The sequence below is a fragment of the Paenibacillus baimaensis genome, from assembly GCF_025567575.1.
The window spans coordinates 115,343-173,013 of the sequence record NZ_JAOQIO010000034.1; the positions used below are offsets into that span (position 1 = coordinate 115,343).

The window sequence follows — 57,671 nt, forward strand, 5'->3', positions numbered from 1 at the left end:
CAGCGATGACAAAGAGCAAGGAGCTGCGAAGACGGGCCTGCCTGCAGTAGCCGAGGGACCAAGCACAGAGGCAGGCACTTTTCCATTGGTCAAGGATAAAATAACGCTTAAAGTACTTGCTGTAAAAAATCCGAGTGTGCAGGATTATAGTACCAATGAGTTTACGAAATGGTATGAGGAGAAGACGAACGTCAAGATCGAATGGCAATTTGCGACTCCACAGGATCGTCAGGAAAAGCTGAATCTGGTGCTGGCCACCAATGATTTGCCGGATATGATCATTGGCTTCGGCGTTTCTCCCGCCCAACAAATGGTTTACGGGCAGCAAGGCTTGTTCATCGCACTGAACAATTTGATCGATAAGTACGGTGTGGAAACGAAAAAAACTCTGGAAAAATACCCGGAAATCAAGCAAGCGACGACTGCTCCCAATGGCAATATATATTCACTCAGCAGTATCGACCGTAACCCACATACGATGCTTCAACAAAAAATGTGGATTGATACCGAGTGGTTAAAGAAGCTGAATCTGGACATGCCAACAACGACAGATGAGTTCGAAAAGGTGCTAAAAGCATTTAAGGAAAAAGATCCGAACGGAAATGGAAAAGCGGACGAAATTCCAATGATTGGGGGGATCCAGGAGAAGCTGACAGGATTGGACAGCTTCTTAATGAACTCGTTTATTTTGAATGATTTGAATGCAGACCAGCTAATTTTCGATGATAAAGGTAGTATAGAAGTTAATTTCAATAAGCCGGGCTTTAAGAAGGGACTGCAATATTTAAATAAGCTATACGCCCAAGGATTGATAGCCCCGGAATCTTTTACGCAAAATAACGATCAAATGAAATCGCTCGTGGAAAATGGTGATGCGAGGGTCGGTGTCATATCTTCCTTCATCCCACAGGTATTCTCTAATATTACCGGTAAGCGGTGGCTTGATTATAAAACCGTTCCCCCGCTTAAGGGCCCGGACGGCTTGCAGCAGACCCCATATCGTTATTATTCTGTCAATGGGGGTAATCTGTTAATTACAAATGCGTCAAAAAATCCCGAGGTAGCGTTTCGTTGGGCAGATGCGCTGTATAACTATGATATCAGTATGAGTGGAAATATCGGAACGGAGGGAATTGGCTGGCGTAAACCAACAACGGATGAGCTCGGTCTGAATGGCAAACCGGCCAATTGGGTACGGCTGATGGCTGCCGGTACGCTGCAGAATAACAACTGGGGGCAGACGACACCTTACCATTTCTCGCGGGAAATGTTTGAGGGGCTTGCTGCAGGACCGAATGAGGTGCCCCGTGTTCTGTACGAGGAGACACAAAAGAACTACGAGCCTTACAAAACGAAGCAGGAGCAGAGTGTACCTCCGGTGTTCTTCGATGACGCACAATCCTCAGAGCTCAGTGATTTGCAAAAAACGATCAAGGATTACGTGAAGGAAATGACTACCCGCTTCATCATTGGAGATGCATCCATTGATAAGGAGTGGGATAAGTATATACAGACGTTGGATGGTATGAATTTGAAACGCTATCTTCAAATTTATAACGAGGGCTACAAAGCGCAATATAAAAAGTAACGCATGAAGCTCGTAAAATCCGAAGAAAAACGAAAACGGCTCCTTCGCAAATAATGCGAACAGAGCCGTTTTTTTCACTGTTTCACGGAAGAGAGACTCCCCCAATCAACGAAATAAAATGAAGAAGTCTAGTTTTATATACTAAATTTAATATATAAATTTGAAAATAACCTAAGTATAATAAACACAAATATATAAGCATGGTATAAAGAAAAGGAGGCATTACACAATGATTACCACCAAAAAAGTACGAAGTCTTTCTGCGGTAACAGCTCCCTACGTATTTATCGGCCCATCCATGTTGTTTATCATTGTTTTATCTATATTCCCAATTCTTTACTCATTGTATTTAAGTTTTTTGAGCTACAACTTATCCATGCCGGCTACTACAATCAAATTCAATGGGCTTAACAACTACATGTATATGTTGACCAATAAAACGTTCTTAGGGTCAATTGCATGGACGTTGAGTTTTTCGATCAGTGTTGTAGCTTTGAACGTCATCCTCGGAATGTCCTTGGCACTTCTATTGAACAGTTCGTTGATGGAACGTACTTCCAATTTATTTAAAACCGCTTTCATTTTGCCTATGATGTTGGCACATGTCGTCTCTGCAACGATATGGAAGCTGATGTTCTCACCGGTTTATGGTATTCTAAATAACATATTAATGATGTTGGGTTATGACAAAGTAAATTGGACAGCTGATACAAATAATGCGAGATTCGCGATTATTCTTGTGGAGCTATGGGGCTCTACGCCATTTTGTATGCTTATTTTTTTAGCCGCTTTGAAAACGGTACCAAAAGAATTGTATGAATCTGCACTCATTGACGGAGCGAACCGATTCAGGACTTTCTTTGGCATAACACTCCCATTGATTAGAAACTTTCTGGCTTTGGTGGTTTCGATTCGGATCATGGATTCCCTGAGAATGTTCGATATTGTATACACCTTAACTAATGGGGGGCCAGGAGATGATACCGAAACCATAGGAACAACGATTTACAAAACGGCATTCCGATATTCGGATATTGGGGCAGGTTCAGCAGGGGCTTTCTTATTTTTCATTTTGATCGTGATCGTGACGTTAGTCTTTCTCAAACTCATTCGCAGGGATTCAAAAGACTAGCGGCAAAGTTAAGGAATTCACAATTTTTATTTATACAACAGGAGAAATAATATATGGCAGGATATCCGCTGTACAAACATATCCAAGATTTGATCGTTAATCAGATTCGCGAAGGAGCTTTACGACCGGGTGATCGGGTCTCGTCTGAAAGTGAATTGATGAATCAATATCATGTGAGCAGTATTACGGCAAAGAATGCCTTGATAAGCTTGGCAGACCAGGGGATTGTTGTCAGAGTCCAGGGCAAGGGAACCTTTGTATCGGATAATGATATTACGAATCAAATCGTAGATAAAAACAACAAGTGTGCTGTTTCTAATGAAGATAATAAATTTGTCGGAATGATCATGCCGACCATGAAAACAAATGTAGAACAGAGATTGTTATATTATGTTGAAAAATATTTATATGAAAATGGCTATCAACTGATTTTACGCATAACGGATGAATTTCTTACGGCGGAGACAGGAGCGATTGAAAAATTCAAGGGAATGGGTGTCTATGGTATGATCATTTTTCCCACTCTCGATGAAAAGTATAATGAAGCTATTCTAAGACTTAAGCTCGATAACTTTCCATTTGTATTGATTGACAGGTTTTTGAAAAGCATTGATACCTATAATGTCACTTCGGATAATGTACAAGGAACATATCAAGCAATTTTTATGCTCTTGAATAAAGGTCATCGTCATATCGCATTTATTTCTCCTACAATAACGAACTCGGCAACAGAAGAGCGGGCATACGGTTTTGAAAAAGTTTTCTCTGATTCAAATTTACCTATTAATAAAAACCTGTGGTGTTTGCTTGACCTGGAAATAATTGCTTCTAATCGTGCTTATTCATATATTTTGAACTTTTTAAAGAAGCATCCCGAGATCACCGCAATCTTTACTGTGAATGTTGAAATGGCTTCATTAACCTACAACGCTTTGAAAGAGTTATCTTTATTGAGCAAAATAGAAATGATAACCTTTGACGAAATCGGTCTGCCGGATGTTCATTTTATTAAACAAAATTACAAGGAAATGGGTAGACATGCCGTACATTCTTTAATTTCCCAAATCAATGGAAAAAGCTTTGTCAAACATATTGTGGTTCCCACTCAATTTCATCTAAAACCTTGATGAACAGTGTGGGAAGTATGGCTATACTTTTTTTGGGGGTGTTGATCTAGTGAAGCATATTTTCGAAAAATCCATGATTTATTTGTTGATGATCATATTTACAATTTTCTTTTTATTCCCTATATATTGGGCCATTACCATGTCTTTTAAAACACCGGGACAAATTTTCGTTACCCCTCCAGAGTTTTTTCCCTCAAGCTTTCATTTGGACAATTATGTGGATATATTTTCAAAAAGGGGGGCTGGCATCTATTTCTTGAATAGTTTGATAGTCTCCATCACAACCACAGTCGTGGCGGTATTGTTTGCAACGATGGCGGGTTACGGGTTTTCAAGGTATAAGTTCAAAGGAAAGTATACTGCATTATACACAGTCATCATTGTTCGAATGATTCCCGGGCTTGTATATACGATTCCTTTCTATATTATTTACCAGAATTTGGGTTTGCTAAATTCTTTGACTGGTTTAGTAATCAGTTACATTACATTTTCGTTGCCGTTGGCAATTTGGTTGTTCATGGGATTTTATGACCAAATTCCAACTGAAGTATTTGAGTCTGCGATCATTGACGGGTGTAACGATTACGGTGTATTTAGGCATATTGCGATCAAACTCGTTTTACCAGGGATTGTGGTAGCCTCAATCTTGATTTTCCTTGGTGCTTGGAATGAATTCGGTCTTGCTCTGGTTTTATTGTTTACTGATGCTAAGAAAACATTGCCTATCGGAATCAATGGTCTCATCGTCTATCAAGAGGATACACCCTTTGGCTCACTTGCCGCAGCTGGAACGATTGCTATGCTTCCTGCTATCATTTTGTCATTAACGACTCAGAAATTTATCGTTCGCGGGTTAACGGACGGTGCGGTTAAAGGTTGATGACCATTTGTACTTTTCCACAACCAACGTTTGTCAAGTTTCTGGAGCTAATTCACCAGAATTTACAAAATAAAGGGAGGAATTTAAATGTCAAAAGGTATCAAATGCTCGTTAATTTTCATTTTGGCTATCGCTTTATTGATCTCCGGATGCAGCGGAAATACTCAACAGGTCATGGACAGCAAAGCGAATCAAGGGGCTGCTCCTGCTGCTGCTTTGAAAGAGCTTCCCCAGCCGTACGGTATCCAGTTGAAGGATATGGATGGTGGCGGCACCTTGAAAGGACAGTATAAAGGCAAAAAAATTACTTTGGCGGTTTCAAGCGGAAGTTTTGAAAACGCAATCAAGGCTGTTGCCCCATATTTTGAACAGGTTTCCGGCGCAAAAGTAGAAGTGCAAAGTATTCCGGGAGATAACTTGATGGATAAAGTTCAATTGGATCTAAACTCCAGTCATATTTACGATGTTGTCATTACGCCGATCGCCTTTATCCATGGCTTCGCCGAAGGGAATCAATTGAAAAACCTCCAGCCGTTCGTTGATAATCACAGTATCGCAAGTCCTAATTTGGATATGGCTGATTTCATTCCTAGCCTATTGGATATCTATGGAAAGTATAAAGGGAAACTTGTCGCATTTCCTTACAAACCGGACGTTCAATTATTCTTCTATCGAAAGGATTTGTTTGAGGATCCCAAAATTAAGGCCGCCTACAAAGAAAAAAACGGGAACGAGCTAAAAGTTCCCGAAACTCCGGAAGAGTTTGTACAAACAGCAAAATTTTTTACCAAAAGCCTGAATCCCGATTCTCCAGTGACCTATGGATACAGCACTATGGCATCCAAAGGAAGAAGTCGTTGGATGTGGGTAAACCGTCTAGCCTATTACGGTGGCAATAATGTAGATGGGAACTTCAAACCTGCCTTTAACAATAAAGCCGGTTTGGAAGCTATGAACATTATGTTGGAGCTTCAGAAAACTGCACCGAAAGAATTGCTGCAATTTGGATGGGATGAGGCCAATAACTTCTTTGCCACGGGTGAAGTTGCCATGATGGAACAATGGCCTGGATTGTTTTCCGTTATCCAAGGCGATAAATCCAAAGTTAAGGATAAAGTTGGATTTGCTGTAACTCCCGGTCAAGCACCTACTCTTGGCGGTTGGGCGATATCGATGGCGGAAACATCAAAGGAGGCAGAATTAGCTTACAAATTTATCGAATATGTGACGTCCAAAGATGCGGAACTATTGAAAATGAAAGATACGATGGATCCGACACGAAAATCAAATTATGAAAGACAAGAAGTAAGGGACTCCCAACCATTCTACCCAGCATTATTGAATTCATTAAAAGCAGCAAAAATACTTGCGGATACGGACGTTCCCTTTATTTCTGCCAAGTTAAATGATATTCAGGAAGTGGCAACTCAGAGTGTTTTGAACGGTCAAACGACGCGGGAAGAAGCATTACAATCCATGGCTAAAAGTTTCGAAACCGAAATCGGTAAATTGAAATTGGCAAAGTAACAGCGGATTTATGGATCGACAGGCAAAGACTTCTACAGCACGCAGTGATCTTTGCCTGTCGACTAAATGAAATTCAAATATTAAAGAGGAGTGGTATGGTATGGACAAAACTTTTATGAATCCATTACTCGAGAACGGCGCGGATCCTTGGATGTATAAACACGAAGACGGAACCTATTATTTGATGGTTACAAGACAAGGTCGTCTGGATCTATGGAAATCTGACAATATGACGAATATCGCCAGCGGTAACCAAAAGACAATCTGGATCCCGGACGAGACAGGAAGCAATAGCAAGAATCTTTGGGCTCCTGAAATTCATTATATTAACAAAAAGTGGTATATTTACTATACAGCGAATGATGGAGGTGGGGACAGCACTCGTAAAATATTCGTCCTTGAAAATGAAGAAGAAGACCCTTTAGAAGGAACATGGACGGATAAAGGATCAATTATTACAGAGTATGCAGGCTTGGACGGTACGGTATTTGAACATAGGGGAGATCTTTATTTCCTGTATGCGGGCTACGGCCATTTCCCGGAATATGGGTCTGCGATTTATATTGCAAAAATGGCCAATCCTTGGACAATAGAAGGAGAAAACGTCCTGCTCAGTAAACCGACGGACCCATGGGAAATGCAGGGTGGTATGGCGATTAATGAGGGTCCGGCAATTTTGAAAGGCTATGGGAAGATTTTTCTTGTGTTCTCGGCAAGCACTTGTTGGTCTGATGACTATTCACTAGGTATGCTGACGTGCTCCGAACAGGATGATGTGATGAATACGAAATCCTGGATAAAAGCCCCGAATCCGATATTCCATAAGAGCCAGGAAAACCAGGTGTTCGGTCCCGGGCATAATAGTTTTGTTAAATCACCTGATGATAAGGAATATTGGATAGTCTACCACGCGATTCCAGTTTCGGGTGCAGGAAGTGCACATCGCAGTACTAGAGCACAAAAATTTGGATGGGATGATCAAGGTAATCCTGATTTCGGAATTCCGGTCCCGATCCATGTGCAAATTGATGTGCCTTCCGGTGAATAACGTAACAGGACCAACACCATGTTGGAGCAATTTGTCTGGGACCAAGCCTTGTTTTGGTTCCGATCAATCGACTAGAAATCGTTAAAATTGAGATGGGAGAGAACTAAAATGATGCGTTTGGCGATAATTGGTGATTTGCATTTTTTTGATAACAAATTTGTACAAGGAAATGAAGAACTGTTATTGGCTAAAGAAAGTTTCTATGAGAGATATTTGCAAAAGTTCTTCGAAATTGAAGCCGACTTACACATATCCCTTGGTGACTTGACCCACATGGGATGGGAGGAAGAATTTGAAAGCGTTTATCAACATATTCGTAACTCCGGTATATCTTTTCGTCATATATTAGGAAACCACGATGCTTATGAATTACCTAAAACTAAAATTCAATCATTGATTGCTAATCCATTGAATGATGTATTTGAAACCGAAGAGGCCCTATTCGTGTTTGTTGATTCGACAAGAGAAATGGACCCGAAAGATTATAGCGGTCATCTTAATGCGGACCAATTGGAATGGTTGGAGGCACAAATGCTCGTTTCTCCATCAAAGCCAATTTTAGTTTTTGCCCATCATCCCCTATATAACACGACAACCGGGTCAACGGATGAAAAAATGCATATTGATCCGACCATTGATATGCGTGCAATATTACGAAAAAGACAAGGAAATTGTTTTTACTTCAACGGCCACAATCACATACACTCCATTGTAAGAGAAGAACAATGGAACTTTATTCAAACTGCAGCAGGCATGTGTCATCCTTCCATACGCATCGTGGAAATCGATAAGTCTGAAGTTCGAACCCGCATAGTAGCCATCGAGGATAAAGAATTATTAGAAGCTGCGCAGATTCTATATGATAAGTTACCTCAATATCATCGGCCATTGCATGCATATGGGCAAAATGCGGATCGGGATCAAATCATGTTGTTTTAAAATCGTTAAATCATCTTGATTTACCGTAGAGAGTGTTGCCACTCTTATTTCCTTACAGGGAAAAGGGGTGGTTTTTTTCCTGCGGAAAGTTAACAGTTCATTTTGTTAATGATTAATGTTTTATTTTGTTGTTTGTTGATTTTTATCAAAAGTTAATATAGTGAAAATATGCAGTGAATGAGCGGATTTTGATTGTAGCACACGAAAATATTATTTTATAAAGATAAAAACCGAGAAACATCAATTTACAACAAATTTCGAAGATATAAGATTGTAAACAACAAATAAAACGTTGACAAACGAAAGTTAAAGTGCGAAAATAATAACTATAATCTTAGCTTTAACTAATGATTGCAGCATGAGAAGGCATCCATAGTCTGGTTAGAGTCTTTATTGTATACGCATTCAATAATGCGGTTAGCTGGTATCTTAGTTTCGTGTTTATCAGGAGGTGAACTTGATTATAAGAGTGTTGAAGCTTTGCGATTGAAAAGGGGAGCTGTTTTGAATTGTTGTAAAGAAAAGGAGAGGGATTTCTCTTGGCATCCATAGAGTTCGTGAAGGTAACCAAATCGTTTGATAAGCAGGATGTTATAAAAGACTTGGATTTAAAGATTGAAGACGGGAAGTTTACGGTTCTGGTTGGTCCGTCAGGCTGCGGGAAAACAACACTTCTTCGTATGATTGCCGGTATTGATCCTCAGACCTCTGGTTCGGTGCTTATAAACGGAAAGGATGTCACACGAATTGCACCCGGTCAAAGAGGAGTAGCTATGGTATTCCAAAACTATGCCATTTACCCCACGATGTCTGTAAGGGAGAATATTGAATTCGGACTAAAAAACAATAGGGTGGGTAAAGAAGAAAGAACCCAACTCGTGGAGAGTATCAGTACTACAGTTGGTTTGAATAACTACCTTGACCGTAAACCATCCACCTTATCCGGCGGACAACGCCAGCGTGTCGCATTGGCACGTGCCATGGTTAAGAAGCCTTCCGTGTTTCTAATGGATGAGCCGTTGTCCAATCTGGATGCCAAGCTCAGAGGGCAGATGCGAATCGAATTGATCGAGCTGCACAAGAAATTAGGTACCACCTTCGTATATGTCACGCACGATCAAGTGGAAGCGATGTCCATGGCTGACACGATCGTATTAATGAACCAGGGACTGATACAACAAGAGGCTCCACCGGATATTATTTATCGTCAGCCCAACAATTTGTTCGCAGCACAGTTTATCGGCGTCCCACCAATGAATGTGGGTAACTTGAATGTGGACGGAGTGAAATTTGGTTTCCGCCCGGAGAGTTCAGAAGTGTCCAATGAGCCTCTCGACCATCATTATTCCCTCCGTGGAGTAATTGCCACAAGGGAGATGCTTGGATCCGAAACGTTGTATCAAATAAAAACCAAAGAGCATTCCTTCATGGTCAAGTGCGTCGAAGACCGCTTTAGCGTCGATCAAGAGGTATACTTGGGAGTTCAGGCATCCAAGCTGTTTTTTTTCGGAGCCGATGAAAACCGTATTCTTGAGAAGCATAGCCGTTTTCCTGACTACTTGGAGGCGCTGAAAGGACAGCGGCATGGATAATAGAACATTATGGGAAAGGCTTCGTCCGTATCTATTGATTACACCTGCTATGATCGGTATTTGTCTTTTTATTATGTATCCTGTTGTTTATTTAGTTTATTTAAGCTTTTATAAATACAACCTGTTGAACAAAGCGAAAAGTAAATACATCGGATTTGATAACTTTAAAGAAATTTTTACTCGGGAAGATTTTTACCAGGCGCTAATGAATACGGTGTTTTACACAATCGGTGTAGTCGTATTCACCTTGCTGCTATCCCTACTTATTGCTTTATGGCTGAATAAAAAGAAACGGTTCAATGCTATTGTTCAAGCAGGTATATTCACACCGCACATCATTTCTATTGTATCCATCGCGCTGGTGTGGCTGTGGATTATGGAACCAAGTCAAGGTTTACTAAATTTTGTGTTCAAAGCAATAGGGCTGCCGCCTTCCCAATGGCTGCAGAGCTCGAGTACAGCACTTATTTCCGTTATTATCGTATCTGTGTGGCATGGCATTGGTTACTACACGTTGATCATTATTGCTGCGCTGCAAAGCATACCTCCAACTATCTATGAAGCGGCAGCGCTGGATAATGCCAGCCGGTTCAAGGTATTTTACAAGATAACGATTCCACTTATATCACCACAGCTGTTTTTCATCCTGCTTATTATGACAATCGGCTCCTTTAAAGTGTTTGATACCGTTCAAGTTATGACGGGCGGAGGTCCAAATAACGCAACAAGTACTCTCGTTTATTACATTTATGAATATCGAACAACGAATATTGGTTACTCAGCTGCTACAGGTGTAGTTCTTATGGCGATCATCGGAATTTTAACCGTTATCTACTTCCGGGTGCTTTCGAAAAAGGTGCATTACCAATAAGCCGCTTACATAACCAAGAAAAAGGGGAATTCGTACTTGAAGACATATGAATTCAAATATTGGACGATATTGGAAATTATATTGAAAGCGGCCGTGTTACTGGTGTTTATAGTCCCATTTCTATGGATGATTTCAACGTCGCTGCAAACGTTTGAGGAGACCATGAAGTTCCCGCCTACGATTATTCCGGCGATGCCTCAATGGGTCAATTTTGTAGACGCTATGAAAGCAGGGCCATTTCTGACGTATGGAATCAATTCTGTCATCATTACGGTCTCCATTATAGTGATTCAATTAGCCGTAATGATCCCGGCAGCCTACTCATTTGCCAAATATAAATTTGCAGGGAAAAATATACTATTCGGTATGGTTTTACTGGCTTTCATGGTTCCCGGACAGGTTACTTTTATTCCTATCTATTTAATGATGGCGGATTGGGGAATCGGCAAGACGCTGCTGCCACAAATTATTCCTTTTATGTCCAGCGCCTTCGGAATCTTCCTGATGCGTCAATATTTTATGCAAATACCGCAAGAAATTATCGAAGCAGCGAAGCTGGATAATGCAAGTGAGTTTAAGATTGTATGGAACATTATGATTCCGATGTCAAAGTCGGCATTGGCAACCATCGCGCTGTTCAGCTTTGTCAGTCATTGGAACGATTATTTCTGGCCGTTGATTATGACAGATTCGGCTTCAATCCGCCCTCTGACTATAGGTATTGCCATGCTCCGAATGACCGAAGGGATCAGTAACTGGAATATTATCATGGCCGGAAACGTTGTTTTGGTTGTTCCTATTCTTATTGTGTATTTGTTTTGCTATAAGCAAATTGTTAAAGCTTTTGTTTACTCTGGTATTAAATAACGCTTGGTTTCTATTAAATCAAATATGAGACGAAATTGGAGGAATTTCAAAATGAGGAATAAGTTAAGTATCATGGTGACAGTACCGGTAGTACTGAGCCTATTAGCAGGCTGCTCCGGAGGTACACCGCAAGCGAATGAAACCAAGCCGGCTTCCACGCCTGCAAGTACTCAAAAACCAGCTGAAGCCGCAAAGGCACCAGAGCCTGCCAAGACTGGAAAGGCGACCGTTCAGTTCTGGCACTCCTTAGGCGGGAAAAATTTGGAGTACATGGATGGCTTAATCAAACGCTTCAATGAGAGTCATAAAGATATTGAGGTTGTGGGTACTTACCAAGGCAGTTATGATGAAACCGTAACCAAGCTTCAGCAAGCCATTGCTGCTAAGAAAGGACCGGATATTACGATGCTGGAGCGTGCATATGTAGAGTTTTTTGCAGATGCAGATGTGCTCGAAGATCTTACTCCGCATCTCAAGAGCTCCAATTTGAGCGAAGATATTTTTGTGCCTGGATTTATGGGACATTCGACCTTTAATAAAAAGCTGGTTTCACTTCCATTAAATCGTTCGACTCCGATCATGCATGTTAATAAAACATTGCTGGATGAGAAAGGACTCGCCATTCCGACTACTTGGGATGAATTGCAGAAAGTATCCGAAGCATTGGTCGTTAAAGAAAATGGACAATACAAACGGTATGGTATGACAATGCCATATGATACTTGGTATCCTATAGCGATGATTTCTCAAGCCGGAGGAAAGTTCTTCAGTGACGATAAGAAAACGGTTGGTTTTGCAGATAACGGAGTTGGACTGAGAGTGTTCAAATTCTTGAAGGATCTTCAAAGCTCAGGTGCGTTATACTATCCTCCTGCCAAAGATTCCGGTGAAATTACAAATCAAATGTTCATTGACGGTAAGGTGGGGGTTTTCTATCAATCAACAGGCAACATCGGCAGCTTTAGCGGCATCGTTAAATTTAACTATGTAACCGCATTTTTGCCTAAGGACAAAGCATTCGCTAATCCGACCGGCGGAGCAAATGTAGCTATGCTGTCATCTGCTGCCGATAAAAAAGCGGCTTGGGAGTTTATGCGCTGGATGGAGACGGATCCGCAAGGAGGCTTGCAATTTATTATGCAATCCGGGTACTTGCCGTTTACAAAAGCTATGGTTGAATCTAAAGAAATTAAAGATTTGTGGGCGAAGGAGCCTAATCGTAAAACTGCTTATGACCAGCTTCAATATGCGGTTGATACGAACAAGAGTGTTGCTTGGCCTGAAGTAAATAAGGAATTCTTGTCAGCAACTGAAGCGATTATGTATGACAGTAAGGATATACAAACAACATTGTCGACCTTTAAGAAAGAAACCGATAGAATTCTGTCGAAATAAACGTGGGGAGCGTACTTTCATGATGGTTACAGATCGTAAAGGAGCATATCAAACGGTTCATTGGCAAGCCCATCAAAGTACGAATGCCGAGATGCCTGAGAACACATTGGCGGCCATGCGATATGCTTGGGAGCTTGGCGGCATTCCGGAACTCGATATTAGGCAAACTGCTGATGGTGTTATTATCGGTATGCACGATACAACGCCGAAGCGAACAACAAACGCACCTGAATCGGATCAGGATCGACTGATTTCGGAATGCACATTTGCTGAGGTTCAAGAATGGGATGCAGGGATCAAATTCAGTGAACTGTATAGGGGAGAGAAGGTCCCCGCACTTGCTCAAATATTGTCCGTGTTAGCTCAGTACCCTGAGCGTGAGCTCTACCTGGATTACAAAGAGATCGACTTGGAAAAAATGGCATTGCTCATTAAGGAATATGGAGTTGGGCGACAAATTATTTTTTGCCACTCCAATCATGAGAATTGCAAGACGGTTAAACGGTTAGTGCCCGAGGTACGTACGATGCAATGGATTCCCGATAAAGAGGTTGACGACAGATTTCAAGAGACGCTTGAAACCGGATTCGACTCCCTTGACATTGTTCAAATTCATTTGGTAGATGCCAAGGCGAATGAAGGATGGAGATACAGGCTGCAGCGTGAGTTTTTGCAGGAGGCACTTAAGCATTTGGACGAAGACGGATTAGAACTGGAAGTATTGCCATTTCACTTCGACCAGGATTCCATGTTCGAGCTTCTGGATATGGGGATCCGACGGTTTGCCGTCGACGAACCGAAAGTGTTTGTTGAAACGATTCACCGTTATTTCAATGATAAGCAGAATGGCTAGTCATTCTTACAAATGGATTGGGTATATACAAGGGGCAAGATAGCTGCCCCTGTTTTTTATTTCGGTAAAACAAACAGATCGTCCACACGTGGTGGACAGAACGCTCCAGAAAGCGGAAAGGAAGATAGTAGTATATTGGAAAGCAGGAGGGGCCTGAATAAGGGGGTTATCGTTTAGATTAATCTGCAATGACGATCTCAATACCTTCGAGGGAATTCAGGAAGTCCTTGTCGGCGCTTTGATCTGTAATTAGGGTACTTATTTGATTAACCTCTGCAAAGGTTGCGATGGATCTGCGGTTCAGCTTGGAATGATCCAGCAAGGCAACCACCTTGTTTACATTGTTCACCATCAGTTTTTTTAGCTCGGCTTCATAGATGCTGAAATCGGCTAGACCGGCAGTGGTGGTGAAGCCATGCGCAGAGGTGAAGAACACGTCGGCATGAATTTGCGAGAGCAGCCCTTTGCCAAGCAAGCCTTCCAATGAGCTCGAGCCTGGTCTTAGCACGCCTCCGATTACGATGACGTTGATATGAGGATTGCGAGTTAATTCTTGCGCTGTGGCCAACCCGTTAGTCACAACGGTTAAATAATCGTAGTTAATCAAAAGCTTGGCAAGCTCAAGGGAGGTTGAACTGGCGTCGAGAATGATGCATTGGCCATTTTGAACAAATGGAAGAGCAGCTTTACCGATCATCTTCTTCTCCGCTTGATTAGCTAAGCTGCGTGAGTGAAAGGTATTCTCGGAGGTTGTTGGTTTCGGTAAAACGGCACCACCATGTGTTCTTTCCAGTAAACCGTCCTCTTCCAGAATTTTGAGATCATTGCGAAGCGTTCCTTCGGAAACGTTTAATTCTATGGAAATATCTTTAACTAACAATTGTTTATTTTCGTTTAATATTTGCATAATCTGATTACGTCGTTCGGGTGCCAACATGTTCGCATCTCCTAGAGTACATTTTTTAATATTATAACAAAATAAAAATAATCATTCAATAATTGATGTGAAATACACATGAAAATAAAATTAAAAATTAGTAAAGCAATCACAAACACATAGATATGAAGTATAAGCGTTAATCCCATCTTGTAGCCGTGAAATTTTTTTTCGCTATTTTCACTATTATATCACAAAGTTAAATTGATGAATTTTGTTTAAGTGAAAACAAATGAAAACAAACGACAACATATATCGAATTAAACGTTGACAAAGTTTGGCTTAAATGCGAAAATAAATATGTAAAATGGGATTTTGTCATATTTATCTAATATATAATACCAGGGAGGTTATTTAGTGAGTATCAGTATGATTCCTGAAAAAATGAAAGCCATTGTAGCCTATGCCCCGGGCGATTATCGGCTGGAAACAGTTGATGTACCGACAGCAGGTTTTGGCGAGATGGTCATTAAAGTTGAAGCTTGTGGTATTTGTGCAGGTGATATAAAAGCGTTCCAAGGAGCGCCAAGCTTCTGGGGGGATGACAAACAAGCTCCTTACATTAAAGCCCCCATGATTCCCGGACATGAATTTATCGGCTTTGTGGTCCAGATCGGCGAAGGTGTTGAAGGGTATTCGATTGGTGATCGGGTCATATCCGAACAGATTGTGCCTTGCTGGAATTGCCGATTCTGCAAGCGTGGACAGTATTGGATGTGCGAAAAGCACGATCTGTACGGTTTTCAGAATAATGTAAACGGTGCCATGGCGGAATATATGAAGTTCACGAAGGAAGCGATCAATTTCAAAGTTCCTCTTGATCTCCCGATTGAGAAAGCTATTTTGATTGAGCCTTATGCTTGCTCTCTCCATGCCGTCCAGCGTGCACGAATCGAGCTTGGTGATGTAGTCGTTATTTCGGGAGCAGGAACATTAGGTTTAGGAATGGTAGGCGCCGCGAAAAGATCCGGAGCCGGAAAGCTAATCGTGCTGGATTTGTTCGAAGACAGATTGCAATTAGCCAGAGAATTTGGTGCGGACCTGGTATTGAACCCGAAAGAGGTTGATGTGGTTGCTGAGATTAAAAAGCTGACGGAAGGCTACGGTTGCGATATTTATATCGAGGCTACCGGACATCCCAAATCCGTTGAGCAGGGACTTTCCATGATCCGTAAACTGGGCAGGTTCGTTGAATTCAGTGTATTCAAGGATCCCGTCACGGTAGATTGGAGCATCATAAGCGATAGGAAGGAATTGGATGTGCTTGGCTCCCATCTTGGACCTTACTGTTACCCGCTTGTTATAGAGGGCATTGCTAATGGAGATTTCCCAACGGAGGGCGTAGTCACTCATATGCTTCCATTGGAGCAATATTTGGAAGGCTTTGATTTGGTGAAAAAAGGTATTAATTCATTGAAGGTCGTTCTTATCCCTTAACTTGTCTTATAGTGCGAGTTCAAAAAGTTCACTCTTCAGCACCGAGAAGGTTGCAAGAACCTGAAGAAGGAGGAGCGGAGCTTAGGCAAAACCTAAGTGAGCACCGGACTTCGAAGGTGAATGCAAGATTCGATGTCGAATACGCTTCCTGTGTTACCTCGTGATCAAGTGGGGACTTTTTGAACAACCTCTTATACACGTATTTCTATAATAAAGGAGCCTTACACATGAGAATAGCCATTGGAGCCGATGAGGCGGGTTTCACCTTGAAGGAAATTATTAAAAGCTATCTCGCAGAACGAGGTGTTGAGCATGTTGATTTTGGTCCGGCAGACAGTACCCAGTCCATCGATTATCCTGATGTTGGCTTTGCTGTTGCAGAAGAAGTTGTTCGAGGCCACTATGACCGTGCCATCCTGATCTGTGGTACTGGTATAGGAATGACGATTACGGCGGATAAGGTTCCGGGAATCCGTGCAGCACTTTGCCATGACACTTATTCGGCAGAACGTGCTATGAAGAGTAACAATGCCCAGGTGCTGACGATGGGAGCGAGAGTGATCGGTTCGGAATTGGCTAAACATATTGTCCGTGCATGGCTGGAATCGGAATTTGACGGGGGCAACTCGGAGCGCAAGGTTCAGAAGATTATGGAAGGCGAGCAAAGGCTCGCAGGTACGGGTGTATATACAAAAGAAATCAGTTCATGTTCTACACATGAATAAAGCAAAGGGATAGAAGGAAGGAGTGGTTAGGTCTTGAAAAAACTGATTAATGTGCCCAATGCGGTAGTCGATGAAATGATTGAAGGGTATGTGGCGGCGTATCCGAAATATGTGAAGGTGCTGCCTGAGAATAAACGATCCGTAGTAAGTGTGGAAACGGCAAGAGCAGGTAAGGTGGGTGTAGTGATAGGAGGAGGCAGTGGTCACGAGCCAGCCTTCATGGGTTTGATAGGACGCGGATTTGCTGACGGCGTACCGGTAGGTAACGTGTTCGCTTCACCGCCGCCGGACCCGATCCTGGAAGTGACCCGAGCGGTTAACGGGGGTGCTGGTGTTGTATATATGTACGGCAATTATGCAGGAGATTGCATGAACTTCGATATGGCAGCCGAGCTTGCGGAGATGGAGGATATCCCGGTCCAGACGGTGCTGGTAACCGATGATGCAGCTTCAGCACCGCTATCGCAAGCAGATCGCCGTCGTGGGATTGCCGGAGGCTTTCTTGTTTTTAAAACGGCGGGAGCGGCAGCCGATCAAGGCTATACGCTGGATGAAGTAGTCCGCGCTGCCCGTAAAGCCAATGCTAATCTCCGGACGATGGGTGTGGCCCTGAGCCCATGCGCCGTGCCTCAGACGGGTAAGCCAAGCTTTGTGCTGGGCGAGGATGAGATGGAAATTGGCTTGGGCATTCACGGAGAGCCGGGCATTGAGCGTGGAACACTCAAGACAGCGGACGAAGTGACGGATGCACTGCTGGAGCGAATCCTCGAGGATATGCCGATCACTGCAGGGGAACGGGTAGTGGTTATGGTCAACGGGCTCGGATCGACGCCGCATATGGAGTTGTTCGTTGTGTATCGCCGCGTGGCGAAGCGACTGGAAGACTTGGGTGTGAGCATTCACCGTGCCTTTGTGGGGGAATATGTGACCTCGCTGGAAATGGGAGGCTGCTCCGTGTCGGTTATGAAGCTGGACGATGAGTTGATCCGGCTGATCGATCATCCGGCAGATACACCGATGTATGTGCAGCAGTAAGGGCTCATCTAATGTTAACGATGTCTTGCTAAAGCAAAGCATTGAGGAGGGAAAGTTAATGAAAGTGAACATGGAGCAATGGAAAAGTCTCTTCGGTCATATTGCCTTGCGAATCGAAGAGGAGAAAGAAGGGTTGTCCGAGCTGGACAGGGCAGTGGGCGATGGTGATCATGGGGTTACGATGTCGCTAGGCTGGGAAGCTATCGTTGAAGCAACGGCTGCATTCGAAGGGGGGGATTGCGGAGCCTTGTGCAAAAAAATCGGAATGACCTTCCTGAATGCGGTCGGATCGTCGGTAGGACCGCTGTATGCCACGGCCTTTCTGCGTGGAGCAGCGGTGCTTCAAGGAAAAGAGGAGCTGGAGGAGGAGGATATCGTTCAGTTTTGGTTGGCTGCGGTGAAGGGGATTCAGGAACGTGGCAAAGCCCAGATCGGCGATAAAACCATGATGGACGCCTGGCTTCCTGCGATGGACGCTCTCCAACAAGCCCGAGCCGAGGGTCAAGGACTACTGGAGAGCTTGGAAGCGGCCGTGAAGGCTGCTGAGGAAGGCAAACGCTCAACCGCTTTATTAATATCCCGAATAGGACGATCCAGCCGGTTGGGAGAGCGTTCTTCCGGTCATATCGACCCAGGAGCGGCTTCTGCTCATATCATTCTCTCGGCATTTACCGAGGCACTGACCATTCGTAAATGAAAGCTGGGATAGCTATGAACCAATTGATGCTAGACATACTGCATGTAACCCAAGAGGCGGCTCTCGCAGCCAGTCCTTGGGTTGGGCGCGGCCGAAAGATGGAGGCGGATGATGCGGCTACAACTGCGATGCGCAGGGTGCTTCAGCTCATTCCGATGGTCGGCACGGTTGTCATTGGCGAGGGGGAGCTGGATGAAGCACCGATGCTGTATATCGGGGAAAAACTGGGCACTGGTTCGGGGCCGCAGCTGGATATAGCTGTGGATCCTCTTGAAGGAACCAACCTGGTAGCTGGCGGCATGGATAACTCTACTGCTGTGATCGCCTTAGCTCCAAGAGGTGCTTTGCTTCATGCACCCGATATGTATATGGAAAAACTGGCTGTTGGCCGAACGGCTGCCAGGTTCATCGATTTGGAAGCTCCACTTGTGGACAATGTCATCCATACGGCCCGCGCCTTAGGAAAACGCATGGAGAATATGACCGTAATGATCCAATACCGTGAACGGCATCAGCAGGCGATAGAAGCAGTACGCGCTACAGGAGCGAGAGTTCGGCTTTTTGACGACGGTGACGTAACCTGCGCAATTGCTGCGGCTATCGAAAGCAGCGGAATCGATTTGTTCTATGGAATCGGGGGAGCCCCGGAAGGCGTTATTTCCGCGGTTGCTATTCAATGCCTTGGCGGTGAAATGCAAGCGAGGCTGCTCCCGGCTACAACTTTTGAGCATGAGCGTTGTGTCGGCATGGGACTTAGCGATCCGAATCGAGTGCTGACACTAAGAGATATGGTTGCCACCGAAGAATGTATATTTGCCGCTACTGGAATTACACCGGGATTGTTATTGAATGGGATAACTACAGAGTCAGGATTAGGAGCGGTTACCCACTCTTTATTAACCGGTGGTCAACCGAATGCAGTTCATTTTATCCGTACGGTCCATTCGTCAAGAGAAGTAGGGTGAAAGAACGGAGGTATGGCTGGCAATGATAAATATAGGTTCAGGCTTAAAAGGAAGGATAGTTAATCTATGAGTGGAATTCGCATGATAGTCAGTGATTTGGATGGAACGCTGCTGTCCGAGGACAACAGAGTAACTGACACGGTTAAAGACGCCATCGATCGATTTCGATTAGCCGGTGGGCTGTTTACAATTGCTACTGGCCGTTTCGGTCCAAGTACCGAAAGTATAATCAAACAGCTGAATATTGATATTCCTTTTATTTTATGCAACGGAGGCGTGCTGGCGAATCAGGATCGTGTATTAGAGATGGAGATGATTACCCTGGAAGAGACTTCATCTTTTTTATTGGAATGTGACAGGCTCGGGGTGACCGTCATGCTGTTTCGAGAGGATGGACTTCATGCGATCCGGCATTCGCCACAATTGGAATTATTTGAACAAAAAGAGGGAATTCGCAGCTCTTTAATACATGCGCTTGCTGACGATTGGCTTACCACCCCTGTCCAGAAGGTCGTTATGGTCGGAGATGTGAAGCAGATAAGGGAAATCTGGCAAAAGCAACAAAGCAGCTTTCGCAAGCAATACGCTATTACACAGTCTGAGGATGACTTATTTGAAATTCTACCGCCCTTTCAAAGCAAGGGTACGACTCTGAAAAAACTGATGACCTTGATGAATTTAGAGTCGCGGGAGGTCATGAGCATCGGCAACCAAATGAATGATCTGGATATGCTAGAAAACTCCGGAATTGGCGTAGCCGTAGCCAACAGTCACCCCGAGCTTAAAAAGAAGGCTTCCTATGTGTGCAGCAAAAGCTATGGTGAAGGCGTAGTGGAAGCAATGGAACGATTTGTATTCAATTCAACGATTGTACGGAGGGATGCATGATGAAAGTAAAAGGTATCGCACACAGAGGCTGCCCTAGCCGTTATCCTGAAAATACGCTGATTTCATTTAAGGAGGCAGTGAAGCTCTCTTATTCATATCTGGAACTGGATGTTCAGCTTAGCAAGGATGGCGTACCCGTGATTATCCACGATACATCAGTGGACCGCATGACAAACGGGCAAGGGCGGGTAAAGGATTTGACCTTGGTTGAGCTCAAGGAACTGCGGATAGGGGGAACCGAGCAAATTCCTACTCTGGAAGAGGCCTTGACTTTGCTGAGGGATCAACTAATCATTGACATTGAACTCAAGCAGATGGGGAATCTGTATCCTGGATTAGAAGAAAAGGCATTGACTATGGTACAAGAGATGGGGATGCTGGATCAGGTGTTTTTTTCCTCCTTCGATCATTATTCTATGGTAAAGCTAAGACAGTTGGAGCCTAAAGCTGAAATTGGGTTGATCAATCATAGTGCCAGCCCGGCCTTATTCCCATTCCTAAAAGAGCTGAATGCCCGATATTTGTCGATTAATTTGGACTATGTCACCCCGGAGCTGATTCAACGTTGTGAACAGGAAAATATAATCTTTATCCCTTACCCGGTGGACCAGGAGGAGGATATGCAGGATATGCTCCGCTATCCATCAGTACTCATTTGCACGAATGAGCTGGAAAGATGGGCTTCTATATCGTCAGTTGGATAATAGCAGTTATATGCTCGGTTCGGGGAATAACACAATTCTATAGCTCGTGGCGCAAAGGCCAGCGCTGCTATTTACAGCGTGATCGAGACGAAAAATGGTCTGCATTCTTTTCGGTACCTCGTGTACGTATTTGAACAGTTGTCCCAGCTTACCACTCCCCAGCCTCCTAAGGCACTGGAACCCTTGATGCCGTGGTCGCCGTTGCTGCCGGACTCTTGCCGCCTTACGTAATCTTCATTCATCATATACGTGCTCCCATCTAAATAATAGGTGGGGGCTATTTGACATTCTCCTTAAGCATAGTTCTCTGAACCTATATTTGGTATAATCAGAAAAGACAGATTTCGAGCAAATTCTTCAGCCGATGAAGCAAATTTGGGGTTGCTTATTCATGTGGACTTTTATTAGTTTTATGAGCTTTATGGCATTTCTAGCTTGCTTAATAGGGGGTATCGTCTCAACTTTCCAAAAGAATGGTTTACATACAAAATACTTTATTCTTACGGGATCCTTGTTAGTATTGTTCATCCTATTAGTAATCGCATCTCCCAAAACCAGTACAGACTCTAACATTATTGCTTCTGTCGCCCCAGTTCCTGCTCCAGGCAAAGCTGAATTGGATGCCGCCACCAAGAGTGCTAGTGCCGAGAAATCCCAAGCTAAGCTGAAATCAGAAACTGAAGCCAAGAAAAAAGTGGAGCAAAAGAACAATAACCTACCAGTATCACTGGGGATGTATCCTGAACAATTTCAAGACGTCTTTAATGATATCGCTGGTAAGTTTCAGCCCGTCTTTAATATTGACTCCATAAATGTTGAAGAAGGCAACGCTTTGAATGCATTCTCTTACATGCTTAAAGATGAACTGGGTATTATAGGCTTGGTAAACAAGCATGACGGCAACCTGCAAAGCCTGGCAATAGCAGGGAAGGAAGACGGAAGCATAGATACAACTAAAGCGTTGACAACAGCCATTCACGTACTCATCAAAGCTACGAATGTAACCATGTCTTCTAAAGAAATAAGTGCTTTAATGGATGAACTGGGCATATTTGATGGTAATGCTAAGAAATTGAATAAATCAATAATCCTGAATGGAGTAAGATATTCTACAGGTTATACTGAGAAATTCGGCGTGTCTCTTATGATTAGTAATGCTAATGATGCTAATTATGCAAGATGAAGCTTTTAAAGACCAAGATCCTCCCGGCGGCATTTGTCCATATTCGGACAATTAAGGTTATTCAATGTAACGGAAATGAGTAGCGTGTAACTGATACCTGACTGAAAATGTGGAATGACCGTAACGCATAGGTTTTCTCTGCATAAAAAGAGCTGGCCGGATCGATCTGACCAGCTCTTTGCCTTTTCTTACTTCAAGCCGTTGATCCGTTCCTGATCGTGCCAAGAGCTGTGTCAATTGTAAGAAAAGGCCGCCATGAGTTCTAAAATAGAAGTAAGCGTCAAGAAGTCCCACCTGCGCATGTCATGAGGACTTTTTGACGTTTACTTTTTAGTTGAAATAAAGAGATCCCTTGCTTTTTCGCGAGGGATCTCTTTATTTATATAAATTATGGGGCTAAGGAGCGGCAGGCGAATTAATTTCATTCGATGACAAATATTTTTCTAATTTTAACCTTGTTTCTGCACGAGCTGTGTATATCATCACCCTCATATCAGGATCATTGGGGATTTGGAGGGTAATATGATCAAACTCCAGGTGGCCCATGGCAGGATGCTCCACTTCTTTATATCCTTCAAGAGAACCAGGGGCTTGATGCAGCAGCCATAGCTGGTTAAACTCAGGGCTTACCCGTTTAAGATCTTCAATTAATCCGTTAAATGACGAATCTTCAACGTAACGGGCTGATGCAGTGTGGAATTCCACAATGATTCCTCGGGCGGTTTGTTCCCAATTATTGAAGCGTTTCTTCCATCCCGGGTTAGTAAAAAGTCGCCAGATTAAGTTGAAATCATGAGGCGGTGACGCTTCGGAAATAGAGAAAATCTCATCTGCAGCATCATTCCAGGCCACAAAATCCCAGCGTCTGCCCAAAACATATGCAGGATTCGGATTAAGGTCATCCAGTATCCTTTGGTAGGCTAATCCGATACCTTCTACTTGAGGAGACAAGTTGGGTGGCAATGATTCGCCCGCAAGAAAAAAAAGATGACGGCGTTCATTGGGACTAAGCCTTAGAGCCTTAGAGCCGTAGCAAGACTTTCCAGTACTTGTACTGATGGGCGGACATCACGTCCCTGCTCCAGCCATATGTACCAGGATGTGCCGATATTCGCCAGTTGTGCGACCTCCTCCCGACGTAATCCGGCTGTTCGGCGGCGAGTACCAACCGGTAATCCTACATCATCCGGAGAAAGGCTGGACCTTCGTTTACGCAAAAAATCACCTAGAGCTGAGCGGCGCTCGCTATCGTTCATTTCAACCCCTCCTTAATCCTAGTACTAGTAAACCTATGATCAAGCAGCATCTCGTCACAAGTGTATTATGAAATTATACTCAAGAATAGAAATTGCTTCAATCAATACCAATACCAGATTAAAGGAGATAGGTCATGCAAACAACAACTCGTCAAAAAAACAATAATTGTGAGGGAATGCTTAGCAATAAGGTAGCTCTGGTTACAGGCGCCAGCCGAGGCATCGGAGCAGCCGCAGCCAAACTCTTCGCCGAAGAAGGCGCGTTGGTTACGCTCATCGCAAGAACAGAAGCAGCACTGCGCTCTGTAGTAGAGGAAATTACCGCGCATGGAGGGAGAGCCGATTACATTGTCGCCGATCTGGCCAATTCCGCCAGCATCGAACGGGCGGTTCAAATGACAGTAGAACGTCACGGCCGTCTCGATATAGCGTTCAATAACGTCGGTATTTTGATCCCCGTATCGCCCCTAGCAGAGGTCAAAGAAGAAGATTTCGACCTTCTTAACGCTGTAAATTACAAAGGTATCTGGGTAGCAATGAAAGCTGAAATCAAAGCTATGCTCAGTACCGCTGGCGCCGGTGCCATTCTCAATAACAGCAGCGTGGGCAGCTTTATAGGAAATCCGGGGTTGTCTGCATACGCAGCCTCCAAACGGGCTGTTAATAGTCTGACCGAAACGGCCGCCATTGAATACGGGCCTGCTGGCATTCGGGTGAACGCAATCGCACCTGGCACCACCATGACGGAGATGATCGAGCAATGGGTTGCTCAAGATCCGGCAATTATCGAAAAAAACAACTCATTGACGCCTCTTAGACGTGCTGCCGATCCTAATGAGATTGCGCAAGCGGCTGCCTGGCTTCTGAGCGATCATGCCTCTTATATAACCGGCGTTGTGCTTCCGGTGGACGGCGGCAGAAGAGCCTGATCCCGGCAAAGCGGGTGCCCCAAAAGGTCTTTTGACCTGGGGCACCCTTTTGTATGCTATGAGATACACGTGAACGAACCCTTCCTTCAAACGCTGCTACCCCAATTACAAATCTGGCAAAAGATGCAGCTTCCACTTCTCCTCAGAGCTGCAGGATAACCATGAGATTGTACAAATGATGAATCATTTGTACGTTATCAGAATAAATGACGAACACGGGATACTTCATGTTTCCATGCGGGTTTAGGCGGGACAGTAGATGTATGACCATGATAATAATGTTGAAAACACGCAGATCAAGATGCGAAGAATCTTTGCGTTAAAACGTTGCGTTACCAAGCTTTAAAGATGTTTGTAGGAGTTACAAGGAAATCAAAAAAACCGCAATTTCAAAGGGTGTTAGTGAATCCGAAAAGTTTAATAACACATCTTTACGAAAATAGAACGAGTGGATAGCTAATCTAAAAAGGCCGGAGTAATTGCCCCCGGCCTTTTTGTTATGCCTTGCCTTAATAACCGACCGAAAGGTGTTTGCCTAACTTCTCGACAAAGAAAAGAGCCTAACAGAATAAGCTTGAAAAGAGGCTATCCCAAAAGTCACGGGGACAGCCCTGTTTTAAATAGTCAAACAAAAAGAAATCAACATCACCTTGTCCTCTTTGTCATTCGGAGAATAGTAACAGCTGTTCTTGTCCTGCTAACATTAACAGAACCTAAACAGCAGGAGCAAAATTAAGCTGATGTTAATCCATTCGTTTAGGCTCCGTTTCGATGAGGCTGGTAGGATAGGAAATGAGCATCCTATTGGAACCGCGACGAATCTGTTGACTTATCGTATAAGGTGTTCCGTGATATCGCCTGGGGCTTGCCCAGCAAGAGATCCCAAGAGCGAGATGAGCTAAGTGTTATTTTTTATGGGTAATTACCAGAAGGAGCTTATACGCAGATGAAAAAAATTAGCGCTTTATTTATTTTCCTATTCTTGCTCACTTCTATATTCTCCTCCGTTCATGCAGCAGAGAAAGCCTTGTTCATGTGGCTAAATATCATTTCACTAGAAGGAGCTTATATGCAGATGAAAAAAATTAGCGCTTTATTTCTTTCCCTATTCTTGCTTACTTCTGTATTCTCTTCCGTTCATGCAGCAGAGGAAACCTTGTCCATATGGCTAAATGGTGAGCAAATCCAGTTCAGCAAGTTCGAACCCATAATAGATAATGAGCATAGACGATTGCTCAAGACTGCTATAAGATAACTAGCAAGTCGCTCCTAAACCTATTTGGTCAATCCGAGGAGAGCGTGGAAATCGCGACCTTCCTTGCTTCAGACCGGGCGGTATACATCACAAGCTCCAACTACGTGGTCGACGACGGCGCGTCCGCCTGGTAGCGCGTTGGGAGCTCGGGCAATTAAAATTTAAATAAAATAACGATTAAACTGCACCTGAACATTGCCCATAAAGCAATGTTTTTTTATTTTGAATCATTCGCACGCGGGAATGGGATAAAGTTTTGCTCTATTATGACATCAAGTTCTTGTCAAAGGGGATCTTCTGGAATAATGAGCCTTTCTTGGTACCCCAAATGTCGGTTAGGGCTTGAAAGGATAGGTTTGTCTTGCATTTTGCCGGTTGTGTGAGGGGGCCATTCGATAGTTTTTATCTATAGTAATAATAGAAACAACGATATTGATTACTTTTCGGTACAAGGTTAAGGTAAGGAAACCCTTTGAAGAGGGTGGAAGCATGGACATTTGGTATCTATCGTTTATGGAGCTATCCATACGTATAGTTTTACCCGCTACTAGCCACAATATGCAGGAGATTAATTGGTTTTGAGCGGGAATGGAGCCATCAAGCTGACAAAGGATAATAAGGGCATTCCGCTTATACTCTTCAATTTCCGCTTCGTATGGGATTCATGTCCCACGGGTCTTTTGTATAATCAGAAATCTTCGTTCTTCAATTGTGAGTATACCCAATGAATCATGTTTCTATTTATATAGAGGGTGATCGGCTAACTGGTTCATAGAAGGTATATTATCACCAGTTGAGAGGACTTGCTTGCCAATAAGCATTTTAATTTGCTAGTTAATTGGATAATACAATACAAAGAAAGTGGTGACTTTTTATGCAAACATTAGCTGCCGGACAGAAACAAAGAAGCATGGGATCCGTGCAATTCCTGCCAGTTAATTTATTCGGGGCAGTTATGGGTATCTCTGGTTTGTCTTTGGCTTGGCGACAAGCGAGCAAGCTATTTGGCACTTCCCCCGTCATCGCTGATATTATTGGAATTGTTGCGGTTCTTATGTTTATCGCGTTAAGCATAGGTTATATTTCTAAATGGGTTTTGTACCCTCAGAAAGTGGTAGGCGAATTCACGCATCCTATCTCAGGAAACTTTTTTGGTACGATCACGATTGCGATTCTATTGCTTTCTTCCGTGTTAGGTACCTACAGCCAATTATTAGGCCAAGCTTTTTGGATTTTCGGTACAGCGACCACTTTAGTGCTTAGTTTTGTCTTCGTTTCACGATTGTTAAAGGGGAATCAAGAACCAGGAAATGCGGTTCCTCCATGGCTTATTCCTGGGGTGGCAACGATCGACGTGTCCGTCGCGGGCGGAACGATGCCGTTTCCTTGGGCGCATGAAATTAATCTGTTGTCCTTAGCGATCGGCGGAATTGTTGCTTTAGTTTTCTTTACTTTGATCGTATCCAGATTGATCCATCAGGCTCCACTGCCAGTTGGATTAACGCCTTCCATGATCATCATGATTGCACCGTTTGAGGTTGGCTTTCTTGGCTATACGAATATCATGCAACGAATTGATCAGTTCGCATCTATCTTGTTTTACTTTGGCTTGTTTTTATTCATCGTCCTGTTTTTTAAAGTCTTCAAAAAGTCTGTACCGTTCGGTGCTTCTTGGTGGGCTGTAAGCTTTCCGATGGCTGCGCTTAGCAATGCCGCTTTGAAGTATGCGATGTTCGTGCAGTCCTGGCTGTTAATCGCTATCGCCGCGGTTATTCTGGCATTGGTTAGTTTTGTTCTAATCGTTCTGTTTATTCGAACGCTTAACATTTTGTTCAATGGCAAATTGCTTAATGGATGAGATAAGTTCATGTTTCCAATAAAGGCGTAGGTAATCGTATACAGATTAGTTCGTCATGAGTCCCTTTTCGAAATCTCGGAAAGGGACATTTATATTTGGTTTTACTAAGAATTACTTCGGATCGGCTACAGTAAGTTGGACAGATAAATTGAGGGCTAGTAGAATAAGCCATTAGACAAGGAGCGAAACTACTATGCCCAAAGAAAGACGTAAATTCACAGACGAATTCAAGAGCCAGATGGTATAATTTGAGCGCATCAGCCTTAGATCGGTGGACTAAACAAAGTCAAAACTCAGGAACGTTCACGGAGAAGGCCAATCGTACTCCTGAGGAAAAAGAGCTCATCACCCTTCGTAAAGAAAATCAACGGCTGACGCTCTTGGAGGACCCGGATTATGCGGAATGTCTATTGATGAATCGAGAGCAAGTCAGTAACCGTGGATAAATGATCAAGACAAAGGTAATGGAATTGATCTGAATAACAGAAGGGGGTATCCCAAACTACCATGGCCTGACGGCGACCACTATGAATGAAAATGTCTATGCTTGTGAATCTATTTAATCCGTAATGGAACTGTCGCAATAACATAGAGAAACATGAAATGGTTTCTGCAAGATGTTCTTCAGAGTGTCACCGAAAGAATAAGGGTTTGCTCGGCATCGTGATTTTGGTAATATTCCATTAGGCAGGAAAACGGACAGTCCTTCTTCCTGCCAAGATGGCCAAATGAACGGGACGAGGTGGACCGAACTTATGAATCATGAACAATTAATTGAGCTAGGGCTCAGCTACTACGGCACCAGCCTAAGGTATCCGTTCGACCCGCATATGCCGGTCCTGTATGTCCGCAATAAAATGTTCGCTTTGCTCGGCAATCAGCAGGGCGTGGAGAGCATCAATCTGAAAACATCACCAGACGAAGCTTGGCTGCAGCGCGAGAGCTATCCCGGGGTTGTCATTCCCGGGTACCACATGAACAAGACTCACTGGAATACCGTTATTCTTAACGGTACGGTGCCTGAAGACGTCATTGTAACGATGCTTTGGGAATCCTACCAGCTCGTCGTCGCCAAGCTCCCGAAATCGGAGCGGCAAGGACTTATCGGATTGTAGGCGAGAGGTACGATCCGAAGTCCGACCCGAAAGAACAAGATGACGCGCGCTGGTAAAGCGTCTGCATCTTGTTCTTGTTAACCGAGCCAAAATCTCCTTAGCGTTTATTTCTGTTAAATCGTTAGCTGAATGGGAAGAAACTTGTTTTATACTAAAATATGGAAAATAATAAAAGGAGAACAGGCAAAAGGAGAAGTTCTGTCCGAGACACCTGGAAGAGACAGCGGGGAGTGGTGCATCGAAGCACACCCGGGCAAACGGAATGTTAAGCTTTTCATGAAGAACGAACGCTCCTGCCACCGGGGGCGTTTTTTTGTGCGACTGGCCATGAGGCTGCTTTTCCCGATTGTCAATGCCTGGCACGGGTGCTAGACTGAATGGGACAACAAGGATAGATCGACAAGTAGAGATCGGGTGGGATCGCGCGGCAGGTAACCAAATTCAGACTTTTTTAATGAAAAGAGGGAACTTATGGAACGGACACGCAATCGGACTGAGGGACAAGGCAAGCGAAATAGCCCGGTCCGCCCCACGGAAACGAATCGGGATATCCCGGCTACGATGTGGTCGCATGTGCTGCAATTGCAGGAGACGGTGGGAAATCGAGCGGTCGGTCAATGGCTAACCCGTTCCCAAACCCCTTCGACGACGATTCAAATGATGAGAGACAGAGATACGTTTCTCACTCAACATACTCCTCGGGAAGGGCAAAACGAACTGCTTGAGCAGATTGCCGGGCAACTGGAGCAATACCGGTCGCTCAGCAGTGAAAACGACGCAAATGGTCAAATGCGACTGCATGCCTTGAAGCAATTAGATACGCATATCCACAGTTGGATGAATACATTCGTTGAAAGGAAGATCAATGAAGTTCCGAACGGCACCTTGCTGATGTCGTTGCTGAGGGAAAGCGAGGACGAGCACCACGAACTTGTTAAGGAAATCGCGCGGCAAGAAGCGCTTGTTCCGATCGACACGGCCGGCATGGGAGACGAGGCCATCGAAACCGTCCATACGATTTGGCGGGAAATCGTGGCGGGAGCAGGCAACATTAAAATTTTGGAAAAAACGGAAGGATTTCGTGACCGGATGTTGGCCGCTATCGCTAAGCTGCTGCAGGGGCCGAACGGCCGGAAGTTGATTGCCGAGCTGAATGCAGCGCAGGACAGCGATAAAAAACAGGTTATTTTGTCTTCCAATTTTGCCACAGAGTTGACTAACACCGGCATCGCTGATACGACTTCAAACGAGGCGATCCCGCGGAGCGATCTGGAATTGAAAGATAAACGCTACAGTTTCAAACCCGCTAAAGATGACGAACTGACGGGAGTAGATATGGCTGCAATTCCCGAGTACGGGGGAGAGGTGGGAGACGCCTCCGCAATCAATCGGTTTTTACATGAGAACCGCGGGCAGCCCTATTTCAAATTCAATGGCAAAGTATATAAGACCGGCCAATCAACGGGCAGCCTGGTACGCATTAACAACGAAGGGATGAAAAAAATGGTCGGCCAAGAGAACCAGGAAATTGCCACGCCGGAATTTGTCACGGTCGGCCATGAATTGGGGCACGCGTCCCGTTTCATGAAAGGGATGGTGCCTGATTCCTTTGTCGGCGTCGACCAGTTTGGCGTGGGAGGCAAGGCAGACAAGAAGCTGTGGCATAACTCCGAGGAATACCTGAATATTAATTCGGTGGAAAATGAGGTTCGCGACGATCATGGCATCGGCAAAAGAAAGTATCATGTTGGGTCGGTCGACGATGTGAATAAGCAGGTATTGCACGAGCGGTATGACCTGCGCCGTACGGCTTTGTTTAACCGGTTTGAATGGGCTGTAAGCCAATTATTCAATCATAGAGAGGCGAACAGAGTGCTCAGAGCCGAATTCGTGGAGCCGCAAGCTGATTTCGGCGACCCCGATGCCATAGCATTGCTGATGCGGCAGCTCGATGAGCTCGAACCGATTCTGTCCGCTTTGGAACCGTTGAAGGGCAAAACGCCGGACGCTCTGTACACTAAAGCTAATAAGGCCGTCAAAGTGCGGCTGGGCGATGACGAGCCATTTCAGGAGTATAAATTTTTATTCGAGCAGGCGATCGAAAAGGCGCCACTCGACGGACTTGCCGCAGAGCTGGGCCGATTGTATGAATTGGCGAAAGGACGGAGCATGAGCATGGAGTTCAAGGTGGCCTCATTGCTGGAGGATGTCGATTTCGACTTCACCTTTTAGGAAGAAGGAGGCAAAGCCCAACGAATAAGTAACTCCTGACTATTCGCACATTTGTCCGCCGGACTATTCAACCTGATTCCGGGATCTTTTCACCCAATCTTTCCAAAATGCCGGGAATTGGATCGAGTAAGGCAAATAGCGGGAAGAAGCATTCAAAAAGGATTTTGAGTGAGCAAACCCTTAGCATTTCAGAGGTTGGCTTTAGCGATGTTATCTTACTCGATACGAATTATTCATTCCAATGCATTTTATGTTATGATTTCAGTGACACGAAGGAATGAATGGAGAGTGCGATATGGAACTACTTCAACTACGATATTTTCTTACATTAGCTCGATTGGAGCATGTGACCGAAGCTGCGCAAAGTCTGCACGTTACGCAATCGTCACTAAGCAAAACGATCCAACGCTTGGAGGAGGATTTAGGGGTCCCCCTATTCAATCGAATAGGGAGGAAGCTGCGATTGAATGAGTACGGAAAAAGATTCCTTCACCGTGCAGAAAGAGCTTTGTTTGAATTGGAGCAGGGGAAGCAGGAGCTTAGTGATTTATCCAGCCCGGAATATGGCACACTCGAATTGGCGGTGACCGCCGCAAGCAAGCTGCCAAATATCCTTCGAGAGTTTCGGAAAAAGCGCCCCAATGTTCAATTTCATGTACAAATGCTGACAACACAGGAAATGGTTACGCTTCTTCATAGAGGAGAGGTCGATTTTTGCTTGTCTTCGCCTTCAATACAAGGGGACGACATTGAATGCCAAATCGTGTACTTAGACCCGATTCTAGTAGCTGTTCCCAAAGGGCATCGTCTGGCAGAACAAAGCAACGTATCCTTGGCAGAATTAAAGGATGAATGGTTTGTCGGTGTAAAAAAAGGCTACGGTACTCGCGATCTAGTGGACTCTATGTGCAAATCGGTTGGATTTGCACCTAAATACGTATATGAGGGAGATGAACCTGCTAGGCTAACCGCTCTTGTGGAAGCAGAAATTGGCATAGCTTTTATACCAAGTACAGCAAGAAATCCACAGGAACATATCTGTTATCTCAAATTAGAGGACCACGAGTTGGTCCGGGAGATTGCTTTGTTATGGCACAAGAGTAGATACATTTCGCGGATTGCTCAGGAATTCCGTAATGTAGTATTAGAATATTTTGGGTCGATATCCAAAGAGACAATGTAATCATGATGTACCACTAATCCATAATAAATACTGTCGAGGTGTCTCGACATTCTGAGTATGCGGTGATTTTGCCGCATGCTTTTTTACGCATTTATGAGCCCCTTATAGAACTCCGATACATGTCGCATCCACCGCTCATTCCTTTAAATCAATGATATTATTACATAAAATGCATTGGATCATAGATATGTTTTCAAGTAAGATACCAATAGGAATGATAATCATTTTCAATTAGGGGAGTTTAAAAAACTACATGCCAATCGTCAGAAAAAAAGGAGGAATTCTGCTCTCAGTTACCTTGGTTGGAGAAGTTTGATAGGTTTCGTGGATATAGTTTTGAAATACTAGTTAATACAATAATGAGGTGAGTACTATGTTAACTGTCAATATTAAGGATTGCTCCTCGTGGGATCAAGTCTGGCAACACACGCAAAAACAACACGGGGATCTAGCGATCACTATGTGGAATAACCGAGCGCAATCTTTTGCCGGGAACGTCCTTGGAGATGCGGGAAAAAAACGGACAGAGCCGATCATTCAATGGCTGGAGCAGCTTGGCGTAAGTTTCGAGGGCGCCACGGTACTGGACATCGGTTCCGGTCCTGGAGCTTTTGCCGTCCCTTTTGCCCTGCGTTCGGCTCAGGTGACGGCGCTTGATCCTTCTTCGGCGATGCTCGAACTGCTGCAGCAAAATGCACACAGCCACGGCGTCGTCATCGACGGAAAGGAGGCATTATGGGAAGACATTCATGTCGATCGTGAAGGCTGGAACCAGGCCTTTGATCTCGTATTCGCCTCCATGTGCCCGGCCATCAGCAGTTGGCAATATCTCGAAAAGGCGTTGCAATGCGCCCGAAAGTATTGCTTTCTAAGCATGTATGCTGGAAAAAGGGAGCATAACCTCATACGTGAGTTATGGCCGTTGCTGATGGGAGGAGAACAGCCAGACATGCGTTTGGATATCGTCTACATGCTGAATATACTCTATGCCCGTCAATATCAATTCGAGTTTCGCGTGTTCGAAGAACAACGTGACGTTCTGATGTCGCCTGAGGAGGCGTTGGAATCCATCATGAAATTACTGCCCGTTCATCGTATCCCGATTGTTGCCGACACGAAACAAAAGGTACAAAGCTACGTAGCAGAGAAATATCCGAATTCGGTGCCGATACAGACCGCAACACGATTTGGCCATATTCTTGTGACTTTATAGACTGGAGGGATTCAAATTGAAATCCGTTAAGATCATCGTTCTTTTTTTCTTTGCTATTGTACTATCAGCTTGCTCCCAAAAAGTGCCTGCCTCGGACGTGAATACAGTAAGCCAAGCTGCCCCGCTTGTCATCCGTTTGGCGGGCGGCGACTACGGTCTCCCGTCTCCGTTTACCCATTCCACACGAGGTCCGGGTTTGTACAATATGTATTTGCTGTTTGACGGACTTCTGGAAAAGGACGAGAAGGGTCTGATTCCGTGGCTGGCCACCGATTGGAAAATCGAAAAAGGCGGAAAATCCTATTTATTTACGATCCGTGACAATGTACACTGGCATGATGGCACCCTATTAACGGCAGAAGATGTCAAGTTTTCCTATGACTATTATTTGAAACACCCCCCTGTCCGCAATATGCTTGTCGAAGGAAAAGAAACGTTTGTGGAAAAAGTAGAAATCGTCGGAAAAAACCAGGTGCGAATTACCGTCAAGCAACCCAACGCCTCATACTTGGAGAAAATTGGATTTTCCATGAAAATTATCCCGAAGCATATTTGGGAAGGTGTTGATAATCCAGTCTCGATGACGGATCCAAAAGCGCTTGTAGGATCAGGCCCTTACACGCTTGATGATTACAATGGCGGACAAGGGACATATCGCTTCAAGGCGTTTGACCCTTATTGGGGTCCAAAACCTCGTGTCGATGTCATCGAACAAGTTCCGGTCAGCGAACCGGTATTGGCTTTTGAAAAGGGAGAACTTGACATCGCAGAAATTACTCCGGATGTGTTGTCCCGCTTTCAAAATAACCCGGAATATCGCGTGATCCAAAACCCACCATTTCATGGAGTGCGTCTCAACTTTAATATGGAAAAGCGGCCTGAATTGAAAGACAAAGCCGTCCGCCAGGCATTTGCCTATGCGATTGATCAGGCGGACTTGGTGGAGAAAGTGCTTCGGGGTGCGGGAATACCGGGAAGCGCCGGATATTTGCCTCAAGAACATCCTTACTACAACAACAAGATCAAACCCTATCCGTTTGATCCGGCCAAAGCGAAACAACTGCTTAACGGCAAGGAGCTTACGTTTAAACTGAACATCCCGAATACGGAACAAACCGTGCGGACCGCCGAACTGATCAAAATCAGTCTGAAAAAAGCCGGGATTGTGCTCAACGTTCAAACGTATGATACGAAAACAAACGATGAAATGGCTCGTAGCGGAAACTATGAGTTAACCTTGAGTGTGACAGGCGGCTGGGGAGGGGACCCGGATCTATTGCGCATGACTTTTGCTACGAATCCAAACAGTCAAGGCTCTTCAGGAACGATCGGTTATAAGAATGAAGCAATCAATCAACTGGCGGCCAAGCAAATGGTGGAACCGGATGAGAACAAGCGTCATGAAATCATCAACCAACTACAAGAACAGATTGCGGAAGAAGTCCCTGCACTCACGTTGTTTAACCAGAAATCGTATTTTGTGTTTCGTCCGAACAAATTTGACGGCTGGATGTACATGTATGATCACCATTACGCCCAACACAGCAAGCTGACTTATTTAACCAGAAAGTAGTGGAGCGATGTTCGTATCTTCGCGATTTATTAAAAAAATACTGCATTTTTTATTGGCCTTGCTGCTTCTCGTGATGATCAATTTTGCGATCCCACGGTTAATGCCAGGGGATCCGTTTCTAATGCTCAATACGGAGGACGGCTCGACCTCGGTTTCCTATACGGAAGAACAACTGTCACTCTACTATGCGTTCTACGGGCTTGACAAGCCGCTTCCAATCCAATTTGTGACCTACATTGGCGGTCTTTTTCATGGTGATTGGGGATACAGTCTATTTTATAAGAAAGCCGTGCTGCCGATGATCATGGATCGAATTGGCTGGACGCTATCGATGGTAGCTGCAGCGCTTGTGATCAGTACGGTTATCGGTTCCGTCTTGGGCTGTCTGTCGGCCTGGCAGCATAGAAAAGCAATGGATCAGTCCATGTATATCGTATTTGTCCTGTTAGCCGAAATTCCCGGTTTTATATTTGGCGTCCTCCTCCTCTTCTGGTTGTCTGCCACCTTGGACTGGTTTCCGCTTTCAGGCGGAAAAAGCTATTACCAATCATTTTCGAGTTGGGTGGAGCTTGCGGCGGATCGGGTGCATCATGCAGCGCTTCCAGTTTTGACGTTGTCTTTCTCGAGGGTCGGCGCATCCTATCTATATTCGCGTAGCAGCATGCTGTCAGTGCTGGATAAAGTTTACTTAACAACCGCAAGAGCAAAGGGGTTAAACCCGTCGACTATTATATTCCGTCATGCCTTTCGCAACGCGCTTCCGCCTATCGTAACCCGAGTTTTTCTCAGCTTGGGTACCGCGTTAGGCGGTGCTATTTTGGTTGAGAATGTTTTTCGCTATCCCGGTATTGGCCTGTTTATGCAAGAAGCGGTCATGCTGCGCGACTATCCGGTTATTCAGGGAATTTTTCTGATGTTTTCGTTGCTGGTGCTGTCGATGAATGCGTTCGCAGATTTTGTTCTAAGAAAACTGGACCCGAGGGTGAGCGCCACATGAGCATCCTCAGGTTTTTAAACCGCCTATCGATGAGCGGTAAGCTGGCGTTGCTTGTTTTCCTCTTGTATATTTTCGTAGCCGTTTTCGCCAATCTATTGTCCTTACATTCCACATATGAGCCCTCCACCAAAGCTCTCCAGCCGCCTGACAGAACGCATTGGCTGGGCAGCGACGATTTAGGAATTGATTTGTGGGCCCAATTGGTTCAAGGAACACGAACCAGTCTGCTTATCGGGCTAGGCACAGCATGCTTGGCCGGTATTGGTGGAGCGCTGCTTGGCATGCTGTCAGGGTATAAGGGTGGTTGGCTGGATCGGCTTATCATGCGATTGGCTGATGCGGCGCTGGCATTGCCTTCCTTGCCGATTATGATTGTATGCGGCGCATTTTTCGGGCCCAGCCAGTTCAATATTTTATTGATTTTATCCCTCTTTACGTGGATGACACCGGCTCGTCTGGTTCGAGCTAAAGCTCTCGCACTCAAGGAAGAGCCTTATGTGTGGTTGTCCCGCAGTTATGGTGCTTCATTGTGGCATATCATTACGCATCATTTTCTGCCGTCACTGACACCTTTAATGTTGGTAAGCTGCATGCGCTTGGTGAATCACGCTGTGATTGCTGAAGCCAGCTTATCCTATCTCGGTTTGGGCGATCCGCTATCCAGAAGCTGGGGATTGATTTTGCATCATGCAGTGCAATTTAAAAGCATCTATTACACGCCGTTTTGGAAGTGGTGGGTGGTTTCACCTTTGGCTGCTCTGTTATTATTTGTACTCTCTCTTGCTCTCCTTACCCGGGAGTTGGAGAAAAAGTCGGACTTTGTCCGCGAATAAGGAGGCCTCGATGTTTTCAGTCGCCGTTCAACATTTGAAAATCGCTTACCCGTCCCAAGCTAATCGGCAAAGGGCGATTTACGATCTGTCCTTCACGCTTCGCGCTGGTGAGCGACTTGGTCTTATCGGCGAATCCGGCAGTGGAAAAACGACAGTCGCCCGAGCATTGATGGGCTTGATCCGAGATGAACATATCCACAGTGGTGACATTTGCTATGATGGGGTTTCTTTCTTGAGGCTAAAAGAATCCGAGCGCAATCGCATTCGCTGGAATCAGGCTGCACTCATGTTTCAAAACGGATTGCACGTTTTAAATCCTGTTTTAACACTATCGCAACAAATCGTAGAACCTTTGATCAAGCACAAGAGTATGGATAAGAAAGCAGCGTATGCCGTAGCGGCCGATTACATACGGTTGGTCCAACTAGAAGAGGACATTATGGGCATGTATCCGCACCAGCTTTCCGGCGGCATGCGGCAGCGTTTTTTGCTCGCTATGGCGCTGGCCTGCGAACCGCAGTTGGTGATTCTCGATGAACCTACAACCGCTATGGATACACAGCTTAAGCAAGAGATCATAACCTTGATCGATACGCTGCAGCGACAATTCAGATTTGCACTTTTGGTCATTTCGCATGAATTCCCAGTCATTCAAAGCCTGACAGACAAGTTAATCGTGCTTGATCAGGGTCAGGTGATGGAAGAGGGGCATACAAGCGACTTATTGCAAGAACCACAACATCCTTATACCCTTGGGCTAATTCAGTCTTCTCCGGAACTGAATCCCTATCTTGACTTATGGGGCATTCCATCGCTGCGCCTGCCCCCTGTCCATGGTGGCTGTACGTTTTACAATCGCTGCACGCAAGCGATCGAACGATGTGCAACAGAACGACCTGAACTGCAAGATTGCGGTGAGGATAATCATCGTGTCTCCTGTTTACGCGGTGGTATTGTAACGTTGTTGCAGGCAAACAAAGTGAGCAAAAGGTTTGGGAAGCGCACTGCTTGCCATAACTGCTCGATTTCTATCCGTGCGGGTGAAGCTGTGGCGCTAATCGGTCAGTCCGGTTCCGGCAAATCGACGCTTGGCCTGATGTTGGCAGGATTATTACTCCCGGATTGCGGCGAAATTCTTTTTGAAAATGAACCAGTAAAAATGCAGCAAGTTTCAGCAAAAATGCACGGTATCCAGATGGTTTTGCAGGATCCCTATTCAGCAATTAGTCCTTCCTTTAGGGTCAAGCAGGCCATTCAGGAACCGCTGGATGTGCTCAAACAAGGATCTCAGGCAAACCGTTTAGAGCAAGTGAAGCTTTTGCTGCAACAGGTGCAATTGCCAAATCATGAAGGCTTTCTTGACCAAAAATGCAGCGAATTGAGCGGAGGGCAGCTCCAGCGCGTCGCCATAGCGAGATCCCTGATTTTGCAACCAAAGCTGTTAATTGCCGATGAAATTCACACGATGCTTGATCCTTCGACACAGGCCAATGTGATGCGTTTATTGAAGCGATTGCAGAACGAAAAAGGCTTTTCACTTATTTTTATTACGCATAACTTGAGCCTGGCTAGAAAAGTCGCCGACCGTTTCATTATGATGGAGCAGGGAACGATTATAGAAAATCAATCTGCACTCGAGTTTATTCATAAGAGAAAGGCTGTTGAAACGAAAAGTCCATAATTTTGAGTGATAGAGCGTCCTCCTTGATGATAGGATTTTATGGGCTATGACCCGTTTGTACTCCCATCGTACCGAGGTGCTTTTCTTTTTTCAAGAACGAAATTACTTTCATCATAAAGATGGTCCGCGGAAGCGGGACTATTAAAGTTCTCTTCCTTTTCACAACGGTTTTGATCAGACAGTTTGTTAGTCTCGGGTGTATCGACCAGAATCATTCGAACCGTTTCTTTTTTTCTTTGATGCTGACCTCCAATGTATCATCACCAATGGCTCGAGCCACATGCGCATCGACCAGCTTTTTGTCAGCGGAGGGGGCCGTGGACTGTGGCGATGCCGGTTGAATGGCTGCAGATGCAGACACAACTGTTGCAGAGGGTGATGTTATAGTATCCACAGAATTCACGAATGGAAGTTTAGGAAAGATTGGGAGAACCATAAAAAAATCATATCGATTTACCAAAAAAGAGCATCGTTCTCACCTATAAGTGTCGTTCATCCTGCTTTATCATAAATATGTAGCAGATAAACAACTTGCCCAAAGGATGAGGTGACCTTTTATGAAAATGAGATCGACGCAGAAAACGCAAAAAGAGTTTATTTTCGAGGAAAACGTTCCTTAGCAAGCTGCCATGCTTCCACACTTGTTGCCTTGGACAATAACGAGGTGTTGGTTTCTTGGTTCGGAGGTAAGGCAGAGAAAAATAGCGATGTGGCTATTTGGCTATCCAGACGGCTGACAGATGGCTGGACAAATCCTGTCTGCATTGCCGATGAGGAAGGAATTGCCCATTGGAATCCCGTTTTATTCCAGGGCATCGATAAACGTATATTCCTATTTTACAAAGTAGGCCACGAAATATCGGATTGGTTCACACGTGTCAGAGTGTCAACGGATGACGGGCATACGTGGAGCGAAGCCCGGGAACTGGTTCCTGGGGACAATCGCGGAGGGCGAGGACCCGTCAAGAATAAACCGGTCTTGTTAAATAACGGAGTGATAGCCGCACCTGCTTCTGTCGAGGGACCTGATCCTGAGAACGACGGGAAAGATATTTGGGAAGCATTCGTAGATTTATCCTCAGACAACGGCGATACCTGGCATGCCAGTGCCCGCGTGCCTATGGATTACGAGGCCTTGGTAGGGCATCAGCAATCCCGGGCTAAAGGGGTGATTCAACATAGCTAAGTTAAAAAACTGTTACTTGAGAAGCTGCACTAAAATTCTATCGATGATCACTCAATACCCGTTCTCCTCGGGTATTTTTTATTTCACATTATCCAAACTTAAAATGAGTAGTTTGCTTGAAATATTACCTTGACAGTCATAGTAGTATGTCGTATTATACAGTTGCGGGGTGATTAAATGAGTGAGAATAAAATTACATCCGACCTGCTGCGCGGACATACTGATACGATGATTTTGCGACTACTATCCGAAGCTGACCGCTATGGGTACGAAATTGTCAAGTTGATTGCGGAGCGCTCTGGCGGTGAATATGAACTAAAGGAAGCAACCATGTACTCCAGCGTTCGACGTCTTGAGGTGGAAGGTGATATCGAATGGTATTGGGGTGATGAATCGCAAGGCGGCCGGCGTAAGTATTTTCGAATAACCGAGAAGGGCACGGAATCTTACGCCCGCAACAAAAACAACTGGGAGTACGCAAAGCGCGTCCTTGAAAATTTATTATAAGGAGAGTGGATGTTTTGAATCAGAAATTGACCAACTATCTGAACGGAGTTTTTGCACCATACGATGGGGTAAAAAGCGTCGAGGAATTGAAGACGGATCTGCACTCCGATCTGCAGGAACGGTTCCGTGAACTTATAGAAGAGGGAAAGGACGATGAAACAGCTTTCGAGATGACCATCGATAGCATTGGCGATATCGAGCAAACGGTACAGGAGGTTTCTAACCTCTCCCGATCGTTGGAACGTCAAGTGGTGACCAACTTTAGCGCAAGCAATCTGCTAAAGAGTGATTTTGCCGGCGTAATTGCGCATAAAGGGGAATTTTCAGGGAGCGCGCTGCGAGGATCCGACTTTTCGAACGCAGACTTGACCGGCAGCACGTTTGCGGGCAGCGATGTGCGTGAAGCCAATTTCGATGGCGCAAACCTCACCGACTGCAACTTTTCTGCTCTGGACCTTTCGGATACGAGCTTCAATAAATCAATTCTAGTGCGCACCAACTACAGCTCGTCCGGTCTAGACCACGCAAAATTTCTAGATGTTAAATTAACGGATGTAAAGCTGAACACGACAGACCTTAGAAAAACAATATTCGCTAATTGTATTTTTGAAGGCGTGGAATTCAAATATTCCGATCTTACAGGTCAGTGTTTTGACGGGCAAACCTTTATTGGCGTCAAGTTTGAGAAGTCGGCATTGAACGAAGTTACGTTTAGAGGCTCGACATTAAAGAATGTGTCTTTCCATCCGGGGTTTACATTATTCAAAAAATATTATCGTGCCATCCAGACGATCTGCTTTGACGACGCAGTGATGGATAAGTTGACATATGCAGCGCTCAAAGGCATGGAAGCCGATCTATCGAAAGTTATTGTTAGATAAGGAGGAGAGAAGATGCAAAATAAGTCAATACAAGTGAAGGGATTGCAAAAGTCTTACAAAGAGCTTCAAGTCCTTAAGGGTGTAGATTTCGAGGTGGAGAAGGGCAGTATCTTTGCACTGCTAGGCTCTAATGGGGCGGGCAAGACAACGGTTGTCAAAATTCTCACCACGCTGCTTAAACAAGACAGTGGGACCGCACTAATAAATGGTTTCGATGTTGCGTCCAAACCTGACCATGTTCGGCAGGCGATCAGTTTGACCGGACAATATGCCGCCGTGGACGAATTGCTGACCGGACGGGAGAACCTAATCATGATTGCCAAGTTACGATACCTCGACCACCCACGTCAGGTTGCGGATGATTTGCTGAAACGTTTCGGATTGACAGAAGCCGCCGATCGCAGGGTGTCTACCTATTCGGGCGGTATGCGCCGGAGGCTCGACATTGCCTTGAGCCTTGTTGGGAAACCGCAGATCATTTTCCTCGACGAGCCGACCACGGGCCTTGACCCCGAGGCGCGAATCGAGGTTTGGAAGATTGTGAAGGATCTTGCAGGCAGCGGAACTACGGTATTCCTCACCACGCAGTATTTGGAAGAAGCAGAACAGCTCGCCGACCGGATTGCCATTCTACACAAGGGGAAGATCATTGCCAGTGGCACGCTTTCGGAGCTGAAAAAGCTATTCCCGTCGACAAAGGTGGAGTACGTGGAGAAACAGCCGTCATTGGAGGAGATATTCCTCTCCATTATCGGCAAGAAGGAGGGAGCATAAATGGAGACAGTAAACAAACATTTTTTTAACGATTTGGGTGTGATGCTCGGACGTTCCATGCGCCATATTTCTCGCAGTATGGACACCATTATCACGGTTACCGTTATGCCCATTGCGTTTATGCTATTATTCGTTTACGTGTTTGGCGGCGCCATTCAAACCGGAACGGATAACTATGTGAATTACCTGTTGCCTGGCATACTGCTGATTGCTATTGCTTCTGGGATCTCCTACACAGCTTTCCGTCTGTTTACCGACGTGCAACGAGGTATATTCGAGAGATTCCACTCCATGCCGATTTCACGTTCTACCTTACTGTGGGGTCATGTACTGACCTCTCTGGTATCCAACGCCATATCGGTTGTTGTCATCATTCTCGTAGCGTTGATTATGGGCTTTCGTTCCTCGGCCGGGATACTAGACTGGCTTTCGGTAATCGGCATACTCATGCTGTTTACGTTGGCTTTAACCTGGGTTGCTGCTATTGCCGGATTGACAGCAAAATCGGTGGATGGCGCAAGCGCCTTCTCCTACCCGATCATCTTCCTGCCGTTTATCAGTTCGGCGTTTGTGCCGACCGAGTCGATGCCTTCACTCGTTCGTACCTTCGCTGAAAATCAGCCGGTGACCTCCATTGTCGAAGCCATCCGCGCATTGTTGTCAGGCCAGCCAGTGGGCAATGATTTATGGACCGCTCTTGCATGGTGCGTAGCGATCTTGCTAGTAGCCTATTTCTTTGCAATGAAGGTGTATAAGAAGCGGTTTTGAAAGATGAATCACAGAGGGTGCCCCTTGCCATTTTCATGGCTTTTGGGACACCCTCTTTCTTTGATCTCTTTCAAAATTTGTACTCCATCAGCTTACAACCTCTTTGGGAGTTTCGTTACGAATCAGGCAAGCGGCCCCAAATCCGATGCCCAACACAAGTGCCAACAAAATAAAGGTGAGCGAGATGCTGTCCGTTCTCATACACTGAATCGCAATAATTGGCCCTAAACTCGTTCCCGCAAACAGGATAAACGTATAAACAGATACCGCGATGCCACGCAATTGTCCACCAAACTGACCCACAAGCGTTATGAGAGCTGGACCTACAAGAGCGATGCCCGCGTTAAAGATGACGCTCATAGCGACAAGCAACGTTAAGCTTGAGATTAGCCCAAAAGAGGCAAGTCCAAGTATGGCTAACAATAATCCTCCACGCAATAACTTCAGTGTGCCGAAACGCTCAGCAAGCAGTCCTGCAAAGGGTGAAATCAGCATGCCTATCACACCAACGGACCGAACATATAAAATTTCCTGTTGGCTTAACCCAAATGTCGAGCCGCTCAAATATGTGCCCAAAGCAGTCGACATGCTTACGAATGACATCAAAAGAACAAGCGCCACTAAATAAGCGAGTAGGAGGTTCTTACGGGTAAATACTTTCCTTATGTTCCGAATCGGTTCCAGGATGCTCGAATTGGCATCATGAAAATCCGCTTTAGGCAGGAATTTTAAAACCAGAACAGCAGTAATTGAATAAACCGCTGCCAGCAAATAGAATATAGAATTCCACCCATAATATTGGCTGATGATTCCGCTCATAACTTGCCCAACGATACCGGCAACCATAAATCCTGTTGTAATGAACCCGATCGCCGTCACCCGTTTTTGGGCAGGGTACATTTCAACAGTATAGGCAAGTGCAACAGGAGAGAACGTAGCGGCGGCGGCCCCCTGTAATCCACGTAGTACGATTATCCAGGAAAAGTCGCGAACCATGCCAATAAACAAGGATATGAAGGTTAGAACAATTAATCCGATAAAAATAACATTTTTACGACCATATTTTTCGGATACTGCACCATAGATGAGACAACCTATCGCAAATCCCAATGAGAAGATGCTGCCTGCAGCTGCAGCCTGCGTGGAAGATACTCCAAAGACATCCGAGAACAAAGGAATAAGTGGAATGGTAACGTACAAGCTAGACATGATAACCATGCCTGACCAACACAAAATGATTGTCATGAAGGTATAATTTCTTGAGGCATTGTTAGCTAATATGGCTTGTTTCATAAGAACACCTCTTTTTATCAAATCTATGCCGTAAGGCGATCCTACAAAACTTGACGTTCTACATTAGTTCTTAAAATATTCACCCTCCAGATCACGCAGAAGATCTGCATGCTCAGGCTTCCACCCGAGCAGTTCTTGGGTCAACTTACTCGAAGCCTGAATGTTCTGCGAAGCGAAATGCGCCAGCCAACCAAAGTGACCAGGAGCAGCTTCAATCGACTTGCTGATTACTGGCAAATCGAGGCGGCGACCGATAACTACTGCGATCTCGCGAATAGACACACCTTCCTCACCGATTGCATGCAGTTTGGAGCCTGCAGGAGCAGTTTCAAGTGCCAGACGGAAAAGTCGTGCAGCATCCAGTCTGTGCACAGCGGACCAGCGGTTTGAACCTTCACCCACATATGCCGAAGCACCTGTACGCCGAGCGACATTAATCAATGCCGGAACAAAACCGCCACGGTCACCATCGCCGTGTACCGAAGGCGGGAGCCTCAACACGGATACACGCACGCCTTTAGAAGCCAAGGAAAGAGCCTCCTCTTCAGAAGCGATGCGGTGCTTACCTGCAGTGTTGACATCAGGAGCATCTTCCTCTGTGCCAATTCGACCTGGTGCAAGATGAGCAATCACGGAAGTAACAACCAAAGGGCGGCCAGAATCGGCAAGCGCTGCACCGAAAGTCTGAACTGCATGTCGGTCCGTGAGTCCAGCATCTGCCATGTTAGAAAAGTCATGGTTGAAGGCAGTATGAATGACACCATCCGATACTTCTGCACCGCTTCTAAGGCTTTCGAGATCATCCAAAGAACCACGGTGTACAGATGCCCCGACTTTAAGGAGAGAATTGGCCGCTTCATCCGAGCGAGCCAGGCCAATAACTTCGTGCCCAGCTCTTAACAATTCACTTACAACGGCAGAGCCGATAAAACCTGTCGCTCCAGTTACAAAAATACGCATAATGAGATCCTCCTCTGAATATTAAATCTGCTTGAACCGACGAAATGATTAACGCGTAATCGGAATTCGTGGTTACAAGGTTACGTTTATTTTAGAACACATCCTATCCCAATGATTGCCTGTTCTGCTTCACTTGTTGCCTATTCCAACGGAAGATTCGAATCAGTAGTCACTTGTTGACGTAATCCTATAACGTCTCTTTTTGGCGGACTTCCAAAAAAGCGGCTGTAATCTCGACTGAATTGCGAGGGACTAGCATAGCCTACTAGATAGCATGCTGTTGTTGCGTCCATTGATTCGGATACCATTAACCGTCTCGCTTCATGCAGGCGAAGTGCTTTTTGATATTGTAATGGACTCATTGAAGTAATCGACTTAAAGTGAACTCGAAAAGTGGACTCACTCATATGTACCATTTCAGCCAATTCCGCAACTTTCATTTGATGGGAGAAATTATTGCGGAGCCAAGCAACCGCTTTTGTAACTAGATGCGCTTCTGAACCTGCAAAACCAAGTTCAGCGATCCGAGATCCAATAGGGCTGCGCAGGACGCGTATCAAAATCTCATCCATTACAAGGGGACCGAGCAATTTAGCATCGCTGGTATTGGTCAAGCATTCTACAAGTCTTGATGCAGCGTTAATCATTCCTACATCAGCGCTTAAAATATAACCGGCGCTCCATTTTGTTGCGGCAGGCACACCATGTGGATATACCCTGAGGGCTAATTCAGCAATTTTATGAGGGTCAAGAACCAGTTTCACACTTAGATAAGGTTCGAAGTGGTTAGCATGTGTGACCTTCAAAGCAATCGGCAGAGCAACAGGAAGCATAAGTATTTGCGATTGATTAAATGGATAGACATCTTGCCCTATTGTCACTGTCTTAGCCCCTTGTGCAACAATTAGCATTGAGGGCAAGTCGAAAGATTTCACATCGTCCTTATTTGCTCGAGAATAACGGCTCACGGACAAACCAGGAATGTGCTGGCTAAAGGTACCATCATATGGAGCTTGGCCACTAATCAGGGTTGCCAAGCGAACTGTTTCTACAGCAAGCGATTCCTTGATGCTACCGTTCGCAGGTGTAGCCAATGTATGTTCGGATTGGATCGTCATAACTACAAGAGCACCTCCAATGGCTCAATCCTGTATTGATTTTCAAATGTTTTGACATGCATTCACGGTCCATTAAAAACGCGACAATTTCGCTTCATCTTATCCCCTCTAAAGTAAAGTTTCTGTAACAGTGAGTATCGGAACTTGAAATCAGTATATCCAAGCTGTATATTTTAAACAATATGGAATCACATAAAGCTCGAAGTTCCTTTTACAAAAACAAAAACGGAACTTCATTTTTTAATTAAGGTTCTACGAAAGGGACAGGATAGTTTCATTGAGTATAATTACGTTGAACAATAACACAAGCATAGAAAGTGCACAGCCGTTGATTTGCCGAACGGATTTAAAACAGGAGATAAGATGCAACAGAAAGGGAAGTCAGTATTTAGAATTGAAGAAGGAAAAATATCACTTATTGAAGATTAGGGAAAACTCGAGTTGAATCGTAAGCCTCGCTGCTCCCATGAGTGCTTCCCAAAAGGGAGTAACAATCTGTCATGCGCCGTGGTCGTTGGAGTCAGACTAACGGATGGGCTCTATGGCACCATAGTTCATCGACCTTCCTCTCCCAGCCTGACGGATTCTACGATGACTAACGGGACACGATAGTTCAAGTCAAACAGAAGTGAAATTTGGATAATAAGCTTGCAGGAAAGGAGGCACCTAAGTGAGAGTGATCGATTTGTCGTTGCCGATTGCGCACGGCATGCCCGTTTATCCCGGTGATCCGGAGGTAAAAGTCAAAGTGACGCACACATACGAGTGTCACACTTGGGAGCTGCGGCAGCTTTCGATGGGTAGCCATACCGGAACACACGTGGACGCTCCTTCACACATGCACCCCGGAGCCACGACATTGGATGAACTGCCATTGGAGCGGTTTTTCGGATCATCGCGCGTAGTACGGATCAAAGACCCGACTTGGCCGGAAGGCCGTGGTCTGTTTTTTGCAGAATCCGTCGGTCTAGAATGCTTTGACCGACTCGCTACGCTGTGGCCACCGTTCGTCGGCGGCGAACTGTCTGAAGAGCTTGAGCGGGCGTTGTTAGGTATCGGAATTGTGACGTATACGGGGCTACAGGGCTTGGATCGTCTTCCCAGCGGAGTTGACTTTATGTTTTACGGATTTCCTCTGCGCATCGTCTGTGGCGACGGGTCCCCGGTTCGAGCCGTTGCGGTGCTGGAGGATGAACCGGCTGGGCTTGGAATGAACGCATAAAATGTCCAAGCGGAGAACGATAGTTCAATCAATTGAAACGGGATCTGCGACTGCTGCGGATCCCGTTTTCATTGCGATTTGGAAGCACTTTATAATCTTCTTTTTTAATTCCAGCAGATACAGCTAAAGCAGCTTTGCGATTCTTTAATTTATCGCCTCCATTTGAACCATAAGCCCACCCATAAGTCAAAACATCGTCAGCCATTTTTTAAGGAGAGGCGGACAATTAAACCAATATATAGGGAACTGCAAAACAAGATTACCATGTGATTCAACCAATTTTTGTTCTTTTTTCACGTCTATGCTTCCATCAGGGTAAGCCTTATGCAATTCGTGAACCGTATACTTTTCAGGATATTTTTTGAGTTCTTCTACCCATCGCTTATTAATTACGGATGTTTCTATGCTTGGGTGTGTCACGACAACAAGAGTTTTCAAAGATTAGTCCTCCTTAGTTCTTATTTAGTTCCTTTTTTTGAGTATATAGATTGCACTACGAATATGTAAGTATGCACTTTTAGTACAGGTACTGTCATAAAGGTGAGTGTCACCCCAAGCATATACACAAAATGTTGTTAACTCCGTATTATGATTATGAAACTAGTTTGAAAGACACTCCCCCTAGAGATCTTGCTTTTTAAAAGGATAACTGGTTACAATATAACAAATGATTAAACATTTAATCATTTGATTTAATGGAGGTGGAGGTTTGGGAAATGATCAACTCGATCTAGTTGCACAAAGCGATTTGTTGGAGAAGAAGAATGCTCTTTTGAATGAGATTCGTCGATCCACAAATATTTTTAAAGCGATGGCAGACCCTGTTAGGCAAGATATTTTAATGATGTTCATGCCAGCTAAACGAATGAATGTTGCACAAGTTGTGGAGCAATCTCATTTGTCCAGACCAGCAATATCGCATCATTTGAAAATTCTTAAGGAAGCAGGTATTTTAAGTTCAGCTAAGGTAAAGACGGAAGTTTACTACAGCCTTACGTTTGGAGACTCGGTTATTCAGCAACTTAAAACAATCGTTCATGCTGCCGAAAGCATAATAAATGACCCTGCTAAAGTGCTTGAATAGTACCTATGTCTTTCTTGTAACTTTGGAGAAAGTCTCTTTTTTCAGTCATAATGATTAAATACTTAAACGTTTGATCGTTAAATATCGGAGGGTGTTTTTATGGATTATTCCAAGAAAATTGTTTTAGTAACTGGTGCTTCATCAGCTTGTTCAATCAATGGCGCACCTCTTTCGATTGATCTTACAAATGCGAATTCATCTGAAAAAGTAAGCATTTCAGCCAGTACCGTACATGGCTGTGTATAGCGCTACGAAAGCTTACGTCTGATCATTTACTGAAGCATTGTGGGCAGAGTATAGAGATTGTGGTATTCAGATCGTTGCATTGTTTCGGGGGAAACGAAAAGTTTGTTTCATGTAACATCCGGTTCTGAGAATTTGAAAAGTAAGCGCATGGAGCCAATTGATGTTGTGAACGCGGCATTTAAGGCGGTGGAAAAAGATCGTAGCAGCATAATAGTTGGGCGAAGTGATTATTTAATGGCCCAACTACCACGTATACTACCTCGGAACAAAGTCATAAAATTCACAAGACGTTTATTCCAATCAGCTTTAGCTTCAAGTAAAATCAATCATTAAACTCCAACGGGACACGATAGTTCAATCAATTGAAAAGGGATCTGCGACTGCTGCGGATCCCTATTTGCGGACCGATGTGCAAAGGGTACCATGCATCGGTTCCATCATCATGTTCCCCCAGCAATTCATGCCCGATATGGATGTTGTCGGCCCAGCTTGAATGCATAGCTCTAGCCTACAGTTACACCTTGCCTTGATCAAAATAATGACTCTTCAGTGTGTGTGGTCATTTCCTGAGAATAAATATACTCGTTTGATTTTGCAAGGATCTTGTCTTTAAAATCTTTTACTACGATCTCAACTTTCCATGGATACTTGATAATGCTATCAGGTTGTATTTCAACAATAAGTTCATTCTTGCTGACCCAATTCGTAGACATCTTCTGGCCATTAATCTGTACGATACTGTTATAAGGAAGGTTACTGCCACCAACCTTTAGCAACTTCCCATCATTCAATACTTCCATTCGAATCTGGTCAATTACCATGTGGCCAGAGCCAAGTAAATAGTCATTGTTTTTAATCTTTTGTTTCATGTCGCTATATCCATGTTGGTCCCCAAATAGGATATCATATTGTAACTTTTCATATACTTTCAAATTATCTTTGCTGATTTTCATTTCTGCATAGTGATTTTCAGGAGGGATTATCGGTAAGTACTGCGACAATTGGTATAAATAATCAGTGAAGTAGTTGCCAGTCCTTTGTGATAAATTCAAAATGTAGGCTCCGAGAAACGAAGGGCTCATATTAAGGACTGTCTTTTCCTTAGGCAAGTAATTATTCCAAACCAGCACGGGGACACGGTACATCTTCTCAAGAAAATCAGGGTCGTTTTCTTTCAAGTAACCGATGTCCTTATAAGCTTTATAATCTTGGCCCAAGCTGGGCTGATGATCTCCGAAAAACACAAGAATTGTCGGCTCATCGAGCTTTTCATAATGCGTCACTAAACGTTTCAGCATATCGTCCACACCGAGAAGGCCTTGGGCATAGGTTTCAAGTAATCCTTTGGATTCTCCAGTAACTCCAGTAACTTCAATAGTATTTTCTTTGAACTTGCCAGGGTAATAGTGGTAATGGTTCTGCATGGTATTTGCAAATATAAAATCGGGACCTTCACTAGTAGTACTAGATTCTATGATTTGGTTAGCCACCTCCCGGTCTGCTAAGTAGGGCCCCTCATAATCGGGTTTGAAAAATTCCATCGGAATATACTTGGCAAATCCAAAGTTTTCATACACCTTTTTGCTGTTATAAAACCAGCTGTGAAAGGGGCTGATCGCTGTTGCCATATAACCTTGACGTGTCAAAATACTGCCTAACGAATCAATATCCTTATTCACATATTGGTTGTAAGGAATCGAGCCTTGTGGCAAGAAGCGCATTGTGTTCCCCGTGAGCACTTCAAATTCAACATTTGCCGTACCGCCACCGAATTGGGGGCTTAACAATGTGCCGCTGCTGTAAGTTTGAATCAATTCATGATAGAAAGGGAGTGGGTCTCGGCTAAATGAGATACCCTTGACTTGTGTCGCATCCCAGAATGACTCGCTCAATACGATTATAATGTTTGGTTTAATTTCCCCTGCTACTGGAACGGCCGGGAGGATTGAAGACATGACAGTACGAATAGATTCGCCGTCATAACCATCAGGCTTGTTAAGGAAAAGGAACTTCAAGTTCATAACCGTCGATAGGAGAAAGCCATTGGCACGGACATTTTCTGCCTGATCCCAGGCCAAATTTTGGACGTTAGCCAATTTCTTTATTGATATGTATTCGTCAGTATAAATGGATGCTAGTAGGAAGAGTGAAGCGATTCCCATGATTGAGCGGTGTTTCCAATTTACTGTAAGAGCAAACCATGGCAGCTTGTAAAGCAGTAGAACGTTGATGGTGATAAATGAGACTAAACCTGATACTACCGTGAAGTTAAGAAAGCCAGCCACATAGGGTGCCATGTCTTTGGTTTCATTGGTTAGTAACAAATCCCATGGCAAGAAGGGTACACCCAAAATAGCCAATTTGATTCCACTGACTGTTCCAAAAACTAAACAAACCGTACTGACCAACCAAAACGAGAGATGGACTTTCCCTGTTGCCGCTGTTGCCAGTAATAACAAACCCAGCACCACAATGATATTGAGTAATAGCTCTGGTATGGCACGAAGCGACCACTCCAAAGATTCTCCCCATTGACCTCTGCTCATTAGTTCCACCAGGAACACTACCCAAAACGACAATAAGATGAAGGGGAGCCGTTTTGCAGCATTCCATCCAACATTTTGAACTGCGACTTGCAGTTCTCCCATATTATAACACCACACTTAACATATTAATATTTTGTAAACGTCATCTTTAGTATACCATACTTACTTTGCAGATTAATGTATGTCTTAAACCATACTTTTCAGCAGGAGCATAAACGGATTCGGCTCTACGATATCCCACTTTAATTTTTTTGTTAAAGATCAAAAAAAGTATTTACAAAAAACGCACTACAGCATATAGTTATTTATATAAGTTTCCTAAGGGAAACAAAATGGCATTAGACTAAAAGTATTGGTGCTGGCATAAACTTATTTATCTGTGAATAGGCTGCCTAACTTGGGATGGAGGGTCCATGATGAAGGATAGTAAAAATTGGTCCAGAAGGGCGATTGTCAAAGCTGGAGTGGCTGGTGCTGCTGCTTTTATTGGATCTACGTGGCTTTCACCAAACTTCTGGGCTGCGAAATCGGCATTGGCAACGGGCACGCATGAGAATCATTTATTGCCCAATTCACCGAATTCGCAACTGCATAAGGGAATGAAGCACGGGTACGATCCTGGAACAGAAGTAACAGAAGGACTTATAGCTGCAAGAAATGCCCTTACTTCTTTTGATTATGGCAAGGTGAGCACATCTGTTGATGGAAAAACGATTCGCGATTATGAAATGGTTGCAGTCGAGCAAGAAGTAGAAATTGCTAAGGGCATCAAGTTTCCGGGTTGGACTTATAATGGAACGATACCAGGCCCAACGCTAAGGTGCACAGAGGGTGATATCGTTCGCGTAAAATTTTACAACAACTCCACGCACCCGCACTCCATACATTTCCATGGTATCCACCCAACAAGTATGGATGGATTGGAGTCCGTAATGCCTGGTGAGACCTTTGTATATGAGTTCGCAGCAAAACCGGCAGGTATGCAAGTTTATCATTGCCATGTCGCACCCCTACGTAGGCACATCCATAAAGGGTTATACGGTAATTTCATTATCGACCCGAAGAAACCGCGAATAGCTGCTAAAGAGTTTAATATGGTTATGAACGGCTATGATCTGGATTTGGATGGTGAGAACGAGATATACACAGTAAATGGGTATGCATTTGCCTACCAACAGGAGCCCATCCGGGTAAAGGCAGGGGAATTAGTCCGTATTTATTTAAGCAATCTTACAGAGTTTGATTTGATCAATTCTTTTCATTTACATGCGAATTACTTTAATTATTATGCTACAGGTGCAGATCCGGAAGCGCGACCACAATTTACCGACACCATCATGCAGTGTCAAGGGGAACGCGGGATTTTAGAAATTACTTTTCCTGAGCCAGGCCGTTATATGTTTCATGCGCATCAAAGTGAATTTGCTGAGTTAGGTTGGATGGGCTTTTTCTTAGCTGAATAGTGGAAGGAGGACAACGATATGAATCCTGTTGAAACTCATACCCAAGGTTCTCGAATGGGTGGTGGATGGAGTTTTAAAACAATTGTATTGGGGCTATTACCGCTTATCCTGTTGGCAGCAATTGTTGGTTTTGTTGCTAAAGTGGGAACGGGAATAGAAGGAGAAGCAGCAGCGCCAATCGAACAATTGAATGTGGAACGGATTAAAATGAATACAGATGGATTCGTAGTTACGGTACTTAACTCCGGTCCGGAAGCCCTAACCATTGCACAGACGATCGTTGATGACTCTTTTTGGAACGCTTCCTATGAACCAGGGCCTACCTTGGATCGTTTTGGCAGAGGCACGATAACCATACCGTATCCCTGGGTTTATGGAGACCCTCATCAAATCAAGTTTATTACTACTAAAGGATTGATTTTTATTGGAGAAGTTGCTGTTGGTGCACCAACTCCAGAGCCTGACTCGAAACGTTTTTCCCAGTATGCTTTAATTGGTTTTTACGTGGGCATCATCCCAGTTGGATTGGGGCTTCTATGGTATCCTTTCATGAGGAGGTTTTCGGTTAGAGGGACGCAAGCGGTATTAGCTTTTACGGTTGGATTATTAGTTTTTCTTGTTGTAGATACATTCGAAGAAGGGTTTGAACTTGCTGCAAAAAGTCCCGGTATGTTTCAGGGAAGTGGTCTTGTCTGGTTCGGGGCACTGCTGAGCTTGCTGTTCCTGCTGGCTGTAGACCAAATGAACGAAAGACGAATGGATCGTGGACTGCGGGAAGGACGCAGCGTTTCATATAAGCTGGCAACCGGCATAGGCTTGCATAATTTTGGCGAGGGATTAGCGATTGGGGCAGCTTTTGCGGCAGGAGAGGCTGCATTGGGCACATTTTTAATTATCGGCTTTACACTTCATAATATCACTGAAGGGGTTGGAATTGCCGCTCCATTGCTCAAGGATAAGCCGACCTTGAAAACATTTGTATTTCTTGCCCTGATCGCAGGTGGACCGGCGATTCTGGGAACATGGACAGGAGGATTTTTGTTCAATGACACGCTGGCTGCTTTATTCTTTGGAATTGGCGCAGGTGCTATTCTACAAGTCATATTGGTTATCTCCAGAATGATTTGGAAAGAGTCTATTGAACATCGCATGGCATCTGTTTCGTGGTCCAATTTTATGGGTATAGCCTTAGGAATATTTCTGATGTATGTGACAGCAATGCTCGTTAAATTCTAGTTTGAACAGAGGAGGATGGAAAAATGATTGGGAATATAGGAGTTGGAGGCATTTTGCTTATAGTTACTACGGCATTGGTTATGTTTGGTCCATCTAAGCTTCCCCAGCTTGGCAGGGCTGTCGGTACTACAATTAGAGAATTTCGTCAAGGAACGCAGAATCTTTTAGAAGATAAAGCTTCTTCTGATGATGAAAAAAAATAATTGGCTGTAAAGGCATTACACTTGAACAAAGACTGGAACTAATATTCTGGTCTTTTTTTATGCCTCAAAGAGTCACCGATTTGATGAATTGCATCAACAATCATGAATTCGATAGATGGGTCACCTCCGATAACATTAACCCCGTATGCTGTTTCATGATTTTAACATTATTAAACTATGTATCATAGTCTTTTATGGTGGCATGACCATTCATCTTAGCCCATGGCAAAGAGCCGTTTTTCGTTCATCGGCAAGCTGTGCTTAAAAAAGCCGGTATTGATTATAGACGGTAACTCCAAAAATCGTTACGATAAAATTGTCGATTTTATCGGCTTAATGGAGGAACCTGGAATGAAGTTAATCAAATCGAATTACTATCATAAAATGATTCTATTTTCTATTTTTCTTATTTTGAGCAGCGGTGGCTCTCTGACACTGAAATATTCACATTTACATAAAATTTATCAAAGTAGTAGTAAAACTGCCGTTTCCATTCTCTATTAATTCCATATATTATTCATAAATTAATAGAATGGAGTGAATTGGAAATGAGTTCTAAAAGTAATCTTAAGGTTTCGTTTCTAACGTGGAATATTTATCAAGGTTTTGATGTTGCACCATTGTTTGCTGCGTCCCCACAGCAAATCCCTGTAGTTGTAACACAAGTCTTTAGGCAATCTCTTGCGACAAATTTTCCTGATCGTGCCGAGGCAATCGCTAAAGCTATCGCTTCGGAAAAACCTGATCTTATCGGTTTGCAAGAAGCGGTGCAGGTGAAACTAGTTATTCCAACTTTCAAAACCGTAACCTATGACTTTATAAATATATTATTAAAAGCGTTAGAGGAACGAGGTTTGAAATACGAAGTTGCGGCTCGTAATAATAATGCACAGGCGGAACTTCCAGACAGCAATGGAAATTTAGTTAAATTTTTGGAAAGGGATGCAATCCTGATTCGTAAAGACCATAAATTGGACGTAAAAAGAAGGCTGGAAGCTAATTTCCAAACAAATTTAACTGTATCCTTAGCAGGACAACCTTTTACAATACTCCGAGGATGGTCTTCTATAGATGTTAAGATTGATGGACAAGTTTTCAGGATGATTAATACACGTTTGGATCCAACTGCTGAAGCCATACGGAATGCCCAAGCAAAAGAAATTATTCAAGGACCTGCAAACACGAGTTTACCGGTAGTCATTACGGGAGATTTGAACGCCATTCCTAATAGCTCTACTTATAATCTGTTTATTAATGCTGGCTTTAAAGATACATGGAATAAAGTGGGTGAAGGACCAGGGGTTACCCATGAACAGAGTCCTGATCTATTAAATGCAGTTTCTTTGTTGACTGAAAGAGTCGACTATATTTTATTTAAAAACGGCTGGAAACCTATTGAAGCAGAATTAGTTGGTGAATGGCAGAACGACCGAACTAAAACAGGGCTTTGGCCATCTGATCACGCAGGAGTATCTGCAAATTTACGTTATAGAGGATCATCATGACCCTCACCGTGATGAAAGCAGCAGTTAACATTTGTACAAGAATGAAAAGACCATTTTTTATTAAAAAGACGGTCTTTTGTGCGCTTGGAAGTGCATCGACTAAGTAGTGAAAGTCTCCAGCATACCGCAAGGTGGCGGGTCATATGTGACCTCCCGCTGAATATTTGCGTACTGCATTCACAGACGCATTCATCCATTTTACCGAATGAAACCAGCGGTGGCTCTCCCAACGATTAACATCGTGGCTCCCACTTCAATAACTCACTGGCTCTATGACACGTTTGTCCATTGAGATAACCCCCTTGATTTAGGATAGGTTCATTTTCTCATGGATGGGACTAATAATTAAAAAACAATTTTAAAATTCATCGTACTCGCTTAATGCTCTCAAACTGAATGTATTTCTCCAGACATTGAAAATCTTGACTTGAATAGTATTTTAACAATTTTTGTTTCTTTCTTAATAATGCTTTTTCCAGTTTCTCTTCAGAAGGAGCAAACACGTATAAATTTTTGTCTACCAGGCTATGAACGATTTGGGATAAAGCCTTATGCTGCGCGTGACCGTATTCCCCTGACGGGTTGTGGGTGACGACTTTTTCTATAGACCCGAGATATCTAGCAAGCACCGCGGCTAAATCCCTCCTTAAACTATACCGATCAAAATCGCCGTCCCATTCATCATAGTAATTCCATATTTCAAAATGGGCATCAATCTTCTTCATTACTTTAGTAAACTCGCCGCACCTCACCTGATTATCACCATTTGTAACACAAATAACCAACCAACCCTTTTCTTGTAATAACTGGGTTCCGCCAAAAATCGTTTCATCATCCGGATGGGCAACAATCATTATTTTATTGTAATTCATCCCTCACCATCTCCATACGTTCTGTTTGTATAGTTTTTATTCGTTGCAATAGAAAGTTTCATGCTTTTGTGATCAAAAAAAAATTGATCAAGGTTCTCGTGAATTAGCAGTGTAACTCAACTATATGTTTCATCTGTTCAGTTCCTTTATAACCCTTTGTCCCTGACCTCCTATTGACAAGCTAATATAGTAGATGCACATTCACGCCATTTGGTATGGATAAGTTACCCCAGCTATATTAATCATTTTTCCATTTTTTGAATACCCGGCAACATCTGAACAAAGCAACCACTTGTGTACAGATGTTTACAAATTAAATGCCACCAAAGCTCAAAAAGGCCCGTAAGCTCAGGGCCTTTTTATTTTCTTTATATTAGTTCCTCGAATCTGCAACTTTATAAGCATATATACAGTCTAATGAAAAATAGCAATACAGGAGGTATTTATGAAAAACAAAGCAATTGGCGCATGTCTTTTAATGGTTATGCTGATTTGTTCAGCTTGTTCTAATGTCGAAGCTCCGCAGCAGGAAGCAATATCAACTTCAATCAACCAAGCGAAACAGATTAATACACGTACTGAGCTGTTGAGAGTATATACGGATTTAACGGAGGAATCGAATTGGTGGGTTGTTCCAGAAAACGTTAGTACGATGACTATATATGCAGAGGCTGAAAATACAGAAACAGTTTTATTTTGGATAGCACCAACAGGGACGGAAACTGGGAGTGAAAGAAAACTCATTGGTTACGACATAGATGGGACTGATGGATGGTCTTACACATGGGAGTTCGGTAGTCGGACATTTCACGATCATATTCAAGTTCAGGCATTAGGAATTGATGGTTCTACACAAGCAAATATGTATATCAATGTACACACCCCTTAAATCTTACTGTCTATCAAAGTCTGGCATTACAGCTAACTAACGAGAAACGAAAGTGGAGGGGCTTGCTTAGCGGTATATCCTTAAAGTTTATGACCTAATACCATCATGCTTTTCGTTGAACTGCTCTGTTCTTTCAAAATAAGTTTCAATTTCAAACTTTGTGATCAAGACACGGTGTTTTACGTATATATAAGGTTAAAATTTTCGCTATATCTTCGGGAGGAATTGCACGATCAGTCTTAAACCAGTGTTGTATAATTCCAAACTGTGCATTCCCTAGATAAGCAATTACATAGTCAGAAAACAGGCTTTCATTATAAGTTTGATCTGGTTTCAGATTTTCATACAAGCGTGTGCCTACTAAATACTGGAGCCGTTCTCTTAATTCTGCTGGAGCTCCCGA

55 protein-coding genes and 2 pseudogenes (2 of these 57 running past the window's edge) are annotated in these 57,671 nt (G+C 44.1%); 46 read left to right on the top strand and 11 right to left on the bottom strand.

What is annotated here, in order from left to right; all coding sequences use genetic code 11:
- The 12 genes from OB236_RS11540 to OB236_RS11595 form a co-directional block, all read left to right on the top strand.
- A protein-coding gene (locus OB236_RS11540) for an ABC transporter substrate-binding protein (protein ID WP_262684136.1) crosses the window boundary here: on the top strand, nucleotides 1–1,588 show its 3' portion. The gene continues 53 nt to the left of window position 1, outside the view; 1,588 of the gene's 1,641 nt are visible here — the last part of the coding sequence; its start codon lies off the left edge, out of view; its stop codon occupies nucleotides 1,586–1,588.
- Between the two features lie 229 nt (nucleotides 1,589–1,817).
- Nucleotides 1,818–2,720 (top strand): carbohydrate ABC transporter permease, encoded by a 903-nt coding sequence (locus tag OB236_RS11545; RefSeq protein WP_262684138.1) that lies wholly within the window; start codon nucleotides 1,818–1,820, stop codon nucleotides 2,718–2,720.
- Nucleotides 2,721–2,773: 53 nt separating this feature from the next.
- Nucleotides 2,774–3,847 carry a GntR family transcriptional regulator gene (locus OB236_RS11550; protein WP_076234402.1) on the top strand — a complete coding sequence of 358 codons (1,074 nt, stop codon included), beginning with the start codon at nucleotides 2,774–2,776 and terminating at the stop codon, nucleotides 3,845–3,847.
- 139 nt (nucleotides 3,848–3,986) lie between these two features.
- Complete coding sequence (locus OB236_RS11555; RefSeq protein ID WP_262684139.1) at nucleotides 3,987–4,727, top strand: carbohydrate ABC transporter permease; 741 nt, start codon at nucleotides 3,987–3,989, stop codon at nucleotides 4,725–4,727.
- 87 nt (nucleotides 4,728–4,814) lie between these two features.
- Nucleotides 4,815–6,254: an ABC transporter substrate-binding protein gene (locus tag OB236_RS11560; protein ID WP_262684140.1), complete on the top strand. Its 1,440-nt coding sequence runs from the start codon at nucleotides 4,815–4,817 to the stop codon at nucleotides 6,252–6,254.
- A gap of 100 nt (nucleotides 6,255–6,354) precedes the next feature.
- Nucleotides 6,355–7,302: a glycoside hydrolase family 43 protein gene (locus OB236_RS11565; protein ID WP_262684141.1), complete on the top strand. Its 948-nt coding sequence runs from the start codon at nucleotides 6,355–6,357 to the stop codon at nucleotides 7,300–7,302.
- A 108-nt stretch (nucleotides 7,303–7,410) separates the two neighbouring features.
- Nucleotides 7,411–8,241 carry a metallophosphoesterase family protein gene (locus tag OB236_RS11570; RefSeq protein WP_262684142.1) on the top strand — a complete coding sequence of 277 codons (831 nt, stop codon included), beginning with the start codon at nucleotides 7,411–7,413 and terminating at the stop codon, nucleotides 8,239–8,241.
- A gap of 539 nt (nucleotides 8,242–8,780) precedes the next feature.
- Entirely contained in the window at nucleotides 8,781–9,833 is a 1,053-nt protein-coding gene (locus OB236_RS11575) for an ABC transporter ATP-binding protein (protein WP_262684143.1), read from the top strand.
- Nucleotides 9,826–10,704, top strand: coding sequence for a carbohydrate ABC transporter permease (locus OB236_RS11580; protein WP_262684144.1), 879 nt, complete (start codon nucleotides 9,826–9,828; stop codon nucleotides 10,702–10,704). The genes OB236_RS11575 and OB236_RS11580 overlap by 8 nt, the downstream gene beginning before the upstream one ends.
- 36 nt (nucleotides 10,705–10,740) lie before the next feature.
- A complete protein-coding gene (locus OB236_RS11585) occupies nucleotides 10,741–11,571 on the top strand; it encodes a carbohydrate ABC transporter permease (protein WP_262684145.1) in 831 nt (276 codons plus the stop codon).
- 51 nt (nucleotides 11,572–11,622) lie between these two features.
- Nucleotides 11,623–12,966, top strand: a complete 1,344-nt coding sequence (locus OB236_RS11590) for an ABC transporter substrate-binding protein (RefSeq protein WP_262684146.1) — start codon at nucleotides 11,623–11,625, stop codon at nucleotides 12,964–12,966.
- Between the two features lie 19 nt (nucleotides 12,967–12,985).
- Entirely contained in the window at nucleotides 12,986–13,819 is an 834-nt protein-coding gene (locus OB236_RS11595) for a glycerophosphodiester phosphodiesterase (RefSeq protein WP_262684147.1), read from the top strand.
- A gap of 178 nt (nucleotides 13,820–13,997) precedes the next feature.
- On the opposite strand, the gene OB236_RS11600 is transcribed toward OB236_RS11595, so the two are convergent.
- On the bottom strand, nucleotides 13,998–14,756 hold the full coding sequence (locus tag OB236_RS11600; protein WP_262684148.1) for a DeoR/GlpR family DNA-binding transcription regulator: 759 nt from the start codon (nucleotides 14,754–14,756) through the stop codon (nucleotides 13,998–14,000).
- Nucleotides 14,757–15,125: 369 nt separating this feature from the next.
- Between OB236_RS11600 and OB236_RS11605 the strand changes: the two genes are divergently transcribed.
- From OB236_RS11605 to OB236_RS11640, 9 genes and pseudogenes are all read left to right on the top strand, one after another.
- Nucleotides 15,126–16,193, top strand: coding sequence for an MDR/zinc-dependent alcohol dehydrogenase-like family protein (locus tag OB236_RS11605; protein ID WP_262684246.1), 1,068 nt, complete (start codon nucleotides 15,126–15,128; stop codon nucleotides 16,191–16,193).
- Between the two features lie 227 nt (nucleotides 16,194–16,420).
- Complete coding sequence (rpiB, locus tag OB236_RS11610; protein ID WP_262684149.1) at nucleotides 16,421–16,918, top strand: ribose 5-phosphate isomerase B; 498 nt, start codon at nucleotides 16,421–16,423, stop codon at nucleotides 16,916–16,918.
- Between the two features lie 33 nt (nucleotides 16,919–16,951).
- A complete protein-coding gene (locus tag OB236_RS11615) occupies nucleotides 16,952–17,953 on the top strand; it encodes a dihydroxyacetone kinase subunit DhaK (protein WP_262684150.1) in 1,002 nt (333 codons plus the stop codon).
- Nucleotides 17,954–18,011: 58 nt separating this feature from the next.
- A complete protein-coding gene (gene dhaL / locus OB236_RS11620; RefSeq protein WP_262684151.1) occupies nucleotides 18,012–18,650 on the top strand; it encodes a dihydroxyacetone kinase subunit DhaL in 639 nt (212 codons plus the stop codon).
- 14 nt (nucleotides 18,651–18,664) lie between these two features.
- A complete protein-coding gene (gene glpX, locus OB236_RS11625) occupies nucleotides 18,665–19,615 on the top strand; it encodes a class II fructose-bisphosphatase (RefSeq protein WP_262684152.1) in 951 nt (316 codons plus the stop codon).
- 66 nt (nucleotides 19,616–19,681) lie between these two features.
- Nucleotides 19,682–20,503 carry an HAD family hydrolase gene (locus OB236_RS11630; RefSeq protein WP_262684153.1) on the top strand — a complete coding sequence of 274 codons (822 nt, stop codon included), beginning with the start codon at nucleotides 19,682–19,684 and terminating at the stop codon, nucleotides 20,501–20,503.
- On the top strand, nucleotides 20,500–21,207 hold the full coding sequence (locus tag OB236_RS11635; RefSeq protein ID WP_262684154.1) for a glycerophosphodiester phosphodiesterase: 708 nt from the start codon (nucleotides 20,500–20,502) through the stop codon (nucleotides 21,205–21,207). The genes OB236_RS11630 and OB236_RS11635 overlap by 4 nt, the downstream gene beginning before the upstream one ends.
- Before the next feature lie 45 nt (nucleotides 21,208–21,252).
- Nucleotides 21,253–21,438: pseudogene (locus tag OB236_RS40320) on the top strand (IS66 family transposase); the annotation flags it as partial.
- Nucleotides 21,439–21,598: 160 nt separating this feature from the next.
- A complete protein-coding gene (locus tag OB236_RS11640; RefSeq protein ID WP_262684155.1) occupies nucleotides 21,599–22,390 on the top strand; it encodes a hypothetical protein in 792 nt (263 codons plus the stop codon).
- A 396-nt stretch (nucleotides 22,391–22,786) separates the two neighbouring features.
- On the opposite strand, the gene OB236_RS11645 is transcribed toward OB236_RS11640, so the two are convergent.
- Both OB236_RS11645 and OB236_RS11650 read right to left on the bottom strand, forming a co-directional pair.
- The gene (locus OB236_RS11645; protein WP_262684156.1) at nucleotides 22,787–23,353 is read right to left on the bottom strand and encodes an MmyB family transcriptional regulator; all 567 of its coding nucleotides are present in this window, start codon (nucleotides 23,351–23,353) and stop codon (nucleotides 22,787–22,789) included.
- Between the two features lie 50 nt (nucleotides 23,354–23,403).
- Nucleotides 23,404–23,646 (bottom strand): helix-turn-helix domain-containing protein, encoded by a 243-nt coding sequence (locus tag OB236_RS11650; RefSeq protein ID WP_262684157.1) that lies wholly within the window; start codon nucleotides 23,644–23,646, stop codon nucleotides 23,404–23,406.
- 134 nt (nucleotides 23,647–23,780) lie between these two features.
- Here OB236_RS11650 and OB236_RS11655 point away from each other — a divergent pair, with 134 nt between their 5' ends.
- From OB236_RS11655 to OB236_RS11710, 12 genes are all read left to right on the top strand, one after another.
- The gene (locus OB236_RS11655; RefSeq protein WP_262684158.1) at nucleotides 23,781–24,575 is read left to right on the top strand and encodes an SDR family NAD(P)-dependent oxidoreductase; all 795 of its coding nucleotides are present in this window, start codon (nucleotides 23,781–23,783) and stop codon (nucleotides 24,573–24,575) included.
- 946 nt (nucleotides 24,576–25,521) lie between these two features.
- A complete protein-coding gene (locus OB236_RS11660; protein ID WP_262684159.1) occupies nucleotides 25,522–25,830 on the top strand; it encodes a hypothetical protein in 309 nt (102 codons plus the stop codon).
- A gap of 874 nt (nucleotides 25,831–26,704) precedes the next feature.
- On the top strand, nucleotides 26,705–27,688 hold the full coding sequence (locus tag OB236_RS11665; RefSeq protein WP_262684160.1) for an SLAC1 anion channel family protein: 984 nt from the start codon (nucleotides 26,705–26,707) through the stop codon (nucleotides 27,686–27,688).
- Between the two features lie 248 nt (nucleotides 27,689–27,936).
- Nucleotides 27,937–28,134, top strand: a complete 198-nt coding sequence (locus tag OB236_RS11670) for a hypothetical protein (RefSeq protein WP_262684161.1) — start codon at nucleotides 27,937–27,939, stop codon at nucleotides 28,132–28,134.
- A 309-nt stretch (nucleotides 28,135–28,443) separates the two neighbouring features.
- Nucleotides 28,444–28,803, top strand: coding sequence for an MmcQ/YjbR family DNA-binding protein (locus tag OB236_RS11675; RefSeq protein WP_076234424.1), 360 nt, complete (start codon nucleotides 28,444–28,446; stop codon nucleotides 28,801–28,803).
- A 471-nt stretch (nucleotides 28,804–29,274) separates the two neighbouring features.
- Nucleotides 29,275–31,035: a M91 family zinc metallopeptidase gene (locus OB236_RS11680; RefSeq protein ID WP_262684162.1), complete on the top strand. Its 1,761-nt coding sequence runs from the start codon at nucleotides 29,275–29,277 to the stop codon at nucleotides 31,033–31,035.
- Nucleotides 31,036–31,330: 295 nt separating this feature from the next.
- On the top strand, nucleotides 31,331–32,218 hold the full coding sequence (locus OB236_RS11685; RefSeq protein ID WP_262684163.1) for a LysR family transcriptional regulator: 888 nt from the start codon (nucleotides 31,331–31,333) through the stop codon (nucleotides 32,216–32,218).
- A 373-nt stretch (nucleotides 32,219–32,591) separates the two neighbouring features.
- Nucleotides 32,592–33,431 carry a class I SAM-dependent methyltransferase gene (locus tag OB236_RS11690; RefSeq protein WP_262684164.1) on the top strand — a complete coding sequence of 280 codons (840 nt, stop codon included), beginning with the start codon at nucleotides 32,592–32,594 and terminating at the stop codon, nucleotides 33,429–33,431.
- Between the two features lie 16 nt (nucleotides 33,432–33,447).
- On the top strand, nucleotides 33,448–35,004 hold the full coding sequence (locus OB236_RS11695) for an ABC transporter substrate-binding protein (RefSeq protein ID WP_262684165.1): 1,557 nt from the start codon (nucleotides 33,448–33,450) through the stop codon (nucleotides 35,002–35,004).
- 7 nt (nucleotides 35,005–35,011) lie between these two features.
- Nucleotides 35,012–36,001: an ABC transporter permease gene (locus OB236_RS11700; RefSeq protein ID WP_262684166.1), complete on the top strand. Its 990-nt coding sequence runs from the start codon at nucleotides 35,012–35,014 to the stop codon at nucleotides 35,999–36,001.
- Nucleotides 35,998–36,834, top strand: a complete 837-nt coding sequence (locus OB236_RS11705; protein ID WP_262684167.1) for an ABC transporter permease — start codon at nucleotides 35,998–36,000, stop codon at nucleotides 36,832–36,834. Before OB236_RS11700 ends, OB236_RS11705 begins: the two co-directional genes overlap by 4 nt.
- A gap of 10 nt (nucleotides 36,835–36,844) precedes the next feature.
- On the top strand, nucleotides 36,845–38,515 hold the full coding sequence (locus OB236_RS11710) for an ABC transporter ATP-binding protein (protein ID WP_262684168.1): 1,671 nt from the start codon (nucleotides 36,845–36,847) through the stop codon (nucleotides 38,513–38,515).
- Nucleotides 38,516–38,726: 211 nt separating this feature from the next.
- Here the strand turns inward: OB236_RS11710 and OB236_RS11715 are convergent, their stop codons facing one another.
- Nucleotides 38,727–38,909, bottom strand: a complete 183-nt coding sequence (locus tag OB236_RS11715) for a hypothetical protein (RefSeq protein ID WP_262684169.1) — start codon at nucleotides 38,907–38,909, stop codon at nucleotides 38,727–38,729.
- A 153-nt stretch (nucleotides 38,910–39,062) separates the two neighbouring features.
- Here OB236_RS11715 and OB236_RS11720 point away from each other — a divergent pair, with 153 nt between their 5' ends.
- The 5 genes from OB236_RS11720 to OB236_RS11740 all read left to right on the top strand — a co-directional run bounded on the left by OB236_RS11720 (nucleotide 39,063) and on the right by OB236_RS11740 (nucleotide 42,631).
- Nucleotides 39,063–39,701 (top strand): exo-alpha-sialidase, encoded by a 639-nt coding sequence (locus OB236_RS11720; RefSeq protein WP_262684170.1) that lies wholly within the window; start codon nucleotides 39,063–39,065, stop codon nucleotides 39,699–39,701.
- Nucleotides 39,702–39,878: 177 nt separating this feature from the next.
- Complete coding sequence (locus OB236_RS11725; protein ID WP_076234441.1) at nucleotides 39,879–40,208, top strand: PadR family transcriptional regulator; 330 nt, start codon at nucleotides 39,879–39,881, stop codon at nucleotides 40,206–40,208.
- Nucleotides 40,209–40,222: 14 nt separating this feature from the next.
- On the top strand, nucleotides 40,223–41,089 hold the full coding sequence (locus tag OB236_RS11730; RefSeq protein WP_076234442.1) for a pentapeptide repeat-containing protein: 867 nt from the start codon (nucleotides 40,223–40,225) through the stop codon (nucleotides 41,087–41,089).
- Nucleotides 41,090–41,101: 12 nt separating this feature from the next.
- The gene (locus OB236_RS11735) at nucleotides 41,102–41,863 is read left to right on the top strand and encodes an ABC transporter ATP-binding protein (protein WP_262684171.1); all 762 of its coding nucleotides are present in this window, start codon (nucleotides 41,102–41,104) and stop codon (nucleotides 41,861–41,863) included.
- A complete protein-coding gene (locus OB236_RS11740) occupies nucleotides 41,864–42,631 on the top strand; it encodes an ABC transporter permease (RefSeq protein WP_262684172.1) in 768 nt (255 codons plus the stop codon).
- Between the two features lie 87 nt (nucleotides 42,632–42,718).
- Here the strand turns inward: OB236_RS11740 and OB236_RS11745 are convergent, their stop codons facing one another.
- From OB236_RS11745 to OB236_RS11755, 3 genes are all read right to left on the bottom strand, one after another.
- Complete coding sequence (locus tag OB236_RS11745) at nucleotides 42,719–43,924, bottom strand: MFS transporter (protein WP_262684173.1); 1,206 nt, start codon at nucleotides 43,922–43,924, stop codon at nucleotides 42,719–42,721.
- Nucleotides 43,925–43,987: 63 nt separating this feature from the next.
- Entirely contained in the window at nucleotides 43,988–44,884 is an 897-nt protein-coding gene (locus OB236_RS11750; RefSeq protein WP_262684174.1) for an SDR family oxidoreductase, read from the bottom strand.
- A 140-nt stretch (nucleotides 44,885–45,024) separates the two neighbouring features.
- Nucleotides 45,025–46,002 carry an AraC family transcriptional regulator gene (locus tag OB236_RS11755; protein ID WP_262684175.1) on the bottom strand — a complete coding sequence of 326 codons (978 nt, stop codon included), beginning with the start codon at nucleotides 46,000–46,002 and terminating at the stop codon, nucleotides 45,025–45,027.
- A gap of 676 nt (nucleotides 46,003–46,678) precedes the next feature.
- On the opposite strand from OB236_RS11755, the gene OB236_RS11765 reads away from it, so the two are divergent.
- Nucleotides 46,679–47,224, top strand: a complete 546-nt coding sequence (locus OB236_RS11765) for a cyclase family protein (protein ID WP_262684247.1) — start codon at nucleotides 46,679–46,681, stop codon at nucleotides 47,222–47,224.
- An 88-nt stretch (nucleotides 47,225–47,312) separates the two neighbouring features.
- Here OB236_RS11765 and OB236_RS11770 read toward each other — a convergent pair.
- Nucleotides 47,313–47,662: pseudogene (locus OB236_RS11770) on the bottom strand (NAD(P)H-dependent oxidoreductase); the annotation flags it as partial.
- A 271-nt stretch (nucleotides 47,663–47,933) separates the two neighbouring features.
- Between OB236_RS11770 and OB236_RS11775 the strand changes: the two are divergent.
- On the top strand, nucleotides 47,934–48,308 hold the full coding sequence (locus OB236_RS11775; RefSeq protein WP_262684176.1) for an ArsR/SmtB family transcription factor: 375 nt from the start codon (nucleotides 47,934–47,936) through the stop codon (nucleotides 48,306–48,308).
- Nucleotides 48,309–48,407: 99 nt separating this feature from the next.
- Complete coding sequence (locus tag OB236_RS11780; RefSeq protein ID WP_262684177.1) at nucleotides 48,408–48,554, top strand: hypothetical protein; 147 nt, start codon at nucleotides 48,408–48,410, stop codon at nucleotides 48,552–48,554.
- Between the two features lie 530 nt (nucleotides 48,555–49,084).
- Here OB236_RS11780 and OB236_RS11785 read toward each other — a convergent pair.
- The gene (locus OB236_RS11785) at nucleotides 49,085–51,202 is read right to left on the bottom strand and encodes an LTA synthase family protein (protein ID WP_262684178.1); all 2,118 of its coding nucleotides are present in this window, start codon (nucleotides 51,200–51,202) and stop codon (nucleotides 49,085–49,087) included.
- Nucleotides 51,203–51,516: 314 nt separating this feature from the next.
- Between OB236_RS11785 and OB236_RS11790 the strand changes: the two genes are divergently transcribed.
- The 4 genes from OB236_RS11790 to OB236_RS11805 all read left to right on the top strand — a co-directional run bounded on the left by OB236_RS11790 (nucleotide 51,517) and on the right by OB236_RS11805 (nucleotide 55,507).
- A complete protein-coding gene (locus tag OB236_RS11790; RefSeq protein WP_262684179.1) occupies nucleotides 51,517–52,563 on the top strand; it encodes a multicopper oxidase domain-containing protein in 1,047 nt (348 codons plus the stop codon).
- 18 nt (nucleotides 52,564–52,581) lie between these two features.
- The gene (locus tag OB236_RS11795) at nucleotides 52,582–53,799 is read left to right on the top strand and encodes a ZIP family metal transporter (RefSeq protein ID WP_262684180.1); all 1,218 of its coding nucleotides are present in this window, start codon (nucleotides 52,582–52,584) and stop codon (nucleotides 53,797–53,799) included.
- A gap of 23 nt (nucleotides 53,800–53,822) precedes the next feature.
- Nucleotides 53,823–54,002: a twin-arginine translocase TatA/TatE family subunit gene (locus OB236_RS11800; RefSeq protein WP_076238134.1), complete on the top strand. Its 180-nt coding sequence runs from the start codon at nucleotides 53,823–53,825 to the stop codon at nucleotides 54,000–54,002.
- A 548-nt stretch (nucleotides 54,003–54,550) separates the two neighbouring features.
- Nucleotides 54,551–55,507, top strand: coding sequence for an endonuclease/exonuclease/phosphatase family protein (locus tag OB236_RS11805; RefSeq protein ID WP_262684181.1), 957 nt, complete (start codon nucleotides 54,551–54,553; stop codon nucleotides 55,505–55,507).
- 365 nt (nucleotides 55,508–55,872) lie between these two features.
- Here OB236_RS11805 and OB236_RS11810 read toward each other — a convergent pair whose 3' ends face one another.
- Nucleotides 55,873–56,379 carry a PIG-L family deacetylase gene (locus OB236_RS11810; protein WP_262684182.1) on the bottom strand — a complete coding sequence of 169 codons (507 nt, stop codon included), beginning with the start codon at nucleotides 56,377–56,379 and terminating at the stop codon, nucleotides 55,873–55,875.
- Nucleotides 56,380–56,824: 445 nt separating this feature from the next.
- Here OB236_RS11810 and OB236_RS11815 point away from each other — a divergent pair, with 445 nt between their 5' ends.
- Nucleotides 56,825–57,268: a hypothetical protein gene (locus tag OB236_RS11815; RefSeq protein WP_262684183.1), complete on the top strand. Its 444-nt coding sequence runs from the start codon at nucleotides 56,825–56,827 to the stop codon at nucleotides 57,266–57,268.
- A 151-nt stretch (nucleotides 57,269–57,419) separates the two neighbouring features.
- Here the strand turns inward: OB236_RS11815 and OB236_RS11820 are convergent, their stop codons facing one another.
- Nucleotides 57,420–57,671, bottom strand: the 3' portion of a protein-coding gene (locus OB236_RS11820) for a TetR/AcrR family transcriptional regulator (RefSeq protein WP_262684184.1). The gene runs 339 nt beyond the window's last position; the window shows 252 of its 591 coding nt (coding positions 340–591); its start codon lies beyond the right edge, outside the window; it ends in the stop codon at nucleotides 57,420–57,422.

Coding starts and splice junctions, on each gene's coding strand:
- OB236_RS11755 (WP_262684175.1), bottom strand. CDS start 46,002: ATGACGATCCAATCCGAACATACATTGGCTACACCTGCGAACGGTAGC.
- OB236_RS11710 (WP_262684168.1), top strand. CDS start 36,845: ATGTTTTCAGTCGCCGTTCAACATTTGAAAATCGCTTACCCGTCCCAA.
- OB236_RS11700 (WP_262684166.1), top strand. CDS start 35,012: ATGTTCGTATCTTCGCGATTTATTAAAAAAATACTGCATTTTTTATTG.
- OB236_RS11580 (WP_262684144.1), top strand. CDS start 9,826: ATGGATAATAGAACATTATGGGAAAGGCTTCGTCCGTATCTATTGATT.
- OB236_RS11555 (WP_262684139.1), top strand. CDS start 3,987: ATGTCTTTTAAAACACCGGGACAAATTTTCGTTACCCCTCCAGAGTTT.
- OB236_RS11745 (WP_262684173.1), bottom strand. CDS start 43,924: ATGAAACAAGCCATATTAGCTAACAATGCCTCAAGAAATTATACCTTC.
- OB236_RS11735 (WP_262684171.1), top strand. CDS start 41,102: ATGCAAAATAAGTCAATACAAGTGAAGGGATTGCAAAAGTCTTACAAA.
- OB236_RS11590 (WP_262684146.1), top strand. CDS start 11,623: ATGAGGAATAAGTTAAGTATCATGGTGACAGTACCGGTAGTACTGAGC.
- OB236_RS11690 (WP_262684164.1), top strand. CDS start 32,592: ATGTTAACTGTCAATATTAAGGATTGCTCCTCGTGGGATCAAGTCTGG.
- OB236_RS11595 (WP_262684147.1), top strand. CDS start 12,986: ATGATGGTTACAGATCGTAAAGGAGCATATCAAACGGTTCATTGGCAA.
- OB236_RS11790 (WP_262684179.1), top strand. CDS start 51,517: ATGAAGGATAGTAAAAATTGGTCCAGAAGGGCGATTGTCAAAGCTGGA.
- OB236_RS11795 (WP_262684180.1), top strand. CDS start 52,582: ATGAATCCTGTTGAAACTCATACCCAAGGTTCTCGAATGGGTGGTGGA.
- OB236_RS11705 (WP_262684167.1), top strand. CDS start 35,998: ATGAGCATCCTCAGGTTTTTAAACCGCCTATCGATGAGCGGTAAGCTG.
- OB236_RS11570 (WP_262684142.1), top strand. CDS start 7,411: ATGATGCGTTTGGCGATAATTGGTGATTTGCATTTTTTTGATAACAAA.
- OB236_RS11635 (WP_262684154.1), top strand. CDS start 20,500: ATGATGAAAGTAAAAGGTATCGCACACAGAGGCTGCCCTAGCCGTTAT.
- OB236_RS11565 (WP_262684141.1), top strand. CDS start 6,355: ATGGACAAAACTTTTATGAATCCATTACTCGAGAACGGCGCGGATCCT.
- OB236_RS11740 (WP_262684172.1), top strand. CDS start 41,864: ATGGAGACAGTAAACAAACATTTTTTTAACGATTTGGGTGTGATGCTC.
- OB236_RS11545 (WP_262684138.1), top strand. CDS start 1,818: ATGATTACCACCAAAAAAGTACGAAGTCTTTCTGCGGTAACAGCTCCC.
- OB236_RS11640 (WP_262684155.1), top strand. CDS start 21,599: ATGTGGACTTTTATTAGTTTTATGAGCTTTATGGCATTTCTAGCTTGC.
- OB236_RS11785 (WP_262684178.1), bottom strand. CDS start 51,202: ATGGGAGAACTGCAAGTCGCAGTTCAAAATGTTGGATGGAATGCTGCA.
- OB236_RS11780 (WP_262684177.1), top strand. CDS start 48,408: ATGGATTATTCCAAGAAAATTGTTTTAGTAACTGGTGCTTCATCAGCT.
- OB236_RS11685 (WP_262684163.1), top strand. CDS start 31,331: ATGGAACTACTTCAACTACGATATTTTCTTACATTAGCTCGATTGGAG.
- OB236_RS11605 (WP_262684246.1), top strand. CDS start 15,126: ATGATTCCTGAAAAAATGAAAGCCATTGTAGCCTATGCCCCGGGCGAT.
- OB236_RS11805 (WP_262684181.1), top strand. CDS start 54,551: ATGAGTTCTAAAAGTAATCTTAAGGTTTCGTTTCTAACGTGGAATATT.
- glpX (WP_262684152.1), top strand. CDS start 18,665: ATGAACCAATTGATGCTAGACATACTGCATGTAACCCAAGAGGCGGCT.
- OB236_RS11630 (WP_262684153.1), top strand. CDS start 19,682: ATGAGTGGAATTCGCATGATAGTCAGTGATTTGGATGGAACGCTGCTG.
- OB236_RS11725 (WP_076234441.1), top strand. CDS start 39,879: ATGAGTGAGAATAAAATTACATCCGACCTGCTGCGCGGACATACTGAT.
- OB236_RS11675 (WP_076234424.1), top strand. CDS start 28,444: ATGAATCATGAACAATTAATTGAGCTAGGGCTCAGCTACTACGGCACC.
- OB236_RS11660 (WP_262684159.1), top strand. CDS start 25,522: ATGAAAAAAATTAGCGCTTTATTTATTTTCCTATTCTTGCTCACTTCT.
- rpiB (WP_262684149.1), top strand. CDS start 16,421: ATGAGAATAGCCATTGGAGCCGATGAGGCGGGTTTCACCTTGAAGGAA.
- OB236_RS11655 (WP_262684158.1), top strand. CDS start 23,781: ATGCAAACAACAACTCGTCAAAAAAACAATAATTGTGAGGGAATGCTT.
- OB236_RS11680 (WP_262684162.1), top strand. CDS start 29,275: ATGGAACGGACACGCAATCGGACTGAGGGACAAGGCAAGCGAAATAGC.
- OB236_RS11560 (WP_262684140.1), top strand. CDS start 4,815: ATGTCAAAAGGTATCAAATGCTCGTTAATTTTCATTTTGGCTATCGCT.
- OB236_RS11650 (WP_262684157.1), bottom strand. CDS start 23,646: ATGAACGATAGCGAGCGCCGCTCAGCTCTAGGTGATTTTTTGCGTAAA.
- OB236_RS11600 (WP_262684148.1), bottom strand. CDS start 14,756: ATGTTGGCACCCGAACGACGTAATCAGATTATGCAAATATTAAACGAA.
- OB236_RS11800 (WP_076238134.1), top strand. CDS start 53,823: ATGATTGGGAATATAGGAGTTGGAGGCATTTTGCTTATAGTTACTACG.
- OB236_RS11810 (WP_262684182.1), bottom strand. CDS start 56,379: ATGAATTACAATAAAATAATGATTGTTGCCCATCCGGATGATGAAACG.
- OB236_RS11550 (WP_076234402.1), top strand. CDS start 2,774: ATGGCAGGATATCCGCTGTACAAACATATCCAAGATTTGATCGTTAAT.
- OB236_RS11815 (WP_262684183.1), top strand. CDS start 56,825: ATGAAAAACAAAGCAATTGGCGCATGTCTTTTAATGGTTATGCTGATT.
- OB236_RS11665 (WP_262684160.1), top strand. CDS start 26,705: ATGCAAACATTAGCTGCCGGACAGAAACAAAGAAGCATGGGATCCGTG.
- dhaL (WP_262684151.1), top strand. CDS start 18,012: ATGAAAGTGAACATGGAGCAATGGAAAAGTCTCTTCGGTCATATTGCC.
- OB236_RS11750 (WP_262684174.1), bottom strand. CDS start 44,884: ATGCGTATTTTTGTAACTGGAGCGACAGGTTTTATCGGCTCTGCCGTT.